This is a genomic window from Agrobacterium tumefaciens (assembly GCF_013318015.2).
In the GTDB taxonomy this organism is placed as follows: Bacteria; Pseudomonadota; Alphaproteobacteria; order Rhizobiales; family Rhizobiaceae; genus Agrobacterium; species Agrobacterium tumefaciens.
On sequence record NZ_CP115843.1, the window covers coordinates 171,764 to 229,260 of the forward strand.

General features: G+C 57.5%; 53 protein-coding genes and 1 pseudogene (2 of these 54 running past the window's edge). 32 read left to right on the forward strand and 22 right to left on the reverse strand.

Features of this window, described 5'->3' with window-relative positions; genetic code table 11:
- Positions 1-34, forward strand: a pseudogene (locus G6L97_RS24045) (AraC family transcriptional regulator) (its annotated part extends 359 nt beyond the left edge of the window); the annotation flags it as partial.
- Between the two features lie 343 nt (positions 35-377).
- Here G6L97_RS24045 and G6L97_RS24050 read toward each other — a convergent pair.
- The 5 genes from G6L97_RS24050 to G6L97_RS24070 all read right to left on the reverse strand — a co-directional run bounded on the left by G6L97_RS24050 (position 378) and on the right by G6L97_RS24070 (position 5,060).
- The gene (locus G6L97_RS24050; protein WP_065706053.1) at positions 378-1,373 is read right to left on the reverse strand and encodes a branched-chain amino acid ABC transporter permease; all 996 of its coding nucleotides are present in this window, start codon (positions 1,371-1,373) and stop codon (positions 378-380) included.
- 21 nt (positions 1,374-1,394) lie between these two features.
- A complete protein-coding gene (locus tag G6L97_RS24055) occupies positions 1,395-2,282 on the reverse strand; it encodes a branched-chain amino acid ABC transporter permease (protein ID WP_065706054.1) in 888 nt (295 codons plus the stop codon).
- Position 2,283: 1 nt separating this feature from the next.
- Positions 2,284-3,030: an ABC transporter ATP-binding protein gene (locus G6L97_RS24060; protein WP_065706055.1), complete on the reverse strand. Its 747-nt coding sequence runs from the start codon at positions 3,028-3,030 to the stop codon at positions 2,284-2,286.
- Positions 3,023-3,790: an ABC transporter ATP-binding protein gene (locus tag G6L97_RS24065; protein WP_065706056.1), complete on the reverse strand. Its 768-nt coding sequence runs from the start codon at positions 3,788-3,790 to the stop codon at positions 3,023-3,025. Before G6L97_RS24065 ends, G6L97_RS24060 begins: the two co-directional genes overlap by 8 nt.
- Positions 3,791-3,863: 73 nt before the next feature.
- Positions 3,864-5,060 carry an ABC transporter substrate-binding protein gene (locus G6L97_RS24070; RefSeq protein ID WP_065706132.1) on the reverse strand — a complete coding sequence of 399 codons (1,197 nt, stop codon included), beginning with the start codon at positions 5,058-5,060 and terminating at the stop codon, positions 3,864-3,866.
- A gap of 320 nt (positions 5,061-5,380) precedes the next feature.
- On the opposite strand from G6L97_RS24070, the gene G6L97_RS24075 reads away from it, so the two are divergent.
- Positions 5,381-6,304 (forward strand): IclR family transcriptional regulator, encoded by a 924-nt coding sequence (locus tag G6L97_RS24075; RefSeq protein ID WP_141194050.1) that lies wholly within the window; start codon positions 5,381-5,383, stop codon positions 6,302-6,304.
- Positions 6,305-6,366: 62 nt separating this feature from the next.
- On the opposite strand, the gene G6L97_RS24080 is transcribed toward G6L97_RS24075, so the two are convergent.
- The 3 genes from G6L97_RS24080 to G6L97_RS24090 form a co-directional block, all read right to left on the reverse strand.
- Positions 6,367-6,759: a hypothetical protein gene (locus G6L97_RS24080; RefSeq protein WP_174003995.1), complete on the reverse strand. Its 393-nt coding sequence runs from the start codon at positions 6,757-6,759 to the stop codon at positions 6,367-6,369.
- A gap of 217 nt (positions 6,760-6,976) precedes the next feature.
- Positions 6,977-7,732, reverse strand: a complete 756-nt coding sequence (locus G6L97_RS24085; protein ID WP_065706059.1) for an SDR family NAD(P)-dependent oxidoreductase — start codon at positions 7,730-7,732, stop codon at positions 6,977-6,979.
- A gap of 79 nt (positions 7,733-7,811) precedes the next feature.
- Positions 7,812-9,014: a CaiB/BaiF CoA transferase family protein gene (locus G6L97_RS24090; protein ID WP_065706060.1), complete on the reverse strand. Its 1,203-nt coding sequence runs from the start codon at positions 9,012-9,014 to the stop codon at positions 7,812-7,814.
- A gap of 280 nt (positions 9,015-9,294) precedes the next feature.
- Here G6L97_RS24090 and G6L97_RS24095 point away from each other — a divergent pair, with 280 nt between their 5' ends.
- The 6 genes from G6L97_RS24095 (at position 9,295) to G6L97_RS24120 (ending at position 16,186) form a co-directional block, all read left to right on the forward strand.
- Positions 9,295-10,056, forward strand: coding sequence for an SDR family NAD(P)-dependent oxidoreductase (locus tag G6L97_RS24095; protein ID WP_065706133.1), 762 nt, complete (start codon positions 9,295-9,297; stop codon positions 10,054-10,056).
- 51 nt (positions 10,057-10,107) lie between these two features.
- A complete protein-coding gene (locus G6L97_RS24100; RefSeq protein WP_065706134.1) occupies positions 10,108-10,536 on the forward strand; it encodes a VOC family protein in 429 nt (142 codons plus the stop codon).
- 105 nt (positions 10,537-10,641) lie between these two features.
- Positions 10,642-11,847 carry a 3-oxoadipyl-CoA thiolase gene (gene pcaF, locus G6L97_RS24105; RefSeq protein ID WP_065706061.1) on the forward strand — a complete coding sequence of 402 codons (1,206 nt, stop codon included), beginning with the start codon at positions 10,642-10,644 and terminating at the stop codon, positions 11,845-11,847.
- A 9-nt stretch (positions 11,848-11,856) separates the two neighbouring features.
- The gene (locus tag G6L97_RS24110; protein ID WP_174003997.1) at positions 11,857-13,923 is read left to right on the forward strand and encodes a 3-hydroxyacyl-CoA dehydrogenase NAD-binding domain-containing protein; all 2,067 of its coding nucleotides are present in this window, start codon (positions 11,857-11,859) and stop codon (positions 13,921-13,923) included.
- 31 nt (positions 13,924-13,954) lie between these two features.
- Positions 13,955-15,304, forward strand: coding sequence for an MFS transporter (locus tag G6L97_RS24115; RefSeq protein WP_174003999.1), 1,350 nt, complete (start codon positions 13,955-13,957; stop codon positions 15,302-15,304).
- Between the two features lie 51 nt (positions 15,305-15,355).
- Positions 15,356-16,186, forward strand: a complete 831-nt coding sequence (locus G6L97_RS24120; RefSeq protein ID WP_065706135.1) for a hypothetical protein — start codon at positions 15,356-15,358, stop codon at positions 16,184-16,186.
- Between the two features lie 168 nt (positions 16,187-16,354).
- On the opposite strand, the gene G6L97_RS24125 is transcribed toward G6L97_RS24120, so the two are convergent.
- A complete protein-coding gene (locus G6L97_RS24125; RefSeq protein WP_269021724.1) occupies positions 16,355-16,486 on the reverse strand; it encodes a hypothetical protein in 132 nt (43 codons plus the stop codon).
- 31 nt (positions 16,487-16,517) lie between these two features.
- Entirely contained in the window at positions 16,518-17,213 is a 696-nt protein-coding gene (locus tag G6L97_RS24130; protein ID WP_174004001.1) for a GntR family transcriptional regulator, read from the reverse strand.
- A 113-nt stretch (positions 17,214-17,326) separates the two neighbouring features.
- Here G6L97_RS24130 and G6L97_RS24135 point away from each other — a divergent pair, with 113 nt between their 5' ends.
- The 9 genes from G6L97_RS24135 to G6L97_RS24175 all read left to right on the forward strand — a co-directional run bounded on the left by G6L97_RS24135 (position 17,327) and on the right by G6L97_RS24175 (position 28,603).
- Positions 17,327-18,298: an Ldh family oxidoreductase gene (locus G6L97_RS24135; protein ID WP_065706064.1), complete on the forward strand. Its 972-nt coding sequence runs from the start codon at positions 17,327-17,329 to the stop codon at positions 18,296-18,298.
- A 23-nt stretch (positions 18,299-18,321) separates the two neighbouring features.
- Positions 18,322-19,572, forward strand: a complete 1,251-nt coding sequence (locus tag G6L97_RS24140) for an iron-containing alcohol dehydrogenase (protein ID WP_065706137.1) — start codon at positions 18,322-18,324, stop codon at positions 19,570-19,572.
- A 1-nt stretch (position 19,573) separates the two neighbouring features.
- On the forward strand, positions 19,574-21,052 hold the full coding sequence (locus G6L97_RS24145) for an NAD-dependent succinate-semialdehyde dehydrogenase (protein WP_065706065.1): 1,479 nt from the start codon (positions 19,574-19,576) through the stop codon (positions 21,050-21,052).
- Positions 21,053-21,079: 27 nt separating this feature from the next.
- Positions 21,080-22,195, forward strand: a complete 1,116-nt coding sequence (locus G6L97_RS24150) for a mandelate racemase/muconate lactonizing enzyme family protein (RefSeq protein ID WP_174004003.1) — start codon at positions 21,080-21,082, stop codon at positions 22,193-22,195.
- A 194-nt stretch (positions 22,196-22,389) separates the two neighbouring features.
- On the forward strand, positions 22,390-24,006 hold the full coding sequence (locus G6L97_RS24155) for an ABC transporter substrate-binding protein (protein ID WP_065706067.1): 1,617 nt from the start codon (positions 22,390-22,392) through the stop codon (positions 24,004-24,006).
- A 15-nt stretch (positions 24,007-24,021) separates the two neighbouring features.
- On the forward strand, positions 24,022-24,954 hold the full coding sequence (locus G6L97_RS24160) for an ABC transporter permease (RefSeq protein WP_065706068.1): 933 nt from the start codon (positions 24,022-24,024) through the stop codon (positions 24,952-24,954).
- A gap of 2 nt (positions 24,955-24,956) precedes the next feature.
- Positions 24,957-25,835, forward strand: coding sequence for an ABC transporter permease (locus G6L97_RS24165; protein WP_065706069.1), 879 nt, complete (start codon positions 24,957-24,959; stop codon positions 25,833-25,835).
- 15 nt (positions 25,836-25,850) lie between these two features.
- Positions 25,851-26,708, forward strand: a complete 858-nt coding sequence (locus G6L97_RS24170) for a fumarylacetoacetate hydrolase family protein (RefSeq protein ID WP_065706070.1) — start codon at positions 25,851-25,853, stop codon at positions 26,706-26,708.
- Positions 26,709-26,743: 35 nt separating this feature from the next.
- On the forward strand, positions 26,744-28,603 hold the full coding sequence (locus G6L97_RS24175; RefSeq protein WP_065706071.1) for an ABC transporter ATP-binding protein: 1,860 nt from the start codon (positions 26,744-26,746) through the stop codon (positions 28,601-28,603).
- A gap of 14 nt (positions 28,604-28,617) precedes the next feature.
- Here the strand turns inward: G6L97_RS24175 and G6L97_RS24180 are convergent, their stop codons facing one another.
- From G6L97_RS24180 to G6L97_RS24195, 4 genes are all read right to left on the reverse strand, one after another.
- Positions 28,618-29,046, reverse strand: coding sequence for an AI-2E family transporter (locus G6L97_RS24180; RefSeq protein WP_083211747.1), 429 nt, complete (start codon positions 29,044-29,046; stop codon positions 28,618-28,620).
- Between the two features lie 79 nt (positions 29,047-29,125).
- Positions 29,126-29,668, reverse strand: a complete 543-nt coding sequence (locus tag G6L97_RS24185) for an AI-2E family transporter (RefSeq protein ID WP_174004005.1) — start codon at positions 29,666-29,668, stop codon at positions 29,126-29,128.
- Positions 29,669-29,700: 32 nt separating this feature from the next.
- Positions 29,701-32,877, reverse strand: a complete 3,177-nt coding sequence (locus G6L97_RS24190; protein WP_174004007.1) for an efflux RND transporter permease subunit — start codon at positions 32,875-32,877, stop codon at positions 29,701-29,703.
- A 1-nt stretch (position 32,878) separates the two neighbouring features.
- Positions 32,879-34,030 (reverse strand): efflux RND transporter periplasmic adaptor subunit, encoded by a 1,152-nt coding sequence (locus tag G6L97_RS24195; RefSeq protein ID WP_065706075.1) that lies wholly within the window; start codon positions 34,028-34,030, stop codon positions 32,879-32,881.
- A 177-nt stretch (positions 34,031-34,207) separates the two neighbouring features.
- On the opposite strand from G6L97_RS24195, the gene G6L97_RS24200 reads away from it, so the two are divergent.
- The 7 genes from G6L97_RS24200 (at position 34,208) to G6L97_RS24230 (ending at position 40,896) form a co-directional block, all read left to right on the forward strand.
- Positions 34,208-34,882 carry a response regulator transcription factor gene (locus tag G6L97_RS24200; RefSeq protein ID WP_065706076.1) on the forward strand — a complete coding sequence of 225 codons (675 nt, stop codon included), beginning with the start codon at positions 34,208-34,210 and terminating at the stop codon, positions 34,880-34,882.
- Positions 34,879-36,216: a sensor histidine kinase gene (locus G6L97_RS24205; RefSeq protein ID WP_174004050.1), complete on the forward strand. Its 1,338-nt coding sequence runs from the start codon at positions 34,879-34,881 to the stop codon at positions 36,214-36,216. The genes G6L97_RS24200 and G6L97_RS24205 overlap by 4 nt, the downstream gene beginning before the upstream one ends.
- A 176-nt stretch (positions 36,217-36,392) precedes the next feature.
- Complete coding sequence (locus G6L97_RS24210) at positions 36,393-37,244, forward strand: DUF3313 domain-containing protein (RefSeq protein ID WP_065706078.1); 852 nt, start codon at positions 36,393-36,395, stop codon at positions 37,242-37,244.
- 175 nt (positions 37,245-37,419) lie between these two features.
- The gene (locus G6L97_RS24215; protein ID WP_065706079.1) at positions 37,420-37,752 is read left to right on the forward strand and encodes an ArsR/SmtB family transcription factor; all 333 of its coding nucleotides are present in this window, start codon (positions 37,420-37,422) and stop codon (positions 37,750-37,752) included.
- Positions 37,753-37,877: 125 nt separating this feature from the next.
- On the forward strand, positions 37,878-38,699 hold the full coding sequence (locus G6L97_RS24220) for a MipA/OmpV family protein (RefSeq protein ID WP_065706080.1): 822 nt from the start codon (positions 37,878-37,880) through the stop codon (positions 38,697-38,699).
- Positions 38,700-39,195: 496 nt separating this feature from the next.
- Positions 39,196-39,942 (forward strand): electron transfer flavoprotein subunit beta/FixA family protein, encoded by a 747-nt coding sequence (locus tag G6L97_RS24225; protein ID WP_065706081.1) that lies wholly within the window; start codon positions 39,196-39,198, stop codon positions 39,940-39,942.
- Positions 39,943-39,966: 24 nt separating this feature from the next.
- A complete protein-coding gene (locus G6L97_RS24230) occupies positions 39,967-40,896 on the forward strand; it encodes an electron transfer flavoprotein subunit alpha/FixB family protein (RefSeq protein WP_065706082.1) in 930 nt (309 codons plus the stop codon).
- Positions 40,897-41,250: 354 nt separating this feature from the next.
- Here G6L97_RS24230 and ribA read toward each other — a convergent pair whose 3' ends face one another.
- From ribA to G6L97_RS24250, 5 genes are all read right to left on the reverse strand, one after another.
- Positions 41,251-42,321, reverse strand: a complete 1,071-nt coding sequence (ribA, locus tag G6L97_RS24235; RefSeq protein WP_065706083.1) for a GTP cyclohydrolase II — start codon at positions 42,319-42,321, stop codon at positions 41,251-41,253.
- A gap of 124 nt (positions 42,322-42,445) precedes the next feature.
- A complete protein-coding gene (locus tag G6L97_RS24240; protein WP_065706084.1) occupies positions 42,446-42,883 on the reverse strand; it encodes a 6,7-dimethyl-8-ribityllumazine synthase in 438 nt (145 codons plus the stop codon).
- The gene (locus G6L97_RS28170; RefSeq protein WP_198927213.1) at positions 42,834-43,286 is read right to left on the reverse strand and encodes an SDR family oxidoreductase; all 453 of its coding nucleotides are present in this window, start codon (positions 43,284-43,286) and stop codon (positions 42,834-42,836) included. The genes G6L97_RS24240 and G6L97_RS28170 overlap by 50 nt, the downstream gene beginning before the upstream one ends.
- Positions 43,287-43,359: 73 nt before the next feature.
- Complete coding sequence (locus G6L97_RS28175) at positions 43,360-43,725, reverse strand: hypothetical protein (protein WP_198927208.1); 366 nt, start codon at positions 43,723-43,725, stop codon at positions 43,360-43,362.
- A 34-nt stretch (positions 43,726-43,759) separates the two neighbouring features.
- On the reverse strand, positions 43,760-44,920 hold the full coding sequence (locus G6L97_RS24250) for an acyl-CoA dehydrogenase family protein (RefSeq protein WP_065706138.1): 1,161 nt from the start codon (positions 44,918-44,920) through the stop codon (positions 43,760-43,762).
- Positions 44,921-45,117: 197 nt separating this feature from the next.
- Between G6L97_RS24250 and G6L97_RS24255 the strand changes: the two genes are divergently transcribed.
- Positions 45,118-46,185, forward strand: a complete 1,068-nt coding sequence (locus G6L97_RS24255) for a 2,3-butanediol dehydrogenase (RefSeq protein ID WP_065706086.1) — start codon at positions 45,118-45,120, stop codon at positions 46,183-46,185.
- A gap of 167 nt (positions 46,186-46,352) precedes the next feature.
- On the opposite strand, the gene pcaF (G6L97_RS24260) is transcribed toward G6L97_RS24255, so the two are convergent.
- Complete coding sequence (pcaF, locus tag G6L97_RS24260) at positions 46,353-47,558, reverse strand: 3-oxoadipyl-CoA thiolase (RefSeq protein ID WP_174004009.1); 1,206 nt, start codon at positions 47,556-47,558, stop codon at positions 46,353-46,355.
- Positions 47,555-49,630 (reverse strand): 3-hydroxyacyl-CoA dehydrogenase NAD-binding domain-containing protein, encoded by a 2,076-nt coding sequence (locus G6L97_RS24265; protein ID WP_174004011.1) that lies wholly within the window; start codon positions 49,628-49,630, stop codon positions 47,555-47,557. The genes pcaF (G6L97_RS24260) and G6L97_RS24265 overlap by 4 nt, the downstream gene beginning before the upstream one ends.
- 251 nt (positions 49,631-49,881) lie before the next feature.
- Here G6L97_RS24265 and G6L97_RS24270 point away from each other — a divergent pair, with 251 nt between their 5' ends.
- The 5 genes from G6L97_RS24270 (at position 49,882) to G6L97_RS24290 (ending at position 55,389) form a co-directional block, all read left to right on the forward strand.
- On the forward strand, positions 49,882-50,406 hold the full coding sequence (locus tag G6L97_RS24270; RefSeq protein WP_083211748.1) for a flavin reductase family protein: 525 nt from the start codon (positions 49,882-49,884) through the stop codon (positions 50,404-50,406).
- 63 nt (positions 50,407-50,469) lie between these two features.
- A complete protein-coding gene (locus G6L97_RS24275; RefSeq protein WP_065706089.1) occupies positions 50,470-51,558 on the forward strand; it encodes an LLM class flavin-dependent oxidoreductase in 1,089 nt (362 codons plus the stop codon).
- A 59-nt stretch (positions 51,559-51,617) separates the two neighbouring features.
- A complete protein-coding gene (locus G6L97_RS24280; protein ID WP_065706090.1) occupies positions 51,618-52,802 on the forward strand; it encodes a CaiB/BaiF CoA transferase family protein in 1,185 nt (394 codons plus the stop codon).
- 217 nt (positions 52,803-53,019) lie between these two features.
- Positions 53,020-53,481, forward strand: coding sequence for a flavin reductase family protein (locus G6L97_RS24285; protein ID WP_158006620.1), 462 nt, complete (start codon positions 53,020-53,022; stop codon positions 53,479-53,481).
- A gap of 48 nt (positions 53,482-53,529) precedes the next feature.
- Entirely contained in the window at positions 53,530-55,389 is a 1,860-nt protein-coding gene (locus tag G6L97_RS24290) for a sigma-54-dependent Fis family transcriptional regulator (RefSeq protein WP_065706092.1), read from the forward strand.
- A 200-nt stretch (positions 55,390-55,589) separates the two neighbouring features.
- Here G6L97_RS24290 and G6L97_RS24295 read toward each other — a convergent pair whose 3' ends face one another.
- Positions 55,590-56,378: an SDR family NAD(P)-dependent oxidoreductase gene (locus G6L97_RS24295; RefSeq protein ID WP_065706093.1), complete on the reverse strand. Its 789-nt coding sequence runs from the start codon at positions 56,376-56,378 to the stop codon at positions 55,590-55,592.
- Between the two features lie 258 nt (positions 56,379-56,636).
- Here G6L97_RS24295 and G6L97_RS24300 point away from each other — a divergent pair, with 258 nt between their 5' ends.
- Together G6L97_RS24300 and G6L97_RS24305 are read left to right on the forward strand one after the other, a co-directional pair.
- Positions 56,637-57,413 carry an SDR family oxidoreductase gene (locus G6L97_RS24300; protein WP_065706094.1) on the forward strand — a complete coding sequence of 259 codons (777 nt, stop codon included), beginning with the start codon at positions 56,637-56,639 and terminating at the stop codon, positions 57,411-57,413.
- Positions 57,413-57,497: the 5' end (the start) of a riboflavin kinase gene (locus G6L97_RS24305; protein WP_158006621.1), read on the forward strand. 302 nt of this gene lie beyond the right edge of the window; 85 of the gene's 387 nt are visible here — the first part of the coding sequence; its start codon is at positions 57,413-57,415; its stop codon lies off the right edge, out of view. The genes G6L97_RS24300 and G6L97_RS24305 overlap by 1 nt, the downstream gene beginning before the upstream one ends.

Sequence of the window (57,497 nt, forward strand, 5' to 3'; positions counted from 1 at the left end):
GGCAGTGGCAGAGCTCTTCCTGCACCAGAAATAGCGAACCTCTGTGGCGGCTTGTCCGTTTCCGTCCACGGCGGCGGACAAGCAGCTTTCAACCCAAATCTCCCGATCCGGCTCAACAGCGCGTTCGCTGAGCGTGGGCATTCCATCAGGCGATATTATAGCGGCCTTCACCGGATGGCTACTCCGCAACAACAGAAAATGATGGTGTGGAACGGCCCTTCGCACCGCATCGAGGATGGCCGCGTAAATCAAACCAAACGGTCTCCGATAAACCCGGGGCGGTTCAGTTCAATTGAAATGATTTTATTCGAATTGATGCAGCAGAAAAGGCCGGACAATGTCCGACCTTACGCGGTTTTAGATTCTGCCGGAAGTTCCTAGAGGGTTTTCCCGGTCTTACGTCCGATCAAGCCAATGATGCCATCTCTGAACATCAACACACATACGACAAATACGACACCCTGAATTACGGTCACCCAAGCGCCGAATGGGGCGAGGTAGTTTGCCATTGCGGTGATTATAAATGATCCAACAATTGGCCCAAAGATCGTCCCCATGCCACCAACCAGTGTCATCAGTACGACTTCACCTGACATGGACCAGTGTACGTCTGTTAGGGACGCCAGTTGGAACACGATGGCTTTGGTAGCGCCTGCAACACCAGTTAACGTTGCCGAGAGCACAAACACCGCGAGTTTGTACCTGTTGATGTCATAACCCAGCGAGGTAGCGCGCACCTCGTTTTCCCGAATTGCCTTGAGAGCTTGTCCGAAAGGCGAGTGGATAATTCTGTAGATCAGTGCGAGCGTCGACAAAAAGATCAGCGCTACGACAACGTAGAGCGTGCTGTCACTCGCGAGATCGATAAAGCCGAACATCTTGCCTCGTGGTACAGCTTGGATTCCGTCTTCGCCGCCAGTGAAGGGGGCCTGTACACACACAAAATACACAAGTTGCGCCAATGCGAGGGTGATCATGGCGAAGTAGATACCTTGCCGTCTGATCGCCAGGGATCCTGCTACGAAGCCTAATATCGCTGAAACAATAGCACCGAAGAGAATAGCGAGCTCCGGCGGGAAGCCCCATATCTTGGCAGCATGCGCGCAAGCGTAGCTGGCCATGCCGAAATAAGCAGCGTGACCGAAAGAGAGTAGGCCTCCGTACCCAAGGAGGAGATTGAAAGCCAACGCATAGATGGAGAAACACAGCACCTTCATGACGAAGACCGGGTACAAAAACATCGGCATGACTATCAACGCTAACGTGATGAGCCCGAAGACGATCAGGTGATCTTTGGCGCTACGATCATGTTCCGCGGGCAGGAGAGCACTTACGGTATTTTGCTCGAATTCAGTTTGAACAGTTTGTTTCATTGGAACACCTATCAATCCATATCAGACCGCGCGACCGAAGAGGCCCGCTGGCTTAATGAGCAAGACAATCATCATCACGACGAAAATGACCGTAGAGGATGCCTCGGGGTAGAAAACCTTCGTTAGTCCCTCAAGGAGCCCAAGTGAAAAGCCTGTAATGACCGAACCTAGGATTGATCCCATTCCCCCAATTACCACCACGGCAAACACGACGATGATAAGATCAGCGCCCATATTTGGATTGACGGAGTAGAGCGGGGCTGCAAGCACGCCCGCAAATGCTGCAAGCGCTACACCAAACCCATATGTTATTGTCAGGAGAAGCGGGACATTCACTCCGAAGGCTTGGACAAGCGATGGGTTCTCTGTTGCTGCTCTCAGATAGGATCCGAGCTTCGTTTTCTCGATCACGAGCCAGGTTGCGATACATACCACCAGTGATACGACGATGACCCAACCTCTATAGATTGGAAGGTACATGAACGGCAGGCGGTATCCGCCAGCAAGTTCAGGTGGAACCGCGTAAGGTATACCCGATACGCCATACTCGTTGCGAAACAGTCCCTGAATTATGAGAGAGATCCCAAACGTCAAAAGCAGACCGTACAAGTGATCGAGGTGATACAATCTGGAAATGAACAGCCGTTCGAACAGCACGCCGGTGGCACCAACAATGATCGGTGCCAGAAGGAGAGCCCACCAATATCCCAAGCCCAGGTAATTGAGCAGCATCCATGCGATGAAAGCGCCCATCATGTATTGGGCACCGTGGGTAAAATTGATGATGTTCAGCAATCCAAAAATAATCGCCAAGCCAAGTGAGAGAAGCGCGTAAAATGATCCGTTGATCAACCCTATCAAGAGCTGCCCGAACAACGCGTTCGCAGATATGTCGAAAAATGCGGTCATGTCAGACACCTAGATACGAGTGCAGTTTCTGGATGTTGTTATCCAGTTCAACGTTGAGGATCATGTCGATGACTTTGCCGTGGTCGACGATGAAGTGCCGATCAGCAACAGATTGTGCAAACCGGAAATTCTGCTCCACGAGTATTATCGTGTAACCTTCGAGCTTTAGCTTTTGTAGCATCGCGCCGATCTGTTGAACGATAACGGGAGCCAGCCCCTCGGTTGGCTCATCGAGCACGATCACTTTTGCGCCGGTTCGAAGTACACGTGCGATGGCAAGCATCTGTTGCTCGCCGCCCGACAACTTCGTGCCCTGGCTTTTTGATCTCTCTTTGAGGTTGGGAAACAACTCGTAGATTTGCTCAATCGACATCCCGCCAGCATTGATGCGCGGCGGAAGCATCAAGTTCTCCAGCACCGATAAGCTAGCGAAAATACCGCGCTCCTCGGGGACATATGCCAAACCCATCCTGGCTATATGCCGAGAAGGCGCTTGGACAATCTGCTTGCCGTGAAACTCAATTGAGCCGCGACGCTTGGAGAGAATGCCCATGATCGCTCGGAGCGTGGTTGTTTTTCCTGCTCCGTTTCGTCCCAGCAGTGTGACGACTTCTCCGCGTTTGACGTCAAAGGAAATACCATGCAAAACATGGCTCTCTCCATACCACGCTTCCAGCGCATCGACTTTCAAGCACACTTCGTCAGACTGCGCTTTAGCATTTCTGGAATGCTGCAATAACTCAGACATGACCGGCTCCAATGTAAGCTTCAATCACCTGCGGATCCTGGGAAACGCTTTTGTAGTCGCCTTCGGCCAAGACCTGACCACGTGCCAGCACGGTTATGCGATCTGACAGGTTCGCCACTACAGACAGATTGTGTTCGACCATAAGGATGGTTCGGTTCTTCGAGACTTGTTTGATGAGCGCAGCTGTGCGGTCAACGTCCTCGTGGCTCATTCCAGCCATAGGTTCATCAAGCAGCATCATTTCGGGATCCAGAGCGAGCGTTGTTGCGATCTCAAGCGCTCTCTTGCGGCCGTAGGAAAGCTCTTTTGCTTCTTTGTGAGCGAAGGCGGACAAACCAACGGATGCGACCAATTGATCTGCCTCATCGTTGAGGACGGCAAGAGTTTTATCCGACCGCCAAAAGTCAAAGGAGTCACCGCGTACGCGTCGCTGGAGGGCTACTCTGACATTCTCCCTCGCGGTCAAATTAGGGAATACTGCCGATATTTGGAACGACCTTACTAGGCCGAGCCGCGCGACACGCGAGGGATTGAGCTTCGTAATGTCGTGACCGTTGTATGAAATCCTGCCACTGGTCGGCGTCAGGAATTTTGTAAGCATGTTAAAACAGGTTGTCTTTCCCGCTCCGTTGGGACCGATGAGTGCGTGTATGGTCCCGCGGCGGATGCTGAGATTTACGCCGTTCACGGCGTGAAACCCGCGAAATTGCATGCCAAGGTTCTCAGCGACCAGGATATGATCCGTGCCAGATGTCGTCATGATTGATGCTCGCAAAAAAGAAAGAGCTCAAGCGCCGCCAACTGATCGCTGGCGGGGCTAATGAGGAGATCAATTACCCGTTGATCTTGCAGCTTTCCAACCGTGGGGGCGCTGCGTCTTCGGCATTCACCTTCGCGATGAAGGAGTAGTAGTCCCAAGGTGCTTTCGACTCGTCAGGAGTTTTCACGCGGAAGAGATACAGATCGCGCATTACCCAACCGTCATCTCGAATTTTGGCGTCGTGAGTCATCATGTCGTTGACAGGCAACTCACGCATCGCCTTGGCGACTGCGCTGGACTCTGTCGTGCCCGCCTTCTCAACGCCCTTGATGTAATGACGCACGGCACTATAGACGCCCGCCTGAGCCATCGTTGGCATACGGCCATTCATTTTCTCGCCAAATCGCTTGGACCAAGCTTTGGTCTCGTCGTCGAGGTCGTGGTAGAATGCAGAGGTCAATGTGAGGTTCTGCGCGATTGGCAGACCAATGCTGTGTACGTCCGAGAGGAACGTCTGCATTGAGACAATCTTCTGTCCACCGTCTGCAATGCCGAACTCGGTGGATTGTTTGACGACGTTGATGAAGTCGGAACCGCCACTTACAAAGGCGACTACCTTCGCGCCAGAGCTTTGTGCCTGGAGCAAGTATGACGCAAAGTCGGTCGTACCGAGCGGATGCCAGACCGTCCCGACTACTTTTCCGCCACCTTTGGTGATAACGTCAGTAGCGTCTCGTACCATGGCATGGCCGAAGGCGTAGTCCGCAGCTACGAAATACCAGGAATCGCCACCGTCTTTAAGAACAGCCGTCGCGGTGCTTCGAGCGGAAGATGCCGTATTGAAGGTGAACTGGAAGCTGGTCGGGGAGCACGATTTTCCGAGCAAATCCGAGCTGCTCGCACTAGAAAAAGCAACGATCTTATTCTTCTCGTTCGCGACCTGCTGTACCGCCAAGGCGATGGAAGACACTGGGAGGTCGAAAATCGCAGTTACACCGTCGGCATCGTACCATTTCCGAGCGATGTTCGCCCCAATATCTGGTTTGCCCTGATGGTCGGCGACAAGAACTTCAATAGGCTGTCCCAGTACTTTACCGCCCGCGTCTTCTACAGCAAGCTCTGCGGCTACTACGGATCCAGGTCCAGCCAAATCGGCGTAAATGCCGCTTTGGTCATTCAGAATGCCGATTTTTACGGGGGTATCACTCTGTGCGAAAGCACAAGCAGCTGTCCCCAACAACGTCAAAATAGTCAAAGCCGATTTAATCACAGGTTTCTCCTCCAGTACCTGATGACACGCCCCTACGGGCGCACTCCCCCCACTGTCGAACGCATTGGCGACCGACATTGGCGATTTCTCTGAACTGTAATTTTCGCTCCAGCATCATCGGCCTCCCAGCCGTAAAACGATGCGGTTATGCGCAAAATACTCCCAAGATCGAAAGAACAAGATTTTAAGTATCAAGTCAAGATATTATATATGAAACCTTATGGCTGTTTGCGATTATTCCAACTTTGGTGGCGGTGCAAATTTGTTTGGAAAGAGTTATAGGTCAACTCAGACTCGTCGGGGGGAAAACGGACTAGGCCATGGCAAGAGTAAAAATCGAGAAGGAAGTGGAAGATGAGCTTGAGGGAGGAAGTGCAGCGCCTGCTTATGCTGCACCTGCCTTGGAGAAGGGGCTCGATATCCTTGAGACTTTGTCGGCAAGCAACGTAGCATTATCTCAAATTGAGATTGCTGAGCGGATTGGCCGTAGTGTTAGCCAAATGTACCGTATGCTGACATGCCTAGTCTCGCGTAACTATGTTGCGAACGTCGGAGAATCATACTCAATAACGACGAAGTTGTTCGAGCTGGCTCACAACAATCCACCTACGAACCATCTCCTGTCAGAAGCCACACCAATCATGCAGGAATTGGCATCTGAGATCGAACAAGCCTGCCACCTAACGGTGTTCAGTGCAGGACGTCAGGTCGTCATCGCAAAGGTCGACAGCCCGAGCTGGGTTGGATTCAGTATTCGTGTAGGGGCACTCCTGGACTTACTCGTATCCGCATCAGGACGGGTGTTGCTGGCCTTTCAAGATCCAACCACACGAGATTTGCGGATTAAGGAAGCGCTGAGACACAGACCGCAGGACGCAGAGATCGAGATCGGTAAAATACTGGAAAGTATCCAGGATCGCGGGTTCGAGTCGATGGTAAGCATGCAAGTGAAAGGCCTTCACGCGATCAGTTTCCCAATTCTGGATACTCGCAACCGAGCCATGGCTGCCCTGACCGTTCCTTATGCTGACCGCCTTGAGCAATCAGGAAGCAAATCCATCGCAGACGCAGAGGTAGCTTTAGGGCGTGCGGCCAAGACGTTGTCTGAACGAATGGGTTGGCGCGAAGGTGTTAGTAACGTTGAGATATTAGGGCTGGGCGAGGCGGGGGCTGATGATACACCGCGCCGTCGGCGACGTGCAAAGTTGGGTAACGTCTCCGATACCGTTAGACAGCGGTCATAACGGCGTGCGGTGGATGAAAAGCTATGGAGAGAGTATTTGCCCAGAGCGGTAAGCAACGTACGTCAAGGTGAGCCTCCGGCAAACCCGGCGCGGTTCATATTAAAGGTCGATGGTTGAACAGAAAACAAAACCTGATCGCCAGTGTATGGAATTTCCAGTGTAACCTTCATACCAGGTACGGACTGGCTTCGACCACGTTCAAGGCCGTACATAAAGCCCGATACCTTCACCTGAGCCTCCGACTGGTCTACAGCCGCATTGTGAACGTCCAACTCGGGTACGCTTATGACGAACTTATCAAAGATGTAGTTCACCAAATCTTCTATGGAGGCATTCAATATGCGCCCCTCAGGAATCGTAGCGATTTCCGTGGTGACCAACTTACTTTGGGCTTCTCGAACCTGATATGAACTAACTTTGCAAAATAGGGGTTCTGGTTCGGTGTAACGCGCCATGCCTGCCATTCCTCATCGAGATTTACGATTCAGTCACAGGGCCACCTCACTCGATTTGCAACAAGCTTGCAAGTTTAGGGCGAGTATATTGGAATGGAGTTTTGAAAAAAGGCTTTGCGAAGCGCACGACTGTAGGGTTTCGCTCGACCTGACAGATAGAAGGAGAATTCATAGATTTGTGTAGCGAAACTAGGATGCCCCGCTACACGAGATCTCGTTAGGCTGGCAAACCGCCGTCGATCATGAACGTTGCCGAAGTGACATATGAGGCCTCCTCAGAAGCCAGCCACAGCATCGGATTTGCAAGCTCTGCCGGTTCCGCCCATCTCTTGAGTGCGCAAGGTGGCACGAGATCATCAACTGCTTTCTCTCCCATCCTTTTGAGATGGAAAATGGTCCGAGTAAATCCGGGGCAAATTGAGTTCACGCGGATGTTGTGTTCGGCTTCTTCGAACGCGAGTGTTCGCGTCAAAGCAAGGACACCAGCCTTTGTGGCATCATACGCCCCCATACCTTTGCGGCCGTACATGGCATAAGTAGACGATACGTTGACAATGCTGCCGTTTTTGGCTTCGCGCATATGTGGAATGACTGCACGGGACATCGACACAAAGCTGAGAAGATTGACGCGAACGATCTCGTCCCAAAGCTCCCAGGGTGCGTCCGCTACGGCTTCGTAGCGTCTGATTCCAACATTGTTCACGAGCACGGTTGTGGGCCCGAGTTTTTCCGTGACCAGCGCGACGGATCTTTCGGCCTCTGTCTCGACGCCGAGGTCTGCCCCAATTCCGATAATCTCTGCGCCGGGAACTTGAGTGCGAATATCTTCAGCTGCCTTCTCGGCTGCTTCAGCACTGATATCGACGAGCGCTACTTTTGCGCCTTCCGCACAAAAAATCTTTCCAGCAGCAGAGCCTATGCCGCCGCCACCGCCGGTGATGACAGCTACCTTGTTCTCTAATCGATTGCCCATTGTGTTCCTCCATGATTGAGCTGATGTTGAGAGCACCGCCAGGACTTTCCGCCTCCTGCGAGAAAGCCGACGTTGTCGGTTATGAAGCGCTAACAGCGGCTCCTGTTTCCTCGAAATCCCTTGCCTCAGCGATGCTGAAGCCAAGTTCTCCGAGAATGTCCTGAGTGTTCCACCCAAGAGGTTGGGCGAAGATCCCAGTCGACGGATATTCGTCGTCGCAACGAATTGTCGAACGAATCACTGTGGTACTGCCTTCCTTGGGGTGAACCTCTTGCGAGAGAAGTCCGACTGCCTGGATGTGTGGATCAGCCACGAGTGTCTCTGTCGTGTGGCAAGGCATGGCCGCAATGTCGGCATCCTGGAAGATCTGTAGCCATTGAGCTGTCGTTTTATCGGAGAGTGCAGCTCCGCGGACTTCAAACCACGCATCGACGTTCAACGCGCGAGCTGAGACGGTTGCGAATCTTTCATCATCAAGAAGCTGATCGCGGCCTACAGCTTTCAGGAAAGCCTTGACCTGCGGGTCGGTATTGATGGTCACCGATATCCATCCGTCTGCAGTTTTAAGCGGATGGTTGTTCGGGTTCAGAAGGCGACGATCTCCAACTGGTCCCACTGGAGGATCAAACGTCGCCTGAGCCAAGTGCTCCTGGAGAACAAATGCCGCCATTGTTTCGAACATAGGTATCTCAATGGAAGATCCACCGTTTCCAGCGTTTCGCTTGAGGACCGCAGCGAGAATTGCACCGGCAGCGATCTCGCCAACAATATGGTCGCAAACAACCAATGGCACATAGGATGGACTACCGTCGCGTGCCTGGAAAAGTCCAGCAATCCCGGATGCGCCTTGGATAACGCTGTCGTATGTTGGCCTGCCAGAGTAGGGGCCATCCGTTCCATAGCCTGTGATGAGGCAATGTATCTTATTTGGATAGGTATCTCTTATTGAAGCCGCGTCTAGGCCCAGCCGTTGAAGCGCCTGTGGGCGCATGTTGGCAACGACCACGTCGGACCACTCAATGAGCTTCTTTATAATCTTATCTGCGCCTGGCTTTTTAAGATTAAGGCCGATGTTACGCTTACCTCGGTTGAGATGAAGGTAAGTTCCCGAATGCTTCCCGGTGGGCGACATGCCTCCCAACCCGCGCATTAGATCGCCTTCGGGCGACTCGACCTTGATAACCTCGGCTCCATACTGCGCAAGACGCCAGGTGCATGTTGGACCAACAACAACGCTCGTGAAATCGAGTATGCGCAGACCGTTCAAAAGGGAATTATTCACTTGTAACCTCCGCCCGGGCGATGTCGGGCAACGCGCTCCAATCGCCACCTGAAGTACAGGCGTCGATGTCACCGCTTAATTTGTGATCCTCCGGAGCCGCTCTTTGACCGCTCCCACGTTGATGTTCTCCTCGTCAACGTCCTCGGATACTGTTTAATATCATATTTGATGTCAAGCAATCAGATGTGAAATTTAATTTGCATCTAGATTCCGTAGGTGAACTATTGACATCATATGTGAAATGATAATGATCGCTGCGAGGCGAGGAATGGAGGACTACATGTTGATGAGAGACAAGGTTTGCGCGATCACAGGCGCAGCATCTCCTCATGGAATTGGGCGCGCGACTGCTCAACTGGTTGCACAAAATGGAGGAAAGCTGGTCATCCTAGATGTCAGCGACAGCATTCATAAAGCTTGTGCTGATCTCCAGAAGGAATTCCCGAATTCCGAAATCGTTGCTGTACAGACGGACATCTCGTCCCGAAGCGACTGTAAGCTTGCAATTGAAGTTGTTCTTGAGAGATTTGGGCGAGTCGACGCACTCATTCACTGTGCTGGCGTCATGCGCGCCGCAAAATTCGAAGAGATATCCGAACAGGATTTGACAGATGTGCTGTCGGTGAACTTGGCAGGGACATTTAATATCGTCGGTGCGTTTTCACCGTCGATGATCGCTCAGGGTAGCGGTTCTATTGTCAATGTATCATCGGTCGCGGCACAGCGGGGAGGCGGGCTTTTCGGGGGATCACATTACGCGGCCTCTAAAGGCGGTGTCTTGAGCTTCACTCGGACGCTTGCAAGGGAGTTTGGTGCGTCTGGTGTACGCGTCAACGCAGTTTGCCCCTCCCTAATCGAGACTGACTTCGTCGCGTCAGCCATCACACCTGAACGACTTCGCGAGCTTTCAACGGCAATTCCATTGGGACGTCCTGGGCGTCCTTCCGAAGTGGCGGGAGCATGCATGTTCCTTGCCTCTGATTTGTCGACGTACATCACCGGGGCAACCATCGATGTGAACGGTGGCATTCACATCCACTGATTACCAAAGCCAAAGCACGAGAAGTGCGCAAGCCTATATATGGAGGAAACCATGGCAACTCATTTTCACCACGTAAACTTCACCGCGAAAGATGTTTCGGATCTCGAAAACTTCTACAAAGACGTTCTAGAGCTGCAGCAGACATATTACGGCGGTCACGACGCTGACGACCAGATTAAGGACCGCGGATATGGTGGTCACGTGACCTTCCTCACCGACGGTTCCACTGAAATGCACCTGGCCACGCGTGACCTCAACGTTGCTTTCAAGACCGGCAAGGGTGTGAACCCACTTGACCGTGGACATATTGCATTCCGTACAGACGACATTGAAGGCATTAAGGCGCGCTTGACCGAGCGCGGCATTCCTTATGCTGACTATGGCCAGTGGGCTATCAAGGGATGGCAGCAGATTTTTTTCCAGGATCCTGAAGGCAACATCGTGGAAGTCCACGAAGTTGAAGGCGGCGAGGCTGCCTAAGGCCGAACTTGAGGGGGTGGCGTAAAGGCACCCCCTCTCGACCCGAGAAACCAAATCTCGATGTGGTTCCGACCAATCTCAGGTCTTTCGGAGGAGAAAGCCCGCATGAACGACGCATATATTTGCGATTATGTTCGTACCCCCATTGGACGATACGCTGGAGGCCTTAAAGACGTCAGAGCTGACGACTTAGCCGCTCACGTCCTGCGAAACTTGGTAGAGCGAAATACAAGTGTCGACTGGGAAGCTGTAACTGATACCTATTTTGGCTGTGCCAATCAGGCTGGTGAAGACAACCGAAACGTTGCGCGAATGGCGCTTCTGTTGGCTGGACTTCCGGTCTCAATCCCGGGTTCAACGATAAATCGTCTTTGTGGATCCGGTCTCGACGCCGTGGGTACCGCAGCGCGAGCGATCCGTTCCGGCGATGCCTCCCTCATGATCGCCGGTGGCGTGGAAAGCATGACGCGCGCGCCATTTGTCGTGCCGAAGGCAACGGATGCTTTCTCACGGCAAGCGCAGATGGAAGACACCACAATTGGTTGGCGCTTTGTAAATCCGCAGATGAAAGCACTGCACGGCGTGGACTCGATGCCCGAGACTGCAGAAAATGTAGCGGAATCTTATTCTATCAGCCGAGAAGATCAGGATTCCTTCGCTCTACGGTCGCAGCAGAAAACCAAAGCCGCCCAGGACAGTGGATTCTTCTCCGGTGAGATTGCTCCTGTCACGGTGAGCACGAAACGTGGCCAAACGGTTGTTGCCCAGGACGAACACCCTCGGGCTGAAACAACTCTTGATGGCTTGAGCAAACTGAAAGCACCTTTTCGTGCCTCCGGTGGCACAGTTACGGCTGGCAATGCATCTGGCGTGAACGACGGTGCAGCAGCGCTCATTTTGGCGTCAGAGGCAGCGGTAAAGCGCTTCGGCCTTACTCCTCGTGCCAGAGTCGTAAGCGTAGCGACCGCCGGGGTTGAACCCCGTCTGATGGGTGTCGGTCCGTTACCCGCAACACAGAAATTGTTGGCGATGAATGGGCTGAAAACCTCTGACATAGACATTTTCGAGTTGAATGAAGCCTTTGCGTCTCAAAGTCTCGCTGTCCTTCGAGGGTTGGGTCTTCCAGATGACGCAGACCACGTCAACCCCCATGGCGGAGCGATAGCCCTTGGGCATCCATTGGGCATGTCGGGTGCAAGAATAGCTGGAACGGCTGTGAGAGCGCTGGAATTGACGAGTTCGAAGAGGGCCATCGCGACAATGTGCATTGGCGTTGGCCAAGGCATAGCAGCCCTGATTGAACGGGTTTGAGGAACCGAGATGAGTAAGCAGTTCGGCGTCGTTCAGACCAGAATTCAGGATAACATCGGTATAATCTCTGTAGAAGAAAGCGCTACAGGGCTTACTGAGGAACTGGCGACGAAGCTCGCTTGCGCACTTTTTGATGTCGACATCGAAGGTGTCGACGTAGTTTTGTTGTGTGGTGGCACCGCGTCCTTTTTGGTGAACCCAGATGATGCGCCAAGATGGCATGTTGTTGCAGGGCTCTGTACTCATATTGAACGCTCGTCGAGACCTGTGATTGCCTTCACAGAGGGCCGTGTAGAAGATGCGGGTTTGGCAATCGTTCTTGCCTGTGACCATCGAATTGCCACTGATAGTTCCTTCTTCGGTTTTCCTGCGTCGAAGTATGGTCTCTCCTTTGTTGGAGGAGCTGGCCGACGTTTGGTGCGAGCTGTGGGGAAGTCGGCCGCCATTGAATTACTTTGTACAGAAAACATCGATGCCAAATCTGCGAAAGATATTGGGCTTGTCGATGAGGTGCTGGCCGATGTTGATGTGGTTGCGCACGTAATTTCCAACGCAACGAACTATCGGAAGATGCCAGAGACGTCGGCTATTGTTGACGCGGATCCGGCCAAGGTAATTATCGCCTCAAAGGATGCTATCAAGCGGTCCAAGAAGCTTGGATCCGTGGCCTCGGCCATTGAGCTGATAGACAAGATCGGGGTGGTCTCAGATGCTGATGCGGACGATCTAGAGAGGTCAAACTACATTATCTCTGCGTCATCGGACGATTTTAGGGCGCTTCAGCATCTTCAGTGGGCTGAAAAGCAGGCGTCTGTTTCCGGCCATCCGTCGACTGCGCACCATCCGATCAAAACGGTTGCTGTTATTGGTGCCGGTACTATGGGATCGGCGATAGCCGTAGCCGTTTCAGCAGTTGGCCTTCCCGTCACGTTGATCGAACAGACAGAAGAAGCCGCTCGCGCTGGTATCGAGCGCGTCCGCGGCATCTACGGCAAACAGGTGGAGACCGGGCGATTATCGCAATCACAGTCCGAGACCGCTCTGATAGGTGTTTCTGCGACGCATGACTGGGAAGTTCTCAGCGATGTCGACTTGATAATCGAAGCGGCGTTCGAGGATATGGATGTGAAACGATCCATATTTGAGCGACTGGATTCCCTTGCAAAGAAAGACGCGGTACTGGCGACGAATACCTCCTATCTCGACATAAACGAGATAGGAAAATTCACGAAACGGCCCGAAAGCGTTCTTGGTCTCCATTTCTTTTCACCTGCGCACATTATGCGCCTGTTGGAGGTCGTCAAAACCGAGGCGACGAATGAAAGCACACTGGCCGTAGGTGTAGAATTCGGGCGACGGATTGGGAAACTTCCCATCGTCGCTGGTGTGTGTGACGGCTTTATAGGAAATCGGATCTTCTCGATTTATCGTAGGCACGCGGAGTACCTTCTTGAGGACGGTGCCAGTCCAAAACAGATTGATGACGCTGCCCAGGATTTCGGGTTTGCTATGGGACCATTCGCGGTCGCGGACATGTCTGGACTGGATATCGCTTGGGCAATGCGGAAACGACGGGCAAAGACGAGAAACCCTTTGGAACGTTATGTCTCAATTCCGGATCGCCTTTGTGAAGCAGGGCGCATTGGGCGGAAAGTTGGGAAGGGGTGGTACGACTACCAGGATGGGCGCGCCGCTCCATCTCCTGAAGTCCAGAACATGGTTGAGCTTGGACGATTGAGCCAGGGTGTCATGGAACGAGATTTCACTCCGTCAGATATCCAACGAAGGCTGCTGGCAGTGATGGCAAACGAAGGTGCGAAAGTGCTTGAAGAAGGGATCAGCTCGCGGCCGTCTGACATCGATCTCGTTTTTGTAAATGGTTATGGATTTCCACGTCTGAAGGGTGGGCCAATGTATGCGGCGGACCAGATAGGTCTGAGTGCCATTTTGAACGAAGTTCTTAGCGCGGCCCATATCGGTGGCGCAGGATCGGAACCATCACGCCTGCTCGTGGAACTAGTACGAACTAACCGTACGTTCGGCGAATGGCAGAAAGATAACACCACACAATTCTAGAAATTTATGCTGCTTTTCGAGGAGGACGCAAATGTCGGCTAATACCCAAAACGCGACGCTATCCCAAGTAGACGTCGAGAGTGAAACAGTGACGCCTATGGCGAAGAAAGCTGCATTTAGCAGCGCGGTTGGATCAGCACTGGAGTGGCTCGATTTTACCGCTTATGGCGCTATCTCCGCGACTGTACTTCCTGCGCTATTTTTCCCCACAATGGAGCCAAGTGCTGCATTGTTGGCATCATTTGCTACGTTTGGCGTCGGATTTTTCGCTCGCCCGGCGGGTGGTGTTATCATGGGCATTTTGGGTGACCGGATAGGACGCAAAAATATCCTGTTGTTCACATTCATTATCATGGGATTTGCTTCATTCTTGATCGGCTTGATGCCGACTTACGAGACAATTGGTATATGGGCACCAATACTGATCGTGATGCTGAGGTTTATCCAAGGTTTTGCGCTTGGTGGTGAATCAACGGGCGCGCAACTGTTCACAATGGAGCACGCACCACAAAGCAAGCGTGGATTGTTTGGTGCGTTCACAAACATGGCAGCTCCTATTAGCCAGGTCTTGGCGAACGGGCTTCTGTTTGTAATTGCGGCGCTGATGACCACTGAGCAATTCACGAGCTACGGATGGAGAATTCCATTCTTGATGAGTGTACTGTTGGTGCTTTTGGGCGTGTACATCCGCTTCCGCGTTGAAGAAACACCCGCATTCCAGCAACTCAAGCAACGTCAGGAGCTTGCTGAGGCTAAGGACATCGAGCTGGAGCCCAAACGCTCAGTGTTTAAAACGCACCCTAAAACGATTATCCGGCTGATCCTTTTTTGGGCAGCGCCAGCCAGCTGTTACTACGTGATTACGGTGTTCTCGATCAACTACCTCACCAAATCTGTTGGGGTCGCCAACCAGACCGCTTTTGCATGCCTGATGGCAGCAAATGTGGTCGCAATTTTCACGACATGCATTGGTGGTGCCTTGAGCGACAAGTACGGCCGTAAGCCACCTCTGATCGTCACAACTTTGTTGATGTTCGTAATTGCGTTCTTCTACTTCCCCATGATGAACACAGGCAGCACGGTTTTGATTTTCCTTGCCATGGGCGCTTTCGCTGGCTGCATCCAGGCGCAGAGCGGTATTTTGCCATCCTTCTTTGCTGAGCATTTTCCAACGTCGCAGCGGTATGCGGGATCCGCAATCGCGTATACCGGTGCAAACCTGCTCTTCGCTGGCCCGACGCCGTTTGTCGCTGCTTGGTTGATGCAATCGTTCGGTGGTCAAGTCTGGATCATTACAGCTATGAGCCTGATCTTGCTGTCCGTCTCATTCGTGGCGCTTCTGATAAGCCCAGAGACGAGAAACGTCGATATCACGAAGTAGTCGAAGCATGGTGAATCCAAATCTGCGATAATGACGTACAGGACTAACACAATGACAAACGACCCTTCCGCTCCCGATGTAAATGAGATTGTTCGTAAGGAGACTTGCTCTGTTTCGGCGGTGCGTCGTATCGCTGCAATGTTGGACGTTGACCCCGACGAGTACAAAGAAGGGGGCGTGCTTCCCTTAGGATGGCATTTTATCTTGCTGGCGGGAGATACTCGGCGCTCCGAGGTCAGAGGCGATGGATTTCCGGGTCTGGGTGTTCCGATCCCAGACTTGGGCTTACCTCGTCTTTTGCTCGGCAGCAGGACTGTCGATGCACGTGAAGATCTGATTATCGGAAGCAATTATGATCGCCACAGCTGGGTTGATAGCATTGTCCAGAAGGAGGGAAAAGCTGGCCCAATGGCAATTGTATCCATCGCCCACGACTTGGTAGATCCTCTATCAGCTCGGGTCGTGTTGCACGAGGTTCAGACCTACATTTTGCTTGGGGCGGCACCTTACACGTCTCGTGAAACAGCTCAGTTAGAGTTGCCTGAAAATGTCACGACAATCGTTCCCGATGACATCCTTCTCTTTCAGTATTCTGCTTTAGGATTCAACTCTCATAAGATCCATATCGACCGCGCCTATGCGAGGGATGTTGAGGGTTATCCAGACATAGTGGTGAACGGGGGCTTATCTAGCCTATTGCTATTGGAGCATCTCCGAAACCGTGATGCGAGACAAGCGGTCAAGATTGTAGCGAAGCATCACCTTCCGCTTTTCAGCGGAAAGCCGATCCACATTCACACTGAAGATGTCGAAGGTGGTTTGAAACTGAAAGCACTTGACCATTCTGGAGCACTTTCTGTCGAAATCCACGTTGAGTTTTAGGTCGGCGGCTGAGCACTATGTTTATCCCCACGCCGTGGAGACATATCGGAAGCGGATGTCCGAGAAGATGAATGTTCCGCTTCACGACGGCGTCGCGTCGTAGAATTCCTGAATAGATGAGGTGATCGTTGCCGCGCTTCACTGATGAGGATCAAGTCGCCTTCGGCACTATGAGGCGGCGATGGGGAGTGGCGCTCTTTCCTTGGAGAGGAAATCGTTGAGCGCCTTGCCGATTGCTCCGCTGACGTCGGGATAGGCGGCATTGGTAAAGACTCCGAGGCCAAAGACTGCTGAGTTCAAACTAAAAAGCTCGCAGTACAAGCTGCAGTCATCATTGAGAAAATGCGCCAGCAAAACGCGCCTTCGAGTTTTCGATATGCCGTGCCATAGCCTGTTGGGCACCCTCGACATTTCCAGCCTCCATTTCCCCGATCAGTTCCTCATGCTCGCTATTGGCGTCGGTCGTCGCCCTTGCGTGGTAGAAAAGGCGAAACAGATGCACATGGGTATGCAGCCTAGTGAGGCTGTCATAGACGAGGGCATTGCCGCTGCATCTAGCGATGTAATTGTGGAATGCGGCATCGCGTTTGGCAAATTCACCGTAGGCAGCGCGAGATTCGGATCGTTCGACTTTCCGCATCTCGGCATCCAGGTTCTTTAAGTCTGCAATGATTTCGGGATCACGTTGCGCGGCAATGCGGCCTGCCGCAAACGGCTCCAGAAGCAGGCGCAGCTCGTAAAGCTGGTCAAGCTGAATGCGATCCATCTGGTCAGCAGCGCTGTAGCCGATCAGATGGGTCTTGATCACCAGCCCTTGCGCCTCCAGCCGTGAAAGCGCTTCGCGGATTGGGGTTTGTGACACGCCAAGGGTTCTAACCAGATTATCGACGGAGATCCGACCGCCGGGAGGGATCTTGAGCGACATCAACTGAGCGTAAAGCGCGTCGTAAACTTCGTCTCCCAGTCGCGCAGGCCTCCTCAGAAGGACCGTTTCAATAGCTTCGGAATGTTTCACCTTATCCCTCATCACAAAATTTCTCCTTGACGCGCTCAGTTTAGCAGACTAGCTTTTCTTTATCAATCATATATCCGATCGGATTTTATATCGTGACCATAGTGGTAGCCTCGCAACTGAGGGACATGGCCGAAATCGCATTGGCCAAGGCGGGTGTACCCGCCGGGCATAGATCACTTCAGGTCGATGTGTTGATGGAGGCCGAGCTGAGGGCGGTTCCGTCACACGGGCTTCTGCGGCTCGCCCGAATCGTCGCGCGGATCGCCAGTGGCGCCATCGACCCCAAGGCGACCGGTGCCCATGATTGGATTTCTGAGGCGTTTCTCAGTGTCGATGGTAAAACGGGGCTTGGTCCCGTGGTGGCTAACTGTGCGCTCGATGCACTTATGGAGCGTGCTCGCCGAACCGGAATTGCTGCCGCCGCGATCAGAAACTCCAATCATATCGGCATGCTGGCCTGGTATGCCGAACGGGTGGCCGAACATGGGTTTTCTGTCATCGCCTTGTCCACCAGCGAGGCGCTGGTACATCCATGGGGTGCGCGCAAGGCTATGATCGGCACAAATCCGATCGCCATCGGCGTGCCGACCGACGGGGCGCCTTTCGTCATGGATACGGCTACCAGCGTCGTTTCCATGGGGGAGATCTACGATCACGCCCATCGCAAGGCGAGCCTGCCTTCCCACTGGGCGCTCGATCAGGACGGAAATCCGACGACGGACGCCGAGGCTGCCAAGAAGGGTGCGATCGCGCCGTTCGGTCAGGCCAAAGGATATGCGCTCGGACTGGCCTTCGAGCTTCTGGTCAGCGGGCTTGCGGCTTCGGCCATCGGACGCGACGTGCACGGTACGCTCGACGACACCAGCATCTGCAACAAGGGTGACCTTTTCATTGTCATGCCCGGCCCGAGACGAGATCTGCAAGCCTATTTGCAGGCCATCCGGGACATGGAGCCGGCAAGCGGGTTCGACGCTGTATTTATTCCCGGAGAGCGGGGCAGGGCTTGCCGTGCCGTCCTGCTGCGCGACGGCGTGCCCGTTGCCGATGAAGTTTACGAAACGCTGTCTCGCCTCGCAGGCGTGTCGGCAGTTGCCTGAATCGGATCAATGGAGGATTGACCGTGACACTATTCGGTACTTTACGTTCACCCAGAAATATCGTCTTTGGTGCCGGCCAGAGGAAAGCGCTGCCGCAATTCGCGGCCAAGGCCGGGCGGCGTGCATTGGTGATCACGGACGAACGGCTGGCTGCCGACCCCGTATTCGCGGAGTTGATGGCTGCTGTTTCGGCCGTTGGAGTTGAGACCAGGATCTTCGCCGGCGTGACCGCCGAACTGCCGGTCGAATGCATCGCAGCGGGAGTCGAGGTCGGCAAAGCGTTCGAAGCCGATTTCGTCATCGGCATCGGTGGTGGGAGCTGCCTTGATGCGGCCAAGGTAATTGCCCTGCTTCTCACCCATGGCGGCAAGGCGTCCGACTATTACGGAGAATTCAAGATCCCGGGACCGATCCTGCCATTGATCTCGCTTCCGACCACCTCCGGAACGGGTTCGGAAGTGACGCCCGTCGCGGTCCTGACCGATCCTGACCGTGCGGTGAAAATCGGTATTGCCAGTCCTTATCTGATTTCCGAGACTGCGATCTGCGACCCGGAGCTAACCTATAGCTGCCCGCCGTCGCTGACGGCAATCTCCGGCGCCGATGCCCTCACCCATGCGATCGAAGCATTCACGACGGCGCGGCGCGAACCCTACGATTCCCTCGTCCATGACCACGTTTTCCTCGGCAAGAACGCTTTCAGCGACAATTATGCGTTGATGGCTATCGGACATATCGGCGCAAGCCTCGAGGCGGCAGTCGATAATGGCAACGATCATGTGGCCCGGGAACGCCTGATGCTGGGCGCGATGACGGCAGGCCTCGCCTTCGGTACGGCAGGTACGGCTGCGGCTCATGCGGTGCAATATCCGGTCGGTGCAATGACCCATACGGCGCATGGCACGGGCGTCGCCCTGATGATGCCCTATGTCATGCAGTTGAACCGTGACTGGTGCGTCGAAGAACTGATCGAGATCGGTACGGCACTTGGCGTGAATATGGTGGATGGACCGCGCGAGCGGATGGCCGACGCCACGATCGATAGGGTCGCTGATCTCTTCGCGTCAGTGGGTATCCCGAAGACGCTTGCAGATCTCGGCATCACCCGGGACCAGCTTCCGACGGTGGTCGAACAGGCGCTGGGCAGCGCCCGCCTGATCAAGAACAATCCCCGGCCCCTGGATGTCTCTTCCATGACACTGCTGGTGGAGGCCGCCTTTACGGGTGACCGTGCCGCCCTGCGAAGCCAGCCAGAACAAAGAAAGGCAAGCTGAGATGAACGTGATTGCAAAACCTTCGGCGATGTTGAGTTTCGATGTCGCTTCGATCCCGACGGACCTGTTTATCGGCGGCCAGTGGCGTGCCGGACGCGGCGGGGACAAGCTGGATGTGTTCGATCCTTCCACCGGCCAGGTGATCGCGCAGATCGCCAATGCCAGTCTCGATGACGCCATGGATGCGGTCGCCGCCGCCCATGCAGCCGGCAAGGGATGGGCTACCACCGCCCCGCGTAAACGCTCGGAAATCCTGCGCCGCTGCTTCGACCTGATGATCGAGCGCAGGGACATGCTGGCGGAACTGATCAGCCTCGAGAATGGCAAATCGCTGGTCGACGCCCAGGGTGAAGTAGGTTACGCGGCCGAATTCTTCCGCTGGTTTTCGGAAGAGGCCGTGCGCCTGAATGGCGAGATTTCCACCGCACCGGGCGGTGCCAACAAGATTCTGGTCGAACATCAGCCGATCGGCGTCGCCGTGCTCGTCACGCCGTGGAATTTCCCGGCCGCGATGGCGACACGCAAGATCGCTCCGGCGCTTGCCGCCGGCTGCACCTGCGTTCTCAAGCCCGCGACGGAAACGCCTCTCACCGCGTTTGCTCTGGCCGAAATCTACAGGGAAGCCGGTGTTCCGGATGGTGTCGTCAATGTCATCACCACCTCGCGCTCCGGGCCGACCGTCAGCGCCATGCTGAATGATCCGCGGGTTCGCAAGCTGTCCTTCACCGGTTCGACCGAAGTCGGTCGTGTACTGTTGCGCGAAGCTGCCAACACCGTCGTCTCCTGCTCAATGGAACTTGGCGGCAATGCCCCATTCATCGTGTTCGACGATGCCGATCTCGATGCGGCGATCGAAGGCGCGATGGTGGCCAAGATGCGCAATGGCGGAGAGGCATGCACGGCCGCTAACCGCTTTTACGTGCAGCGCGGTATCGCCAAGGCGTTTTCCGACAAGCTCGCCGAGCGCATGGGTTCGATGACCGTCGGCATCGCCTACGACAAGAGTGTCCAGTGCGGTCCGTTGATTAATGTCAAGGCAGTTAACCGCATCAGTGGTCTGGTCGAAGACGCCAAGGCGCGTGGTGCGACCGTGCTTGCCGGTGGCAAATCGCTGGATCGCAGCGGCTACTTCTACGCGCCGACGGTTCTGGCAGATGTTTCCCCGGATTCGGAAATCGCTGCCGAAGAGATTTTCGGGCCGATCGCCGCGATTACCACGTTCGATGACGAGGAAGCGGTGATCGACCTGGCGAACGGCACGGAATACGGCTTGATCTCCTATGTCTACACACGCGATTTGGCACGCGGACTGCGTGTGTCCGAGCGGATGGACAGCGGCATGGTCGGCCTCAATCGCGGCCTCGTCTCCGACCCCGCGGCGCCGTTCGGTGGCACCAAGCAGAGCGGCCTTGGTCGCGAAGGCGCCCATCACGGCATCCTCGAATTTTGCGAAACAAAATACATCGCTGTCAGCTGGTAAGCTGAAGCGGGCCAGGGAGGGCTCGTTTTGAATATCAAGTCTATCGACGCTTTTCAGCTTTCCATGGGAGACGGAAAGAGCTGGATGCCCAAAAGTGCTTTCGTCCGGATTGAAACGGAGAATGGCACATTCGGGCTTGGTGAAGCCTCGCCGATGCAAGGTGGTTATTCCTCGCTTGTGGTGATCGCCCGTGATATGGCGCCGTTCCTGATCGGAAAGGACGTGTTCGATCATGCGATCCTGCTCGACACGCTTTTGCACAAATGCATCAAGCTCGGCCCTGACGGTATCGTCACCGGTGCCTTGGCGGCGCTTGACATCGCCATGTGGGATCTGAGAGGAAAGCTGCTCGGCCAGCCGGTCTACAAGCTTCTCGGCGGCGCCTGGACGAAGCGCCTGGCGTGCTACAGCTCGGTTGGTGGGAATGCCGCGCGCTCGGTCGATGACGTGGTGCGCGCCGTTGCCGCCCGTGTCGAGAATGAAAACCCGGCTGCGGTCAAAATCCGCTGGGATGGTGATCGCACCCGCCAGGACGTCGATATCGCCGGTGACATCGCCAAGGCAAAGGCTGTTCGCAAACTGCTTGGCGACGGTTTCTCGATCGGCTTCGATGCCAATAATGGTTATTCGATCGGTGGCGCCATGCGGGTTGGCCGGGCGCTGGAAGACCTCGGTTATGATTGGTTCGAGGAGCCGGTCCAGCACTACAATGTTAATGCTATGGGTGAAGTGGCACAACGTCTTGATATCACCGTTTCGGCCGGGGAGCAGACCTATACGCTTCAAGGCCTGAAGGATCTGATCGAGGCAGGCGTTCGGATGGTCCAGCCCGACATCGTCAAGATGGGCGGTATCACCGGCATGATGCAATGCGCGGCACTTGCGCGGGCGCACGGTGTCGAACTCGTGCCGCATCAGACCCAGCCGACCGTCGGGCATCTCGCCAATATTCATGTGATGAGCACGATCATGCACAATGCCAAGCCAGTGGAACTGGCTGATCAGTGGGAGCGTGGCTCGCCCGTATTCGTCAATCCATCGGAGACGAGTGATGGTTATTTCACGTTGCCGGACGCGCCGGGCCTCGGGATCGAATTCGACCGGAAAGAAATGGATGCTCGGCGCATCGATATTTCGGCTTGACCCCATGGCTTTACGGCCACTTTTGACCCGCCTACTGGCCGCTCCGCGTAGCTACGGTCAGGCAGCCGTAGACCATGTTCTGATGACTGGAGCTTCGCAAAAACCACAGTAACCCGCAATGTTAGGGGAATCCCCGAAAAAGCTCTTGGAGGAGTGGCGGCATTGCATCTCGGAAACACAAAGGGAGGAACCTCATGACCATTACACGTAGACAGATGATGCTTTCGGGTGCCGCCGGGACAATGCTTGCCGCAGGCCTTGGCGGGCTACCATCGCCCGCCGGCGCCCAGGCAAAACGGGACACGATCCGGGCAGCGTTCGCCGCCCGCTCGTCGACCGGCATGAACCCGCAGCTGATTTCCACGACCGGTGCCGATAACTGGGTGATGGCCCAGATTTTCCACGCCTTGGTCAAGCGCCCGGATGGTGCCTGGGCGGTCAAGCCGGAAGAGTTCCAGCCCGCTTTGGCCGAAAGCTGGGCGATGTCGCCGGATGGCAAGACCTGGACCTACAAACTCCGCAGCGGCGTCAAATTCCATAAGAACTACGGCGAGGTGACCGCCGACGACGTGGTCTTCACCTACGGCCGTCATCTGGACCCCAAGATCAATACCAAATACAAATCCTATTACCGCAATATCGAGAGCGTGACCGCATCCGATCCGCTGACGGTGGTATTCAAGCTTAGCCAACCAGACCCGCTTCTGAATGCGACTTGCATTTCGGACATCAGCGCGGTGATTATATCGAAAAAAGCCTTTGAAGAAAAAGGCGCCGATGGCTTCAACACCGATCCGATCGGTACCGGCCCCTATCAGTTCACGAGCGCCGATACAGAAAAGGGCGTAACGCTGTCTGCGTTTCCCGAGTGCTTCGACGGACCGCCGGCGACGCCGAAACTTCAGATCCGCTTCATTGCCGATACGACGGCACGCACCCTGGCCTTCGCATCCGGCGATGTTGACATGATCGAGGGCGTGCGCGCACCCGGTTGGATCGAGACGATGCGGCAGCAGAACGCCAAAACGGTGTTCGACGCGACGGCGCCGGGCAGCTTCAACATCCTGAATATCAACCTGACCAGAGGACCGCTCGCGGAGATCAAGGTTCGACAGGCCATCCGTTATGCGATCGATTCCAGCGCGATTGCCGGCGCGTTTGGCGGTATTTCAACCCCGATGGTTGGCCTTGTTCCCTCGCAGTTTCCCGGTTCGGTGACACTAAACGAACTGCCGGGCGAACTGCAGTACAAATACGACCCTGAAAAAGCGAAAGCGCTTCTTGCCGAAGCCGGCCATGCCGGTGGGCTAACGATCCCCTGCTACATCAGCCAGCGCGAGGATTATGCTTCGATCATGCTGATGATTCAGGAACAGTTGCGCACGGTCGGCATCAATCTCGATCTCAAGATCATCGACCATGCCACCTACCATGCCGATAACCGCAAGGATAAGAACGCCTTGGTTCTCTATTCGGTCAGTTATCCGCCCGTACCCACGGCACCGATCGGCGACCTGTTGCTGAAGTCCGGTGACGTCAAAGCCGACAGCAGCGGTCTTGCCAACTACAGCCATTATGGCGTCGCCATGCCAGGCATCGACGACATGATGAGCAAGACTATAGCCGAGGCTGATTTCCAAAAGCGCGTGGCTTTGGTCAAGGACATGGAAAAGCAGGTCCTGAAAGACCTGCCGGCGCTCGGTATCGTGACTCTGTCCTATCTCGTGGCGCGCAATCCCCGCCTCGATCTCGGATTCAAAGTCACTTCCGGAACACCTCTTTGGCCGCTGAAGCACGCCAAACTGGTTTGAAGTGGAGCACTACTGATGTTGGGTATGATCGCCTACAAACTGCTCGATGCAATCCCGACTCTATGGTTGGTGTTGACACTCGTGTTCGTCGCATTGCGCATTCTGCCAGGCGATCCCGCTCTTGTGGCGCTCGGTGACTATGCGACCCCGGAGCAGCTTGCGTTGTTCCGGGCCCAGACCGGTCTCGATGCGCCGCTCTGGCAGCAATATTTCTCCTTCCTATGGGATGTGGTACGGTTGGATTTCGGCGCTTCGCTGATCTCCAAGGAAAGTGTTGTCGGGCTTATTTCCTATAACCTTCCTTACACGATTGCCTTGACGCTCGGTGCGACCGGCCTCGGCGTCATCCTCGGCGTGCCATTCGGCGTGCTGGCGGCGGTTCGCAAGAACAAGCTGCCGGATTCGGCGATGCGTGTGTTCTCGCTGGTCGGTTATGCAATCCCGGACTTCTATCTCGGCGCCATCCTGCTGATCACCTTTGCACTGCATCTGCAGTTCTTTCCGATCAACGGCGGCGGCGAGGGCTTTTTTGACCAGCTTCACCATCTGATTTTACCGGCCGTCACACTGGCAATCCTCAAGATCGCTTTTCTCGGCCGCCTGACGCGCACCTCGCTTCTTGAGGTGCTGTCCAAGGATTACATCCGCACGGCGCGGGCCAAGGGCGCGCCTGAAAAGCGGGTGATCTACAAACATGCCCTGCGCAACGCGCTTCTGCCTATCGTGACCGGCCTCGGCCTTAGCCTTCTGGCCACGCTTTCGGGGTCCGTCGCCGTTGAACTCGTCTTCAACCGTCCGGGTCTCGGATCGACGCTGATCAAGGCGATTGCCGAGCGTGACTATCCGCTAATCCAGGGGACGATCGTCGTTTTCGCGCTCATGGTGGTGGTCGTCAATCTTCTCGTAGACATGCTTTACAGCGTCATCGACCCGCGTATCAGGAGCTGAATATGGCCGCGATAGAATTCAACGAAACCGTTGCGCCGGAAGTTAAACCGAAGCTGCTCAAGCGGATACTTTTCCGCAAGGTCTCGACCACGATCGCCTTCGTGGTGATACTCGCCTTCGCGATGATCGCTGTCTTTGCGCCGTGGATCGCGCCTTACGATCCACTCAAACAGAGCTTCCTGTCGATCAACAAATATCCGTCCGCGGCCAACTGGCTCGGTACGGATCAGTTCGGCCGCGACGTGCTGTCCCGGCTCATCTACGGTTCGCGCACCTCGCTGACCTTCGGCCTGATCGCACCGGTCAGCGCCGCTGTCATCGGCACGACGCTCGGCGTGCTTGCCGGATATTTCGGCGGTGTCACGGACCGGATCATCTCCAAGCTCATCGACATCCTGATGGCATTTCCGGAACTGCTTCTCGCCATCATTGTTTCGGCGGCGCTTGGCGGTGGTTTCTGGAACGTCGTCATCGTTCTGACGATCGCCTTTGTGCCGGGTTTTGCCCGTGTGGCTCGCGCTGCGACACTTTCGGTGCGCCAGGAGCCCTATATCGAGGCATCGATGGCGATTGGGGTGAAAACGCCGATCATCATTTTCCGGCACGTCATTCCAAACATGTCCGCATCGATCGTGCTGCTCGGAACGCTGTGGATCGCATCGGCCATCAGACTGGAAGCTGCGCTGAGCTTTCTCGGTATCGGCACACCACCGCCAAACCCGAGCTGGGGCAATATCATCCGGGAAGGTCTCGGCAATGTTTTCGGTTCGCCATGGCCAATCATCGGCGCAGGTTTTGCCATCACCATCATCGTGCTGTGCATCAATCTGATCGGGGATTCCGCCCGCGACGTGCTTGATCCCAATTCATCTGAATGCTGAAACAGGCTGCGAGATATGAAACTGCTTCGATACGGTCCGCCGGGCGCCGAAAGGCCGGCTATGCTGGATGATGACGGCACGATCCGCGATCTCTCCGCGCATGTGGCAGATTTGGGTGGCGATGTTCTCTCGCCGGCTTGGCTTGCCGCGATAGCAATGATTGATCCGCGCAGCCTGCCGGCGGTTGCTTCCGATGTCAGGATCGGCGCCTGCATTGCACGGCCGGGCAAGTTCATCTGCCTGGGGCTGAACTACCATTGCAATGCGGCCGCCCTGAAACAGGACCTGCCGCCCGAGCCGGTGATTGCGATGAAACCGCTTTCTGCCATTTGCGGCGCCCATGATGGCATTGAACTACCTCGCGGTTCCGAAAGCACGGACTGGGAAGTCGAGTTAGGCGTCGTGATCGGCACAAGGGCGAAATATATCGATCAGGCCAAGGCCATGGACCATGTTGCCGGATATTGCCTGATCAACGATCTGGCTGACCGCGAACTGCAGTCGAAACGCGGCGGCGATACGAGCAAGGGCAGGGGGCATGACAGTTTCGGCCCGATAGGCCCCTATTTCGTGCCTGCCGCATCGATCCCGGATCCGCATAACCTTCGCCTCTGGCTCGATGTCGATGGCGAGCGGCTTCAGGATGGGACGACGGCGGACATGGCTTATGGGGTCGCATTTCTGGTCGCGTACCTTTCGCAATTCATGACGCTTTTGCCGGGCGATATCATTTCGACCGGCACACCCGCCGGCATCGGGGTCGGGATGAACCCGCCGCGCTTCCTGAAAGCGGGGCAGACAGTCAGGCTTGGGGCCGAAGGGCTCGGCGAACAATATCACAGGGTCAGGACTTCGCTCGACGCTGCGGCGTGAACGAGTGCTTGCGCCAGCCCAAGGAGGAGAACAACATGCAGACGGCGATCGCCAAGGCACCGGATCTCTCGAAGGTCAGTGAACTCCAGCAAAACCGCATTCTGTCGGTGCGTGATCTTCGCACGGCTTTCCGCGAGAACGGCCGCTGGAAAGAAGTCGTCAAAGGCATTTCCTTCGACGTGAAGGCGGGGGAGACGCTTGCCATCGTCGGCGAATCCGGCTCCGGCAAAAGCGTGACCGGGTATTCGATCATGCGGCTGCTATCGCCGGACACGGCACGCATCAATGGCGAGGTTTTCCTTGGGTCCCGCAATCTCCTGTCGCTGAGCGAAGACGAGATGCGCGCCGTACGCGGCAACCATGTCTCGATGATTTTCCAGGAGGCGATGACAAGCCTCAATCCGGTATTTCCGATCGGCCAGCAGATCTCCGAAAGCCTGATGCTGCACAATCCGATGACCGCAGCGGCAGCCAAGGCAGAAGCGCTTCGGCTGATGGACCGAGTGAGGATACCCGCGGCCAAGACCCGTTATGACGAATATCCGCACAATTTTTCCGGCGGCATGCGTCAGCGCTCGATGATCGCCATGGCGCTGGCCTGCCGGCCGCAATTGCTGATCGCGGATGAACCGACGACTGCGCTCGATGTGACGATCCAGGCGCAGATCCTTAACCTGATCAAGGAGATCCAGGAGGAGGAGAAAATGTCGGTGATCTTCATCACTCACGACATGGGCGTGGTGGCGGAGGTGGCCGAGCGGATGGTGGTGATGTTGAAAGGTGACGTCGTCGAGACGGGAACCACGGAAGCGATATTCGATCGGGCGGAACATCCCTATACGCGGGCGCTGCTCAGTGCGGTGCCGCAGCTTGGTTCGATGCAGGGCATTCCCTATCCTCTCAAGTTTCCGATCGTCAATCCTAAGACTGGAGAGACCAGTCCCGCCGACGAACCGGTCGCAACCGTAAAGACATCGGACGCCCCGGTGTTAGAGGTCAAGAACCTTTCCGTCCGTTTCGATATCAGGGGCGGCTGGTTCCGCCGCGTCATCAGCCGTATCCACGCGGCCGAGGATGTCTCGTTCGACCTACGCCCCGGCGAGACCCTGTCGATCGTCGGTGAATCCGGCTGCGGCAAGTCGACGACGGGCAGGGGCCTGATGCGGCTGGTCGAACCTGCGGGCGGGAGTGTCCGGCTGGCAGGCCGTGAGATCATGTCTCTGGCGCATGACGACCTGCGCGATGCCCGGCGGGACATCCAGATGGTCTTCCAGGATCCGTATGCAAGCCTGAGTCCGCGCCGCACGGTTGGTCAGGCAATCGCAGAACCGTATCTTACCCATAAGCTTGGAACGGCGGCTCAGGCCCGCAAACTGGTCGGCCAGATCCTGGAGCGCGTCGGACTTAGCCCGGATATGGCTGAACGTCTGCCGCATCAGTTTTCCGGTGGCCAGAGGCAACGCATCTGTATCGCACGGGCGCTCGTGCTGTCACCGAAGGTCATCGTGGCCGACGAGTCGGTTTCCGCACTGGATGTCTCGGTCAAGGCGCAGGTGATCAATCTGCTTCTCGATCTGCAACGCGAACTGCGACTGGCCTTCGTGTTCATCTCCCACGACATGGCGGTGGTGGAGCGCATCAGCCACCGGGTTGCCGTCATGTATCTCGGGGAGATCGTGGAGATCGGGCCGCGCCAGAGCATTTTTGAAAATGCGCAGCATCCCTATACGAAGAAGTTGCTGTCGGCGGTTCCCTTGCCCGATCCGTCGCGCCGCCTGGCGAAGCGTGTCATCGATGTGGAAGAGTTGCCGAGTGCATTACGTGCGATCGGCTACGAGCGCAAAGGCAGGGTATTACGGGAAGTGTCGCCCGGTCACTTTGTTCAGGTGACCTAGGTCGCCGGCTGCGATCATAAAAGGAATCGTGCGGCTATCGGTACTATGATCGCCGTCGCCACCGCATTGAGCGCCATGGAAATCCCGGCAAAGACGCCGGCCGTCTGGTCGACATTGTAAGCTCTGGCGGTACCAATGCCGTGAGATGTCAAGCCGATGGCGAAACCGCGTGCTGCATAGTCCCGGATATTGTCGACCATGCTGATCACCAGAGCGCCGACGACCATGAGCGCGATTGCCTTCAGGTAGATTCCGGTTGCAAGAAGATAGACGGCCGCCGGAAACCAGACCAACGCAGCACCGATGGCTGGAAGAAGCGACAACAGCGCCATCAACGCGCCCCACAACAAAGCAGCCTCGATGCCGATCAGCCAGAAGGTCAATCCTCCGATGCTACCCTGTATCGACGCAATGATCAGGTTCCCCTTAACGGTCGCTTTCATGACGGATGCGAACTTCGGCAGGATCTGGTCCTTTTAGCGCCGACTAAGTGGGCTTGCCTCGCTGATGGTCGTGACAAGTCTAGGCCCATCCCGAAACAGGAAGAACAGCAGATAGAGCATGATCCCGAGGCTGATAGTCAACTCCATCGTGCCTTGTCCGATCGTTATCGCGCGCGATGCGATCGCCTGCACGGGCCTGTCCCAGCGATGTGGCAATGCGAGACTGGACCGGCTCCACGTCGCCGATTTGAAGAGCGCTCAGAGCATGGACGACGGGGGAGGGCAAGGCATCGCGGATGCGCTGCAGAATCTGGACGGCGTCAAACTCGCGCTCGCTGATGCGACCGTAGAGTCGCGTGGCTTCATCGGCCAGCGACCCGAGAACGATCGATCCGGGGATGAGCACGATGCAGACGAAGCAGATGACGCTGGCGGCCGCGGCTAGGTTGCGACGGCCGCCGAACCAGCGGCAGAGCCTTTCGTGCAGAGGGTAGAACAGGATTACAACGATCGTGACCCACAGCACGGTTCCGTAATAGGGCAGAAGCAAGAAGACGAAGGCCGTGGTCACCAGAACGACCACGGCCATGAAGGTTACACCCTCGATCGACGTTTGTCCCATACATTGCCGCCTTTATGTTGCTCCCGGCAGGGTCAGGATGATGCCGTTCCCGGCTGCTGTTCGGTATAACCGCCCAGGGTGCCGGCGTATATTGTTTGATCGTCATGATCGTCGGGCGCTTTCGGCATGAAGCGGGCCAGGCGCCGCGTGATGCTGTCGATATAGGAAAGGATCATCGGCACTACGATCAGGGTCAGGACGGTGGAACTGATCAGCCCACCGATCACGGCATGGGCCATGGGAGCGCGCTGCGCACCGCCGCCAGCCACCGCCATCCCGAGCGGGATCATGCCGAAGATCATAGCCAGCGTTGTCATGACGATCGGGCGGAAGCGGATGGCGCCAGCGCTGATCAGGGCGTCGTTGAGCGAAAGACCGCGTCGGCGCTCCTGATTGGCGAAGTCGACCAGCAGGATGCCGTTCTTGGTGACGAGGCCCATCAGCATGATGAAGCCGATCAGCGAGAACATGTTGATCGTGCTTCCGGCGATCAGGAGTCCGAGAAGCACGCCGACGAGCGAGAGGGGCAGGGCTGCCATGATGGCAAGCGGTTGCAGGAAACTACTGAACTGCGAGGCCAATACCAGATAGATGAAGATCACCGCCATCGCGAGTGCCGTCACCATATGCCCCATTGTTTCCTGCATGTTCTCCGATTCCCCGCCAAAGCGGATGAGGTAGCCATCGGGCAAATCTCGGTTGGCGATCAGCGTCTGCAATTCGCTGGTCACGTCGCCGAGCGTGCGGCCCGATACATCGGCGGACACCAGCACCTCCCGGCGATTGTCGAGGCGGCGGATTTCGGAAGCCGCCGGGACGGCCTTGATATCGGCAACCTGATCGACCTGGACCAGGATTGGCGCTCCATTTGCATCCAGTCGCCCGGTTGTTAGCATCAACTCGCCAATCATCGCACCGTCTGCGCGTTGCTCGCTCGGCAGGCGAACAACGATATCGTGGGTTTCGCCGGTGGCATCTGTCCAGTTCGAGACCTCCTCGCCGCCGACCAGCGGAGAGAGCGAGGCGGCAAGATCGGATCTCGTCATGCCGAGATCACTCGCCGCCTCGCGCTTCAGGCGCACCGAAAGGATGGAGGTCACTTCCCTGGCACTCGAATTCACATCGACCATACCTGATATCTTGCGCATGTCGTCGGCAAGATCCGAGGCGATTTTCTCAATGATCGCGCGGTCGTCTCCAAGCACGCTGAGCTGGATCGGGCTGTCGCCGCCGCCCAGCCCTTCCTGTACGATGGCGATCTCGATGCCCGGAATGACGGACAGTCGCTCGCGGATCGGGTTTGCCAGCATGAGCGGGGTCCGTTTCCGTTGTTCCAAAGGCACAAGGCGCACCAGCACTGCGGCGCGGTGCTTGCCGACGGTCCCCCCAGTGTTGATCGTCGAATAGATCGTCTCGATCTCGGGAAACTCCCTGAGCGCATTTTCGACCTGCCGCACTTTCGTTGCGGTGTAGTCAAGGGAGGAGCCAACCGGCGCTGTCACGTTGATCTGGAACCGGCCCTCGTCGGCGCCGGGCGCAAACTCCGCGCCGACCAGCGGCACCATGAACAGGCTGCCGATGAAGATGCCGACGGTTGCCAAGAGCGTCACGAAACGATGGCGCAACGTCCAGCCGATCACGTTCCGATACTTGCTGGCCAGCCATTCGAAGCCGTGATCGAAGCGCGCGATCAGCCGCCCGATAGGTCCGCGTTTTGCATCCGGCTGCGCATCGGGATCGTACCAGACGCTCGACAGCATCGGATCGAGCGTGAAGGCGACGAAGAGCGATATTAACACTGCGGCAGAAACCGTTACGCCGAATTCGTAGAAGAAGCGCCCGACGATCCCGTCCATAAAAGCGACCGGCAGGAAAACCGCGACGATGCTCAAGGTTGTGGCGATGACCGCAAGTCCGATTTCGTTGGTGCCGTCCAGTGCCGCGCGAAAGTGTGACTTGCCCATGTGAAGATGGCGCGTAATGTTCTCACGCACGACGATAGCATCGTCCACCAGAATGCCGATCGACAGCGTCAATGCCAGCAGGCTGAGCGTGTTGAGGGTGAACCCCAGAAAGCTGATGACCGCCAAGGTTCCAAGCATAGCGATGGGAAGCGTCAGGCCGGTAATGACGGTGCTGCGCCAAGAGTTAAGGAACAGGAAAACGATCGTAACGGCGAGTGCTGCGCCCTCGATTAGCGTCGCCTGTACCTGGGTCACCGATTCTTCGATCGCCGTCGAGGCATCCGTCACGACGCGGAGCTGGACGTTATGCGTGGCGAGTTCTGTGTTGAGTTGATCGAGACGCGCCCGGACATCATTGACAATCTGCACGGTGTTGGCGTCCTGCACCTTGATGATATCGATCGCGAGCGCCGTTTCGCCATTATAGAGCGCCCGGCTCTCGGCGTCGGCCGCACCATCCGAGATGGTCGCGACGTCACGCAGGTAGACCGGGCCCCCGCCGTGACGGGCGACGACCATGTCGAGCAGGTCTTGCGGCTGCTCGATCCGGCCCTGTACCTGCATCGTGCGCTCGGAGAAGGTGCTGATGACGCTCCCGGCCGGGCTGTTCTGGTTGCCCGATTTAAGAGTATTGATCACATCGTTGATGCCAACGCCCAGCGCCCGCATTCGGGTATCGTCGATGGAAACGTCGATCTGGCGCTTTTGTCCACCCACCAGCGTTGCCTGACCGACGCCTGAAATTGTCGTCAATTGGCGAACGACGCGCTGGTCGGCGATCATCGTCAGGGCCGGGACGTCCAGCGACGTCGAGCTGATGGCGATGGAGAGGATGGGCTGGTCGGACGGATTGAACCGAGAGACGATTGGCTTGTCGACGTCGTCGGGAAACTCCGCTTCGAGCGCTGCCACCTTGTCGCGCACATCCTGCGCGGCCGCCGCGCCCTGCACTTCAAGTTTGAACTTGGCCGTGACGACAGAGCGCCCCTCGTAGGACGTCGAGGTAATCTCATCGAGCCCGCCAATGGCGTTCAGCGCGTCCTCGACCGGGCGGGTGATCTCCGTCTCGACGGTTTCCGGTGTGGCGCCGGGATAGGTCGTCATCACGACGACTATCGGAACGTCGACATTGGGATACTGGTCGAGCCCCAGCCGCTGAAACGAGAAGACGCCCATCACCAGTAGGGCTACCATCATCATGGTGGTGAAGACGGGATGAGTGACGGAGATGCGGGTCAGGAACATGTCAGCCGGCCCTGTCGAGGGTCACGGCCACATCCGGTCGCAACTCGGGCAGAGGTACGGTCACGATCGTGTCTCCATCGACCAGGCCATCGGCGATCTCGATCAGGCTGCCGCCGTTCCAGGTCTGTCCAACTGTTACGGACTGGCGCTGAAGATGGCCGTTGTGCAGCTTGAGCAAGTAGTCACCGGTTTCGTCCTTGCGCAGGGATATCGCCGGGACAACGAGCGCATCTGTCTTTTCCCGAACGAGGATCGAACCGGTGGAGAACATTCCGCCCCAGAGCCGTCCGTCGTGATTGGAAAGTCGCAGATAGACAGGCACAAACCGCGTGCCGTTGTCCGCGACCGGATTGATCCGGGCGACCCTGCCTTCAAGCGTCTGGCCTTCCATGCCGTCGATTTGAAGTTGGACGGTCTGGCCTGCCGCCACGCGTACAATGTCACGGGTGGAAACCAGAACCTTCGCTTCCAGAATGCTGGTATCGACGATGGTCAGCAGTTCAGCGTCGGCGCTGACCCGCGAGCCCGCCTCGACAACACGGCTCGCAACAACGCCGTCGAAGGGGGCGGTGATGTCCGCATCGCGAAGAGCGACGCGGGCGATATCGACCTGTGCGGAAAGGCTCCGGACTTTAGAGGTATTGGACGAGACCTCACTCTTCGCCTTTTCGTGCTGCTCTTTCGAGACGACGTTTCCCGCCGCAAGTTGCTCCATCCTGTTCAGCGCCTGCATCGCCAGTGTCAATTCGGCCGCAGCCGCGTCGCGATCACTCTCACGTTGCAGCAGCGTCGATTGCAGATCGTCCGTCTCGAACTTGAGAATGATGTCACCAGCCCTGACGCGCTCACCTTCACGAACGGCGAGGTCGAGGATATTGCCTCCCGTCTTAGCCCGCATCACCACCCGGGTGACCGGCTGAAGCTCGCCGCTGACGCGTAGCCGCTCGACCATTGAGGCGCGTTCGATTTTCGCCACCTCGGTCTGTGTGAGTTCGAGAGGTTTGGCGACTTGGCTCACGGACGCTACGACATACTCCAGCCGCTCGTTCGCATCGACTGTTCCGCCTGCGGAAGCAAGATACATGACAGTGAGACTGCAGCCGACGAGTAGAAGGCTCGCCTTGACCATACGCGTTGTCCACCTGAATGCCATCGTTCATATCCTTTCGACCGGACGCGAAATGACCACTGAAAGATCCCCTCGCTTACTGTGAGTTCACGGTTTTAGGCTCCGACAATTGCAGCAGCATTACCGGTCGCGATCCGGGTTACGTAATCCTGCCGCAACATTCAGGGTAGAAAAGAGGACTTTGAAAGGGCGGTGAACAGAATGAGACTTCTATTGGTAGAGGATGAGAAGGATCTGGCGGATGCCTTGACGGCGGCGCTTGAGAAACAGGGTGTGGTCATCGACCATGCAATGTTGCTTGCGGATGCTCACGAGCTTGCGCGACAGAACACTTACGATGCAATCCTTCTGGACCGTCGTTTGCCCGATGGCGAGGGATTGACATTCATTCCCCAGCTCAGGCGGGAAGGGGTGGTCACACCGGTGATCGTCCTCACCGCCCGAAACGATCCCAAGGAGCGGATCGAAGGCCTTGACGGCGGAGCGGATGACTATCTCGGCAAGCCCTTTCTCGTCGACGAACTGATGGCACGTGTACGCGCCGTGCTTCGCCGTCCAGCTTCCGTGGTGGAACAGAAGATCGTCGTCGGGCGCATGACGATCGATCCGCTCAATCTCACGGTGACGATGGACAACAGTCCGTTTGATTTACCGCGCCGTGAACTTCTGGTGCTGATTGCGCTCGCCAAACGACAGGGCAAGACTGTGCTGCGATCCGTCCTTGAGGCGGCCGTCTACAATTACGAGGAAGAGATCCAGTCGAACGCACTCGATGCCCATATCTCGCGGCTGCGCAAGCGCCTGTCCGATTCTTCCGCCGGCGTATCCGTTCATAATATCCGGGGTGTCGGGTATCTGCTGAAGGATGAGGTCTGATGGAGATGACCCGACCAAACTCCTCGCTCTGGTGGAAGCTCAGCTGGCAACTCAGCCTCGTTTTTGTCGCTGTCGTGGCAGCCGTCATTGTGGGGCTATGCGTCTACGGCGCAATGATCCTCTCGCCCAACGTCGGACTGAAGGACAGGCTGACGCATGCGCTCGAAGACTCTCTCACGCGCGATCAACAAGGACGGCTCGTCATCGAGGAGAGCGCCCAACTTCGCTCGTTCAAGGCCGAGAACGACCGCCTATGGTTTGTAGCTGCCACTCAGGACGGGCAATTGGTGAGCTTCGGCACCACACCCGATTATTATCAGGGTCTCGCGCCCTATATTCGTTTGATAAGAGATGGCGACATTCGAGGAGCGAGCGGAACGCAGGAAAAAGCCTCGATCGACGCCATCGAAACCCCGCTCGGTGAAGTCCGCGTCATGTACGGCGGCAATACCAGCACGACCGACAATATCCTGACGATGCTGACCAGCTTGGCGCCGATCTATGTCCCACTGCTGGTAATCGCCCTGCCGGCATTGTTTTTGACGATCCCGCGCATCGTCGGTCGAGGGCTCGCAGGCTTGAAAGACGTCGCTAAAATGGCGCCGGAAATCGATCCCCGTCGCCCGGGGACGCGGCTTCCGGTCCGCAAGGTGCCCAAAGAGGTTGCGCCACTGATCGTTGCCTTCAACAGCATGCTGGAACGACTTGAAGAGCAGTTCCTGGCCAGGCAGCGATTCCTGATTGATGCCGCGCATGAGTTGAGGACACCGATCACCATCATGCAGACCCGCATAGAAGGGATGGATGGGGGTAAGGAGCGACAGCGCCTCCTCGACGATGTCGCCCGCCTTGCCGATACGGCCGAACAGCTTCTGGCCTTCGAGCGCAACGATCAGACCGATGACCTGCAGGAAACTATGGATCTCGTCGACATAGCGCGGACAGTGGTCGCAGATCTCGCCCCGGTCGCAATCGCGGCCGGCTATGACATCTCGTTCGAAGGTGACATCGAGACCCTAAAGCGGAAAGGCAGCCCATCAGCGCTCACGCGAGCGATCACCAACCTCGTTCGCAACGCGATCGATCACGGAGGTAATACCGGCGCTATCGTCGTCTCCGTCTCTCCTGACGCAGTGATTGCTGTCTCTGACGAGGGGGTGGGTATCCCGAAAGACCAGCAGGATCTGATATTCGAGCCCTTCTACCGGGTTACTCCCAGGAGCAAGGGAGCAGGCCTCGGTCTGGCGCTTGTCAGGCAGATCGTTTCACGCCATGGCGGAAAAGTGACGATCGACAGTTCTTCTGCTGGGACGACGTTTGCAATCTGCTTGTAGCACGTCAACGGACCGACCGCTGCAAACGATTGGCTAGTATGGAAGTGTTTCCGTTTCAGTTCCTGTAATGTTGCCGCAATTCTTGTCGCGCATCCTCCGCCCATTGCGATCAGCAAGGGGACAGTATTGTGAACAACAGACACGGTCCGGAAGCGACGGTTTCCGGAGCAGACAAAATGAGCAGGCATCGCTTGCGGTTGGCGTGGCTTGTCCTGCCAACGGCAGCTCTTCTCGCCGGCTGCACGTCCGTTCCTCTAAAGGAGGGCGGGACGTTGACGTCTTATAGCCAGCTCAGCCCGCCGAAGGGCAAGTTTACCAAATCGCGCACCTTTGTTGATGCACAGGGCCTATCTGGCGTGAGAACAGTCTCGATCGTACCGACGACTTTCTCCTTTGATGCCACCTCGCGAATTAAGTCACCGCAAGACAGGGCACTGGTCTCCAACGCCCTTGACCGTGCCGTTTGCGTTTCGCTCAGCGATAAGTACCAGATCGTGCCCACGGGTCAGCCTGCCGATCTGATTGTCCGAACTGTCGTTACCGACATTGTCGCGACCAACAAGACCATGGCCGGTGTTTCGACCGCGGTTTCGCTTGGCAGCAGCCTCGCCCTGCCGGTCGGGATTCCTCGACTGCCTGTCGGGCTCGGTGGGCTTGCGGTCGAAGCCGAGGCTATAGACATCAGCGGCACCCAACGGGCAGCTGTCGTCTGGTCGAAGGGCGCCAACTCGATCACCAACAATGCCCGTGTGTCAGAGGTCGGGGACGCCTACAGTCTCGCCGCAAATTTTGGAAAATACCTCTCGCGCATGCTCGTTAGCGGAAAAGAGCCGAATGGCCTCGACCTCTCGCTGCCCTCTGCGCAACGGATGAATTCCGCACTTGGCGGCAAGCCTAAATACGCAGCCTGTGATGCGTTCGGCCGGTCGCCGGGTCTCGCAGGTATCGTCGCCGACAAGGTCGGCGCACCGCCAGAGTGGACCGACAAGCAGCCGAAGACCCCCACTCAACAGACATCAACGTTCTAAAATCGGCAGGCTTTGCCGGTCGGTAGGACGGACGGAGCAAAGGCCAAACCCCAGACCTTCCGTCCGTCTTAAAATCTCGGCCACATTACCACCTTGTAATGTTGCCGCAATTCTTCCTCGCCAGAGTAGCAACAACTCGAAAGCAGGGTAGGGCTCTCTAAAAGGGGAAACAATAATGGAAACAGAGAGGCTACAGCGCCATTGCGTCGAGGCGGCGGCGTTCATGTCTGCCGCCGCAAACCCGAAACGTCTTTCGATCCTGCAATTGCTGACCAAGAGGGAGCATTCGGTTGGTGAGCTTTCGATCCTTGTGGGTCTCAGCCAGTCCGCTTTGTCACAGCATCTTTCGAAGCTTCGTCGCGGCAGGTGGGTTGAAACGCGGCGTGACGCACAAACCATCTATTATTCCAGCACATCGCCCGCTGTAGCGAAGCTTTTGTCAACACTTGAAGGAATTTTCCCCGCGATCGCCAGCGCTATGGCGCGACCCGACGTGGGGTGCACCTGATCAAATCTTCAACCCATGTTCCCGGCTTCTTTGGCGGGCCTCACAATATCCAATCCCAGGAGTTTTTCGTGACCAGACACACATCCCGCCCTTGGCGAGCAAACGCCACCCGTTTTCCCCGCGGCATGGCTCGTACCGTCCTGTTTGCAGGCACCTTGACTTCCCTGCCGATGGTCGTCCACGCGGCCGACTTAGATACGAGTGATGCTGTCGTGTCTCCGCCGCAGCAGTTCGACACAGCACGCTACGGGGACTTCCGTGACAGGCTGGCAGACTGGAAGGTCACGATCGGCGCAGGCGCAATCTACATGCCGGAATACGAAGGATCGGACAAGTTCGACGTCAATCCGTTCCCGATCTTCTCGGCGGAGTTCGGCGAGCGCATCAGCGTCGATATCACAGGTGTCACCGTCGATCTCTATGAGGCGAATGGCTTCAGGGTCGGCGTCAAGGGTGGCTATGAGATGGGACGCAAGGAAGACGATTCCGACTATCTGCGCGGCCTTGGCGATATCGATCCCGGTGGCGTTATCGGCGGCATCATCAGTTACGATGTCGGCCCGTTTCAGGCATATGCGAAGCTTGACAAGACGATCGGGGGCAGCGATGGGTTGACGGGCACCGTCGGTGCTAAGGCGTCGTATAAATACGAACGCTTTATCTTCTCCGCCGATGTTTCCGGCACCTGGGCGGACGACAAGCATATGGAGTCGTATTTCGGTGTCACGGGAGCTCAATCGGTAACTTCAGGCTTGGCACAATACGACGCCAAAGCGGGTGTAAAGCGCGTCGACGTCAAGGCTTCCGTCACCTACATGATGACTGAAAACTGGCTTGTGACTGGCGCAGCCGGTGCTGGTTTCCTGATGGGTGACGCCAAGGATAGTCCAATCGTCAAGGATGATGTGCAGCCATTCGCGATGCTGGGCGTCGCGTATCGCTTCTAATCACCGCGGCGCCATCTCCCCATTACGGAAATGCGCTTCAAACACTCACTGGCGTTTCGATACCAGTGGGTGTTGTCTTGATAACACATAGTGGAGGTATCGGATTACTTCGATTTGGATCGCTCGAGTCTCGTAGAAAGCGTTAAAACGCTTTACCGAACTTGAAGCGTATGAAGTCCCGCCCGTTCGATCTCGATCTCCACTTTGGATGAGAAAACTGGCTACAAGGGCATCCAAAAATCGCCGCATAACATCAGAGATTTTGCCACCGGCCGTCCGTCCCAGCAAGGCAAATTCTGGAAATCAAAGACCCGTTCAACCGCTTTGATTGAGTTTAAGTTGAGGCGAAATCGCTTTGCGGGACTTTGTGAATTCTTGTGTCGTCCTTCAAGAACCAATGCCGACACAAGACAATGTCGCAGACGGACAGTTGTGGACGTGGGTGCAATAGACGATCTGTGGGCGCGAGCTCGTCGAGCATCGGAGGATAATAGTCATGAAAATCTTGGTCACGGTCAAACGAGTTGTCGACTACAACGTGAAAATTCGCGTGAAATCCGATGGCACGGGCGTTGAACTTGCCAACGTTAAAATGTCGATGAACCCGTTCGACGAAATCTCTGTCGAAGAGGCTCTTCGTCTGAAGGAAGCTGGCAAGGCCGAAGAAGTGGTCGTTGTGTCGATCGGTCCGGCCAAGGCCGAGGAAACGGTGCGCACGGCGCTGGCCATGGGTGCCGACCGCGCCATCCTGATCGAAACAGATGAAACGGTTGAGCCGCTGGCAGTCGCCAAGCTTTTGAAAGGCGTGGTCGACGCGGAGACACCGGATCTGGTTATCCTCGGCAAGCAGGCAATCGATGACGACAGCAACCAGACCGGCCAGATGCTGGCAGCGCTTCTCGGCTGGGGTCAGGGCACCTTCGCATCGAAAGTCGAGATCGCTGATGGCTCCGTTGCCGTGACCCGCGAAGTCGATGGCGGCCTGCAGACCGTTTCGCTGAAATTGCCTGCTATCGTGACCACCGACCTTCGCCTCAATGAGCCACGTTATGCGTCGCTGCCAAACATCATGAAGGCCAAGAAGAAGCCGCTGGACAAGAAGACCCCGGCCGATCTGGGTGTTGATATTGCGCCGCGCCTCAAGGTTTTGAAGACCGAAGAACCGGCTGGCCGCAAGGCAGGCGTCAAGGTTGGCTCGGTTGCAGAGCTGGTATCGAAACTCAAGGCCGACGGCGTATTGTAAGAGACGGATAAGGGAGATTTTATTATGGCCATTCTTCTTCTGGCAGAACACGACAACGCAACCCTTTCCGACCAGACCGCCAAGACGCTGACGGCAGCCACCAAGATTGGTGGCGACGTGCATGTGTTGGTGGCTGGCTCCGGTGCAAAGGCTGCCGCCGATGAAGCAGCAAAGCTGTCCGGCGTTGCCAAGGTACTGCTTGCTGACGACGCGTCCTACGCAAACCAGCTGGCAGAACCGCTTGCTGCGCTGATCGTCTCGCTGAGCGGTTCCTACGACGTCATCATCGCACCTGCGACCGCATCGGCCAAAAACGTTGCGCCGCGCGTTGCAGCTCTGCTCGACGTCGCACAGGTTTCGGAAATCACTGAAGTGGTTTCCGCTGACACCTTCAAGCGCCCGATCTATGCCGGTAACGCCATCCAGACCGTACAGGCAACTGACGCCAAGAAGGTCATCACCGTGCGTACGGCATCTTTCGCTGCGGCGCCGGCCGGTGGTTCCGCTGCTGTTGAAGCGATCGCTGCTGCGGCAAACCCAGGCGTATCGTCCTTCGTGTCAGACGCGCTGGCATCGTCTGATCGTCCTGAACTGACATCTGCCAAGATCATCATCTCCGGTGGCCGCGCACTCGGCTCGTCGGAAAAGTTCAAGGAAGTCATTCTGCCGGTTGCTGACAAGCTGGGCGCGGCCGTTGGCGCATCGCGTGCGGCGGTTGACGCCGGTTATGCACCAAACGACTGGCAGGTTGGCCAGACCGGCAAGGTTGTTGCTCCCCAGCTTTACATTGCTGCTGGTATTTCCGGTGCTATCCAGCACCTGGCCGGTATGAAGGACTCGAAGGTCATCGTTGCCATCAACAAGGACGAAGAAGCACCGATTTTCCAGGTTGCCGATTACGGTTTCGTCGGGGATCTCTTCGAACTGCTCCCGGAGTTCGAGAAGGTGCTCTGAGAGTCTGACAGTTCGAAGGATGTTTGTTCGTGCGTATACGACGCGGACGCAGATCACTGTCCATGGCGAAGGTTCTGGATTTGCAGTTTACCGTCGCCCCGGTTGATGGAACTTTCGATTGACACTCGAGTGGGGAGAAAATGGGTTCGCCTCGAACCCATTGACAGCTAAATTTCAGTTTTCGGTCGCGCAGTTATGTACGGGAAAGCGCCGGACTTCCCGAGTTATTAATCCATCGTATTGGTTGCGATACGGGAGGCATTGAAACTTACCGGCCTTCCGATGAGTGAAAATTGTTCGCCGATCACCTATTCCTTTCGACATTCCCTGAGGATTGCCACCGTGTGTCGAATTTCATTGGTTGTTAGCTTGACCGACGCGGTCGGAGGTCCCCACCAGCAAGCTATGACCAAATTTTTTCATCTTCGTGTCCAGATAGCGGGCGTTGAACGGGTTCGGCGGGATGACCAATGGCTCCACCTTCAAGATCGAAATTCCATGACGTCTAAGGCCTCTAGCCTTTTCGGGGTTGTTGGTCAGCAACTGGATGCCATCATAACCCAAACGGCGCAGTATCTCGGCTGCATGAGAATAGTCACGCGCGTCGTCGGGTAGTCCCAGGGCGCGATTGGCTTCTACCGTGTCTAGCCCCTTATCCTGCAAAGCATATGCGCGCATCTTGTTGGCTAGACCAATGCCTCTGCCTTCGTGCCCACGAAGGTAGATCAGCAAGCCCCCAGGAGAGGCTGCTATCCGGCGCAAACTCTCATTCAGTTGTGGGCCACAGTCGCAGCGTAGCGAACCAAAAGCATCGCCGGTGAGACATTCGGAATGTAACCTCACCAGAGGCGGCTCGCGCGAGGTGCCCGGAGACATGAGTGCCAGATGTTCTATCCCGTCAAACTGAGTTGTAAAAGAATGCACGCGGAATGGGTGAGCGGAATGAGGAGTCGGCAAATCGGCCACTGCAACGTGATCGAGCGCTGATTCATGCCGACGGCGATGCAGTACCAGCGCCTCAATCGTCACAACAGGAACGCCCTTGGCCTGTGTTGTCTCAAGGTTGCCGCTATAGACCAGTTCGCAAACCAGAACCGAGAGAGAACGTCCAGCCAGCCGAGCAACATCAAGCATCGCTTCTGGCATATATTCGCGGAGCATCACACCGGCCGGATCAGCGAAAAGGGTTGGAAAGGGGTCCGTAGCCTCAGCCGCTTCGGTTTCTGCCACCCGAGTGACGACGCCTTTTGCAGTCGCACGCATCCGCGCGATGGAAGAAACGGTCGCCTGTTCTTCGGACAGCGCAAGATAGGCTTGGCCACGATGGTCCAGCAGGACTATGAAATCACCGCGTTGAAACGCTTCGAGCGCTAGAGGCACATCGTTTAGGGTCGCTACGCATCGGTTTGGAAGAACAGAGAGCATCGCAAGTCTCCTTTGTAGTCAGATCTGCCCGCTACGGTGCGGGAAACGATCTCATCGCTGTACCTTCAATCGTTGAGGCAAGGTGCCGATCACGCTCTTGCCGATCGATCGTCGTGGTGCCGCCCTAGATCGCGAGATCGGCCACCATCCGCACTGCGTTCGCGGCCTCGGCGCCTTTTTTCACGAAATGATCGGAGTAGAATTCATGATGGGTCTCGGAATCGTGGAAGTGATGCGGGGTTAGGCTGACGGAAAAGGTCGGGACGCCGGTTGCCATCTGGGCATCCATGAGGCCGGTGACGACAGCCTGCGCCACGAATTCATGCCGATAGATCCCGCCATTGACAACCAGAGCGGCCCCCACGATCGCGTCGAAGCGCTTGGTCTCGCCTAGTTTCTTCGCGAGCAGCGGCATCTCGAAGGCGCCGGGGACATCATAGGCAGAAATGGCGACCTTGCGACCGGCTGCTGCCATGTCTGCTTCGAAGCCTTTCAGTACCTGATCGACAATTTCAGAATGCCAACGGGCCTTGATGAAGGCAATTTTCAATGTCTCGGGCATAGCGACCTCTCCTCCCACGCTGTTTGATGGGCGGGACCACTCCCGGATCCCCGCTCGCGATCAAGCTAAAACAAGCGTGAAGCCGCGGTAAACTGTCTCTTATGCTACAGGCTGTTACCCGTTGTCCGATGCTCGTTTTCTCGCGCGAGACAGCGTCGGACACCCTGTCTGCGCTAAGTTCCTTACGCCCTATTCCTACGGTAACGCCACCGCAGATATAGAAGGCTTGGCCGGTGACAAAGCTTGCGCGGTCACCACAAAAGAAACTGACGGCATTGGCCGCATCGTCCGGAGTGCCCATCCGGCCTACCGCAATGGTGGAGGTGATCTTCTGCGTGCGTTTGGCGTCCGGCGGATTGTTCTGCCAGAATGCGCTGGTCGCAATCGGCCTGGCGCCACGCAGTTGACGGTAATCCCGTCGCGCCCAAGCTCAAGCGCCCATGTCCGCGCCAGCGATTGTAGAGGCTGGGCCCTTCCTAGCCGAGCGTGCACGACTGGTGTTCATGACGATCCGACCAGTGCCGCGCTGGCGCATGCAGGCCTGCGATTAGGCAGGTACGGGTCTTGAGATGGAGGATGCAGTCGAAATCACCAACCGCAACATCGTCAAACAGCGCAGGCTGGACGATTTCGACATTGTTGAGAAGGACGCTGACCGGATGGCGCTTGGCAATCTCGGCGAAGGCCGCTTCGGCAATGTCTCTGTTAAAGATCGGCAACGACGGTGTTGGTCTGAAGCGCCGGGTCATCGGGCGGTACAATATCAACGGTGATAACTCGGAATCCATCTTCCAGCAGGCGCTGGCTGATGGCAGCCCGATTTTGCGGGCATCGCCCGTCACCACCCCTGCGGCTTTGTCCTGCCTGTCCCTCAGGTCAGAGATCGGCTTCCTTGATCATCCCGCGCGCAATGACGATCTGCTGGATTTGCGTCGTGCCTTCATAGATGCGGAACAGGCGCACATCGCGGTAGAAGCGTTCTATCCCGTAATCCGCAATATAGCCGGCTCCACCGTGGATCTGAACGGCGCGGTCGGCGACCCGGCCGACCATCTCAGAGGCAAACATCTTGCAGCAGGCGGCATCCGTCGAGACGTTCTGACCGGCATCCTTGCGGCGGGCCGTTTCCTCGATCATGCATCGCGCAGCAAACGCCTCGGCTCTGCTATCGGCCAGCATTGCCTGAATCAGTTGTTTCTCGGCGATCGCCTCGCCAAACTGTTTGCGCTCCATGGCATAGCGCAGGCTGTCGCGGATGAGCCGCTCGGCAGCTCCGGTGCAAACGGCGGAGATGTGCAGCCTGCCACGGTCTAGAACCTTCATTGCTGTCTTGAAGCCAAGGCCTTCGCGCTCGGAGCCGCCTATGATGGCGCTCGCTGGAACACGGCAATCTTCAAGGATGACGTCGCAGGTATGCGATCCCTTCTGACCCATCTTCCTGTCGACCTGCCCAAGGCTTAGACCCGGCGTTCCCGCCTCGACTAGAAACGCCGTCACCCCGGCCGATGTCTTGGATTCGGGGTCTGTGCGGGCAAAGACGGTGAAGAGGCCGGCGCGGGGCGCATTGGTGATGTAGCGCTTGGTGCCGTTGAGAATGTAGTGATCGCCTTCGCGCCGTGCCGAGGTGCGCAGCGACCCTGCATCCGAACCTGCCTCCGGCTCTGTCAACGCGAAGGAGGCAATCAGGTCGCCGGTGGCGAGACGCGGCAGATAAGCCGCCTTCTGTTCGTCCGTGCCGTCAATGATGATGCCCTGCGATCCGATCCCGTTGTTGGTGCCCACCAGCGAGCGGAAGGCGGGCGAGGTTTGACCGAGCACGAAGGCGGCCTGAACCTCTTCGGCCATGGTCAGCCCAATACCACCATATTCTTCCGGGATAGACAGACCGAAGAGCCCCATGTCGCGAATCTCCTGAACGAGATCCGGCGGGATCAGATCGGTTTCGGCAACCTTGTCCTCGTTAGGGATTAGCCGCTCCCTGACGAAGCGGTCGAGTGTGTCGAGAAACTGCGCGAGCGTTTCGGCATCAAGGCTCATTTGTGCCATCCATGTCTGTGGTTTTGGCTTTGCATAACAGGCAGCTGCGACCTCGCCCATTGCCCGATTGCTCCATGCTCGCGATGCGGTCCCGTCGCAGAAGAGACAGTTGTCCAATCCAGCGGCTGTGCTTCTACTTTTCCAGCCGCAGCCTGTAATTGCTGCGTCATAGGACAACTTGGGAGGAGGTATCCGAAATGAAGGCTCTGCGCTTTCACGCTGCTAAGGACCTGCGGGTCGAAGACATCCCTTTGCCGACAGATCCTGCTGATGATGAGGTGGTGATCAAGAACCGCTTTGTCGGCATCTGCGGCACGGATCTGCACGAATATGCTTACGGCCCGATCTTTGTGCCGAAAGATGCTGAAGGAAAGACGGCCCAGCCGCAGGTTCTCGGCCACGAATATGGTGGTGTCGTCACCAAGGTCGGCAAGAATATCATGCATGTCAAGGTTGGCGATCGTGTCTCGGTCCAGCCGTTCATCACCCCGCGCGGCGGTGACTACTATTCTGATCTTGGCCATTTCAACCTGTCGGACCAACTGCAACTGGCGGGCCTCTCGTGGATCGGTGGCGGAATGGCGAGCGAAAGCCTGCTGAAGGGCTTTAACGTCTACAAGGTGCCCGACAACCTCTCCGACGAAGATGCCGCGCTTGTCGAGCCGACCGCGGTTGCGGTCTATGGCGTTGATCGTGGTGGTGTGAAAGCTGGTGATTCGGTGCTGGTCACCGGCGCAGGCCCGATCGGCCTCCTGACGCTTCTGGCCGCGCGCGCGGCAGGAGCGGTTCAGCTCTTCGTCTCGGATCCGAACGCAACCCGGCTTGCCATTGCAAAGAAGATTATCCCGGATGTCGTCACCATCAATCCGCGCGAACAGGGTGTAGGTGATGTGATCCGCGCTGCCACCGAAGGGAATGTCGGGTGTGACGTCGCGCTGGAATGCGTCGGCAATACGCTGGCCCTGCAGGCCTGCGTCGATGCTGTGCGCAAGCGCGGTACGGTGGTGCAGATCGGCCTGCATGCTGGCGAAGCTCCGGTAAACTGGTTCAACGTCACCTTCAAGGACATCGATATTCGCGGTTCCTGGGCATACACCGCCCAGATGTGGCCGCGTGTCATGCGCCTGATCGCCTCTGGCCAGATCCCGGCCCAGAAGGTGGTGACCAAGACGGTTCAACTGGACACCGCCACCAAGGAAGGCTTTGACGCGCTTCTCGATCCGGCGGGCACCCATCTGAAGATCCTAATTGACCTTGGGCGCTGACCGCACAACGTATCTCCCATCGGCTTTGCCCGGATTCTAGAAAGCCAAGGCAGTCTTTTTGGCTTGGCTTTTTCGCCGGGACCGACGTCTGGTGAAGGACCGGAATGCAAGAAGAAGGCCCGCAGCACTGCCAAGCTGCGGGCCTTTCGTGGTAGCTTTTGGTGCAGTCAGACCCGTTCGAGAAGCACGGCAACGCCCTGTCCGACGCCGACACACATCGACACGACGGCGCGCCGGACCGTTCCGAGCGACAGTTCGAGTGCCGCACTGCCGGTGATGCGCGCACCCGACATGCCGAGCGGGTGGCCGAACGCTATCGCGCCGCCATTAGGATTGACGCGCGAATCGTTTGCCGCAATGCCAAGCCCCTTCAGGCAGGCGAGAACCTGCGCGGCAAAGGCTTCATTCAGTTCGAAGAGATCGATCTCGGCAGTGGTGAGAGCGGCCTGCGACAGCAACTTTTGCACCGCCGGCACGGGGCCGTAACCCATAATGCGTGGCGTAACGCCGGAGGAGGCGCCAGCGGCGATCCGTGCGATTGGCTCCAGGCCATGGCGCTTGACGGCGGCTTCCGAGGCGAGGATCAGTCCAGCGGCACCATCATTGACGCCCGAGGCATTGCCCGCCGTCACCGAACCGTCGGTGCGGGTGATTGGCCGCAGCCGCGCCAGATCGGCAAGTGTCGTCTCGGGACGCGGGTGCTCGTCGCGGTCGAACAGCACTTCCTTGCCCTTTCCGACGGATATTGCGACCGGCATGATCTCTCTGGCCGTGCGGCCCGATGCCATCGCCGCCCCGGCCTTCTGCTGCGAGGCAAGCGCGAAGGCATCTTGCTCGTCGCGGTCGATCTGCATGTCGTCGGCCAGATTCTGCGCGGTTTCCGGCATGGAGTCGGTGCCGTAGCGGGTGCGCATACGCGGATTGATGAAGCGCCACCCGATCGTCGTATCTTCCATGGCGATGGAGCGCGAAAAGGCGCTCTCCGATTTGAGCAAGACAAAGGGGGCCCGGCTCATGCTTTCGACACCACCGGCGACGACCAGCTCCATTTCACCCGCCTTGATGGCGCGCACGCCGGAAATGATCGCTTCCATGCCCGAGCCGCACAGCCGGTTGACGGTGACGCCCGGAACGCTGTCCGGCAGGCCGGCCAGCAGCGACCCCATGCGAGCAACATTGCGGTTGTCTTCACCGGCCTGGTTGGCACAGCCCATCCACACTTCTTCGACGGCTGTGGGGTCCATGGCCGTGTTGCGCTTCATGAGCTCGGCCAGCGGTAGGGCGGCGAGATCGTCGGTGCGCAATTTCGCCAATGAGCCGCCGTGGCGGCCAATCGGCGTGCGGATATAGTCACAGATGAAGACGTCGGTCATGCAAAGGCTCCGTCACGGTTGATACTTTCAAAATTGTGGCCGTCGCTAACCAGCTGCCGCAGGAGACTGGGAATGTTCCAACTGCGCGGGTCGGCTGCGGCGAGCGCCTCGACCTTGGTGAGAATGACTGGAAGGCTCATCTGGTCGGCAAAATGCATCAGGCCACCCGCAAAGCGCGGGAAGCCGTAGCCGTGGATCAAAACCAGATCGATATCCTGCGGACGCTGAGCTATCCCTTCTTCGAGGATGGCCGTCGCTTCAAGGACCATGGCGAGAATGGCGCGCTCGGCGAGTCCGGCCTTGTCCATGGTCTCTCGCCGGATGCCGGCCTTTTTGCTCGCCTGCAAGATCGCCTCAGTGACGACCGGCGACTCCACCGGCTTGCCGGCAGTGTCATAATCATACCAGCCGGCCCCGGTCTTGCGGCCGAGCCGGCCGAGGACTTCGACCAGGTGGTCGGCAATCGGTACGTAGCGGATATCGGTGCGTTCGCGCGGGTTCTGCCGCTTGCGGTTGGCATGGGCGATATCGAGACCGGACATGTCCTGTGCCTCGTAGGGGCCCATCGCCATACCGAAATCGCGCATCGCCTCATCGACGGCCTTCGGGGTGGCTCCTTCGATCAGCATCACGTCGGCGGCATGCCGGTAGCGCGACAGAATTCGGTTGCCGATGAAGCCGTCGCAGACGCCCGCAAGGACCGGCATCTTGTTCAACTGCTTCGACAGGGCAAAGGCCTTGCCCAGCGTCGCCGCGTCCGTGGTCCTGCTGCGGACGATCTCCAGCAGCTTCATCACATGTGCCGGGGCAAAGAAATGCAGGCCGAGGAAGCGGCCCGGGTTGACGATTCCTTTGGCGATGATGTCGACATCGAGATAGGAAGTGTTTGTCGCCAGAACCGTATCGGCCGACAGACCCGTCTGAAGGTCGGCAAAGATCGATTTCTTGACGTCCATGTTCTCGAAAGCGGCTTCGATTGCCAGATCCACCGGCGGCAGATCGGCAAAGCCGGCACCGAAACTGAGCCGGCTGCGAAACTCCTCGGCATCACGGATGGCGCGTCGCTCGGTGCCCTGGGCAATCAACTTGTCGAGGTTGACCATGGCACGCGCCTGACCCGCGGCATCCGTCTCGACGACATGGACGCGCAGACCAGACAGTGTCAGGGCATAGGTGATGCCTGCGCCCATCAGGCCACCGCCAACGACGATGGCGCTTGACAGCGGTCGCTCCGGCGCGGGGAACGCCTTGCCCTGCGATTGGGCTGCCCGCTCGGCAAAGAAGACATGGCGTAAGGCCGCGGCCTGGGCGGAATGGCGCAACTGCAGGAAGGCCGCGCGTTCGCGCTCGAGCGTGGCGTCTAGCGGATCGGTGGCCGAGGCGGCAACAAGATCAATGGCGATATGCGGGGCGTTCTGCCCCGTGGCGCGGCGGTATGCCAGTGTATGGGCGGCCTCAATGGCCTCGGCATTAGAAGCCGGGGCAGGGCGATGATCGGCGACGTTCATATCCGCCAGCAGATCGGCCGGAAAGGCGAGCGCCGCCGCCATAGGATCGTCGTCGACGAGATCCACCAGACCGAGACGAAACGCTTCTGATGCCGCAATGGTGCGGCCCTGGCCTATGAGATCGGCAGCCTCCGCAACGCCGATCAGGCGCGACAGGCGCTGGGTGCCCCCGGCGCCCGGCACAATGCCGAGCGTCACTTCCGGCAGGCCGAAGCTTGCGCCGGGCGATGCCACGCGTGCGCGGCAGGCGAGCGCAATCTCAAGTCCGCCGCCGAGGGCCGGACCGGTGATCACGGCGATTGTCGGGAAGGGCAGTGCGATCAGCTCGAGCAGAATGTCGTTGAGATGCGGCGATAGCGCCGGCCCGTCAAATTCCCTGGCATCCGAGCCGGCCACGAAGGCGCGCCCGGCGCCCCGGAGGATCAGGCGCTCGGGACGATCGCCCCGCGCCCGTGCAATCGCGTCCTTCAGCCCGGCGCGCATCGCCTGTCCGAAAATGTTCAGTGGCGGGTTATCGAACGTAATGATCGCGCGCTTTTCGCGAAATTCATAAGTGACTGGCATGGCGTTTCCTCGACGGGATGATGTCGGACGACATTCGCGGTGCTGTCGGCCGGCCTTCAGGCGGTGCTGTGCGTCACTTCTCTCTGAGGCTGATGATACAGCGCGGCAACTGTCAATTCTGAGACACGCACTGGCACGGAGACCAACTCACCTTGGCCAGTATGAATCCGGTAAGTAATTGAAAATGATGGCATCGAAAGCAGGATATCAACGGTTTTAGATAGTAAGCACACAAAGGGAGGATCCACCAGATGACGGCAGAAAACCTGGGCAAAAACCCCCTGACGGGATTGTTTCGGGACAGCATGCGTCTCGTGGCGTCATCTGTGTCGCTGGTCACAGCGCGTGATGCTGGCGGCAACTGGCACGGAATGGCGGTGACCAGCGCTGGTTCACTTTCCATGGACCCGCCGTCGATGATGGTGGCCGTCAATCGGACGGCCTCAATCTATCCGGTGATCGTTGCATCCGGTTATTTCACGCTGAACCTCATAAACGAATCTCACGCGGCCCTCCTTGAGCCTTTCGCGCGAAGCGACATGCGTGATCGACGCTTCGTCGACGAGGCCTGGGTGCCGGCGGGCCCGAGCGGTCCCGTGCTGACGGGCGCCCTGTGCAGCCATGTCTGCAAGGTTGCTGAAACGCATGACTTCGGCACGCACACGGTTTTCTTCGGCACTGTTGATGACGTGATCCTGCACGACAGTACATCGCAGGGACCCATCCTCTGGCTGAACGGCAAGCGCGCATCCGTGGTCTCTGCGCACGCCATCTGACATCCGCATCAATCTTGCATCAATGATTTCCTCGCACCGAGGAGATCACAAAGGGAGGTAATCATGGATCTGGGACTTTTCCACATGCCACTGCATCCGGCTCACAGGGCGCTAGTCGACGTATTGGCTGAAAACACAGAAAAGATCATCTATGCTGATCAACTCGGCTTCTCAGAGGTCTGGATCGGCGAACATTATTCGGCCACCACCGAGCCGATTACGGCTCCCATGATGTTTATGGCCTCGCTCATTCCGCTGACCAAAAACATCCGCTTCGGTACCGGCGTCCTTTGCCTTCCGAACCATCATCCTGCGCAGATAGCCGGTCAGGCCGCGCTGTTTGACCACATGACGAAGGGCCGTTTTAACATGGGTATCGGCCCAGGCGGCCTTGCCTCCGACATGGAACTCTTCGACGTGCTCGACGGCACTGAACGCGCCGAGCGCTTCGCCGAATCGATCAGCATGATTAAGCAGATTTGGTCCCAGGAGCCACCGTATGACATCAAGGGCAAGCACTGGCACATCAAGCTGACCGACAACATCATTCCGGAACTCGGCGTAGGCTACATGCAGAAGCCCTACACCAAGCCGCATCCTCCGATTTCACTGTCGTCCATGTCGCCGGACGGAAATTCGGTCGCACATGCAGTCAAGATGGGGTGGAAGCCTATCACCGCGAATTTCGCGCCGGAGAGCACTGTCATCAACCACTGGAACAAGTATGTGGAAGGCTGCGAGGCAGTCGGCAAGAAGGCAACCGGCAAGGAATGGTCGGTCGCCCGCAACATCCTGATCGCCGAGACCGATGAGCAGGCCGAAGACTGGTTGCTGGATCCGGAAGGTTCCGACTTCTACTACTTCGATTATCTCTGGAAGGTCCTGAAAGTCGCGAACTACACCGCCGTCGCGAAGCCCGACATCACCATGGCCGATGAGGACGTGACCGTCGAGTCCATCGTCAAGGCCTCTGTCATCTACGGTTCACGCAAGACCGTGATCGACAAAATTATGTCGCTGCGCGAGCGTTCCGGCCCGTGGAATGTGCTCCTCAAGGCTGCGATGGACGGATCTGGCAAGAACCGCGAGCGCGAGCGGCTGACGATGCGTCGCCTGGCCGAAGACGTTCTCCCAGTCATCAACGCAGGTTGATGACCTCCGTGGGCGAGAGGTCAAGCTCTCGCCCACTTTATTCTCTTGAGGAACCACCAATGGCGCAATTTTTACCGGGCTGCCTTGCAGGTACCCTCGTCCTCGATGCGTCTCGCGTTCTGGCCGGTCCCTTCGCCGGACAGCTTCTGGGCGATCATGGTGCGGACGTCATCAAGGTTGAATCCTTCGACGGCGACGATACACGGGGCTACGGCCCGCCCTTCGTGGACGGAACGGCTCCCTATTTTCTCGGTCTCAACCGCAACAAACGCGATCTGGCGCTTGATCTGTCGGGCCCGGACGGGATCGGGCTGTTGTTCGAGATGCTCGAAACCGTCGATGTCTTTATCGAAAATTTCAAGCTCAGCACCTGGAAAAAATGGGGGGTCAACGACCTGAAGGAGCTAACCCACCGCTTCCCGAGGCTGGTGCATTGCAGGGTGTCCGGTTTCGGCGAGACGGGCCAGTATGGCGGGCTTCCGGGTTATGATGCGGCATTGCAGGCCATGTCGGGCCTGATGGCCGTCAACGGTCCGCCCGATATCGATGCCTGCCGAATTGGGATTCCGATCGTCGACACCTGTACGGGCATGTATGGCTGTATCGGAATCTTGCTCGCCCTCTTGGAGCGCAACCGCTCCGGACGCGGCCAGCAGGTTGAAGTCACGCTCTATGATACGGCGCTCGCAATGTTGCATCCGCATGCGTCCAATGTTCTCAATGGTGGCAAGGCGAGCCGCACCGGCAACGGCCATCCAAATATCGTGCCGTACGACCTCTTCCCGACGGCAAATGTTCCGCTGTTTCTCGCCGTCGGCAATGACCGGCAATTCCGCACGCTCTGCACCGAGCTTGGTATGGCGGCGCTCGGCACTGATCCTCTCTATAGGACCAATGGCGACCGGGTTGTGAACCGGGATACGCTGCGGGCTGCGCTTCTGCCGGCGCTGTCTGGTGAAGACGGCATGGCGCTGTTCAAGCGGCTGATGCAGCTCGGCGTGCCCTGCGCGCCGGTTCTGTCGGTCGATGAGGCACTGGCGCTCGATCACACCGCCACACGCGAGATGGTGGCCGAACTTGACGGTTACCGGGGGGCTGGCGTTTCCGTCAAACTCGACCGGACGCCGGGCTCAGTGCGGTTGCCACCACCGGCAATCGGTCAGCATAGCCGCGAGGTGCTGACACGCTTCGGTCTCGATGCTGCCCGGATCGACAGGCTGATCGAGGCGTCGGTCGTCAAATGAATGGCTGGAAACTGTTGCATGTGAGACTCAGTGAGACAGTTTCCGGTCCCAGAATAGACATTGCCCCGCAGGGCACTTGCCAGTAACTTCTGGACGTGCCCGAACGAAAACAACGGCCGTAGCTTGGAATGTGCTGATGTATGGACCATCCTTACCCTGCTGCGACGGGGACCCGGAATTCGCCGAGACTCTTCGAACGGCACTGCGCGGGACGGCGGTGAACGTTGCTATACTGACAACCTGCGATCGTGCTGGTATCAGTCACGGTATCGTGGTAACGACGGGCGTGCCGTTTTCGACCTACAGGCCGGCAATGATCGTTACCGTCAAGCATAGTGCATCCGCCTATCCAGCGATCTGTGACAGCAATTACTTCTGCCTGAACCAGATTGCCGCCGACGAGATGGATCTTCTCGATCGCTTCAGCCGGAGCGACCTGAGAGCCTCGCGGTTCACCACGGGCCGCTGGTCGGTAGGGCCATTTGGCTTGCCGTATCTTGACAGCGCGAGGGCTTGCTTCTTCTGTGATGTTCAGGGTGCGCATGCGCACGAAGACCAGACGGTTTTCATCGGCAGGATCGTCGGAACTAGGGTTGACGAGCGTGGCAGACACGCCAGCGAGCCGCTGATCTGGATTAATGGCGGGGCCGCAAGGCTTCAGACGAGAGAATATGCGTAGGCCTTGCATCCTGTAAGGTGACACATCAACTGTCTTGGGAGGGGCACGATGTGGGAGACGGACGTATTTGAGGCGCGCGGCTATGCCGACCCGCTTACCACTGAAATTTCCAACATTCTTCGGTCGCGCGGCGCCCGGGAGGAACGACTTCCCGATGTTGTGGAGCAGTCATGGAAGCGTTGCCTCGCGGATTACAACCTGCTTCCGGACGCGGTTCCGAGGGCATCTGTCCTCAGTCACTCTGAGATCCGGCTGCAACTCGAAGAGCGGCAGGAATTCATGCGGATCGCCGAACCCGAGGTCGAGCGCCTTTTCCGTCGGTTGGTGGACAGTGAATATCTGGTGTCATTGGCATCGTCCCAGGGCGCGATGGTTCTGTTCCGCTGCGATTATCAGTATCTCAGCGACCTGGCTGGCTCTGGCGTGATACCTGGTTCGATCTGGACCGAGGACCAGCAGGGCACCAATGGTGTCGGCACCTGCCTTCGGGTGGGTAAGCCCGTTACGATCGCCGGGTCGGAACATTACGGCTCGGTTATTCAGCGCCTCACCTGTCTCACGGCCCCTGTTCTCGGCCGCAATGGAGCGATCGAAAGTGTGATCAACGTGACGACGGCGCGCGATGGTGACGCCCGGACCAACCGGATCGTCCAGAGTATCGTCGAGCGGTCGGCACGGCGGATCGAGAACGGCTATTTCGGGCGCCTAAACCGCAAGAACCTGATGCTGCGTATTCTCGATAATGGCGATACCGCCGACATTGCCGACGAAGGCCGGATCGCACTCGACGACAATGGCCGGGTGCTCGACAGCTCTTCGTTCACCGCGCGCATCCTCGGCCAGGATCTTAGCAATCTGACAGGGCAATCTGCTGAAGACCTGTTCGAGATGAGCCATTCGCTGTCAGAGGTCCGTCCGAATGCGCCCATTACACTGAACTATCGGGGCCGGACCCTGCAGGCGGTTTTGACGATGCCGGAAACGCGGCAGCGTTCTCAATCTAGCCTGATCGTCTCGCGGCCCTTGACGCCGGCACTGCGGACCATCGATGCCCCCGAGGAACCGCTTCGCATCAACCCGGTTCTTTCGCAGGCGCTTGACCGCGCACGGCGTCTTCTGATGGTAGGCCTGCCGCTGGTGATCACGGGAGAAACGGGCACCGGTAAGACCGCCTTTGCCAAGGCTGTCGCTCGCTGCTACTTCGGCGAAGATAGCGACATTGTCTTCATCGATTGCGCCTCGCTCAAGAGACATGGGAATCTAGACGATCTCCTGCAAAGGCGGGTTTCGGGCGAGCGTTGCTGCCTGATCATCGACCGCATCGATGAACTGGATGAAGTCCGGCAGACAGCGCTGCTGGCCCTCCTGGAAAATGACCGACGGGCGAGTAACAATGGCGTCGGCGTGATCGTTATTTCCCCACATGACATGGATCATCTTGTGCGCGAGAACCGCATGCGTGTTGATCTCGCCCATCGGCTCAAGGGTGGACAGGTCGCACTTCCGCCGCTGCGGTGCGTGCCGGACCTAGAAGCGACGATTATCGACTTGTTCAAAATCGAACGCGAAGCGCTCGGCAAACCAACGTTGGAACTCGATGACGATTCCAGGCTGGTACTGATGCACTACTATTGGCCGGGCAATGTGCGCGAACTGCGCAACACGCTGCGCCATGCCGTCGCACTCGCCGATGGCAGGCAGATCGGGCTGGAGCATCTGCCAGACAATATTGTCGAGGAAATCGCCCGCAAGGATTTGACGGCGCGCTCGCAATCGGAAGCGTCGAAGATCGAAGCGGCGTTACGCTACAATGGCGGCAATGTCTCGCTGACAGCCCGCTATCTGGGCGTATCGCGCGCAACGCTCTACCGGAAGATCGAGATCGATAAGGTGCGTAGCGACGCCTGATAGGCGCAGGCTAATTGGCCTGCCATCCCCTGCTTTCCGCGATCCTGAGACCGTGATGGAGGCCTATTTGGCCTGTCCATCACCAGTCGCCTTCTGCTGATCAAAATCCCATGCTCCGGATACGGCCCTTGCTGAACGGAAAGGCCGGCAATCGCTTGCCGGCGTTTCCGTCTTGCGATCCTTTTGCCGCGTTCCACGTCTCAGCCCAGAGAGAAGCCACCGTCGACAGCCAGCGCTTGGCCAGTCACATGCGGTGCACAGGCGAGGTAGACGACCATCTGGCCCATGTCTTCCGGAGTCTGGGCCACACCCTGGGGCAGGAACACCTTCTGGTGGCGCTCCCACGAGGCTTCCTCGCTCTCGCCTGGCTGGGCCCACTTGCTGGAAAGTCCGGTTTCTCCGCGCCACATGCCGGTTCCGACGATGCCGGGGCACAGCGCGTTGACGGTGATGCCTTCTTGCGCAACTTCCTTGGCAACTGCATTGGTGAAGCCGATGACACCGAACTTCGTTGCCGAGTAGTGCGACAGTGCCGGGAAACCTACTTTGCCGGCGATCGAGGCGGTGTTGATGATGCGGCCATATTGCTGCTTGCGCATCACCGCCACTTCCGCCTGCGTGCACAGGAAGACGCCACGCAGATTGGTGTTGATACAATCATCCCACTGTTCGACAGTCAGTTCGCCGATCCCCCCGAGACTGACGACGCCGGCATTGTTCATGGCGATATCCAGCCGGCCGAACTGTTTGACGGTAGCATCCACCATCGCCGTCACGCTTTCCGGCTCTCGAACATCCACGAGGATGGCGGCGCTGCGCCGACCAATCTGGCTGACGGAATGCGCGCCGTCTTCTGCAAGCTCCTTGGTATAATCGGCGACGACCACGTCGGCACCCGCCTGCGCAAGGCTTGTCGCGATCGCAAGACCGATCCCCCGCCCGCCGCCAGTGACCAATGCAATCCTGCCTTCCAGTGAAAATTGCGACATGTTCTCCTCCACTCGTTGTTTGTCGCCACAATTAAACTTATCGGACCACGCGCCTACGCGACGTTCAATTGACTCAACCGCAGCACCGAGCAGGCCCCCGACTGTCACACAAAGTACAATTGCGAGGCGCGCCGGGGCTTTGCAGGATGGCGTAGGGAAGAGAACGAGCATGGAGGATTGCCGATGACTTCTGATCGCTGGACGTCGGTCCGGTCACAGAGCCGCGCGTGGGCGAATAGCCGACCGGTGGCGCCTTAGATGTCGCTGGGTGCATTTTCTCCGGATTGCTTGAAAGACCGCACTGCCATCATCACCGGCGGGGCTAGCGGCGTTGGTTTCACCATCGCGCAGACGCTGGCCCAAGCGGGCGCCAATGTCGTGTTGGCGAGCCGCAAGCTGGAGCGGCTGCAGGAGGCTGCCCGGCAGATTTCGGACAGTGGCGGGCGCGCCATCGCTGTGCAAGCCGATGTTCGCCAACCTGAAACCGTGCAGGCCGCAGTCGATGTCGCCGTCGAAACCTTTGGCGGCCTCGACATCGTGATTGCCAATGCGGCCGGCAATTTTGTTGTACCCTTTGCCGAGATGTCCTTCAATGCCTGGCGCACTGTGGTGGATATCGACCTGCACGGCACATTCCATTGCGCAAAGATTGGCTATCCCCATCTGAAGGCCTCGGTCTTTGGCGGACGCTTTATCGCGATCTCGACCATGCGGGCGCTCGAAGGCTGGGCCGGCTGCGCGCATGCCGCCGCCGCCAAAGCTGGCGTCATGTCGCTGATCCGCACACTGGCGGTGGAATGGGGGCCGGATGGCATCTTGTGCAACACCATTGCGCCAGGCCCGGTGGCGGGCACCGAAGGTGTTAAACGCCTGTATGAAGAGACCGGCCAAGCGACCGATCTCCCGCTTGGCCGCCTTGGGCAGAAAGAGGATGTTGCCCAGGCAATCCTCTATCTCTGCTCGGATGCGGCACGTTTCGTGACCGGCACTGATCTGGTTGTCGATGGGGGCCGCCAGCGCGGTCAGAGAGGATGATGACGCACTCGCTTCCAATGAAGCTGCGTGGCACGGTTGCCCATGGCGACAAGCGCGGCCGAGTACTGGGCTTCCCGACCGCGA

What these genes read in the sequence shown, in the direction of transcription:
- G6L97_RS24130 (WP_174004001.1), bottom strand. Translation starts at nt 17,213, where the DNA reads ATGAGGGATAAGGTGAAACATTCCGAAGCTATTGAAACGGTCCTTCTG.
- pcaF (WP_174004009.1), bottom strand. Translation starts at nt 47,558, where the DNA reads ATGACCGACGTCTTCATCTGTGACTATATCCGCACGCCGATTGGCCGC.
- G6L97_RS24240 (WP_065706084.1), bottom strand. Translation starts at nt 42,883, where the DNA reads ATGCCCGAGACATTGAAAATTGCCTTCATCAAGGCCCGTTGGCATTCT.
- G6L97_RS24275 (WP_065706089.1), top strand. Translation starts at nt 50,470, where the DNA reads ATGGATCTGGGACTTTTCCACATGCCACTGCATCCGGCTCACAGGGCG.
- ribA (WP_065706083.1), bottom strand. Translation starts at nt 42,321, where the DNA reads ATGCTCTCTGTTCTTCCAAACCGATGCGTAGCGACCCTAAACGATGTG.
- G6L97_RS24225 (WP_065706081.1), top strand. Translation starts at nt 39,196, where the DNA reads ATGAAAATCTTGGTCACGGTCAAACGAGTTGTCGACTACAACGTGAAA.
- G6L97_RS24180 (WP_083211747.1), bottom strand. Translation starts at nt 29,046, where the DNA reads ATGAAAGCGACCGTTAAGGGGAACCTGATCATTGCGTCGATACAGGGT.
- pcaF (WP_065706061.1), top strand. Translation starts at nt 10,642, where the DNA reads ATGAACGACGCATATATTTGCGATTATGTTCGTACCCCCATTGGACGA.
- G6L97_RS24085 (WP_065706059.1), bottom strand. Translation starts at nt 7,732, where the DNA reads ATGGGCAATCGATTAGAGAACAAGGTAGCTGTCATCACCGGCGGTGGC.
- G6L97_RS24255 (WP_065706086.1), top strand. Translation starts at nt 45,118, where the DNA reads ATGAAGGCTCTGCGCTTTCACGCTGCTAAGGACCTGCGGGTCGAAGAC.
- G6L97_RS24145 (WP_065706065.1), top strand. Translation starts at nt 19,574, where the DNA reads ATGAACGTGATTGCAAAACCTTCGGCGATGTTGAGTTTCGATGTCGCT.
- G6L97_RS24050 (WP_065706053.1), bottom strand. Translation starts at nt 1,373, where the DNA reads ATGAAACAAACTGTTCAAACTGAATTCGAGCAAAATACCGTAAGTGCT.
- G6L97_RS24230 (WP_065706082.1), top strand. Translation starts at nt 39,967, where the DNA reads ATGGCCATTCTTCTTCTGGCAGAACACGACAACGCAACCCTTTCCGAC.
- G6L97_RS24185 (WP_174004005.1), bottom strand. Translation starts at nt 29,668, where the DNA reads ATGGGACAAACGTCGATCGAGGGTGTAACCTTCATGGCCGTGGTCGTT.
- G6L97_RS24270 (WP_083211748.1), top strand. Translation starts at nt 49,882, where the DNA reads ATGACGGCAGAAAACCTGGGCAAAAACCCCCTGACGGGATTGTTTCGG.
- G6L97_RS24215 (WP_065706079.1), top strand. Translation starts at nt 37,420, where the DNA reads ATGGAAACAGAGAGGCTACAGCGCCATTGCGTCGAGGCGGCGGCGTTC.
- G6L97_RS24135 (WP_065706064.1), top strand. Translation starts at nt 17,327, where the DNA reads ATGGCCGAAATCGCATTGGCCAAGGCGGGTGTACCCGCCGGGCATAGA.
- G6L97_RS24300 (WP_065706094.1), top strand. Translation starts at nt 56,637, where the DNA reads ATGTCGCTGGGTGCATTTTCTCCGGATTGCTTGAAAGACCGCACTGCC.
- G6L97_RS24155 (WP_065706067.1), top strand. Translation starts at nt 22,390, where the DNA reads ATGACCATTACACGTAGACAGATGATGCTTTCGGGTGCCGCCGGGACA.
- G6L97_RS24200 (WP_065706076.1), top strand. Translation starts at nt 34,208, where the DNA reads ATGAGACTTCTATTGGTAGAGGATGAGAAGGATCTGGCGGATGCCTTG.
- G6L97_RS24100 (WP_065706134.1), top strand. Translation starts at nt 10,108, where the DNA reads ATGGCAACTCATTTTCACCACGTAAACTTCACCGCGAAAGATGTTTCG.
- G6L97_RS24075 (WP_141194050.1), top strand. Translation starts at nt 5,381, where the DNA reads ATGGCAAGAGTAAAAATCGAGAAGGAAGTGGAAGATGAGCTTGAGGGA.
- G6L97_RS24195 (WP_065706075.1), bottom strand. Translation starts at nt 34,030, where the DNA reads ATGGCATTCAGGTGGACAACGCGTATGGTCAAGGCGAGCCTTCTACTC.
- G6L97_RS24210 (WP_065706078.1), top strand. Translation starts at nt 36,393, where the DNA reads ATGAGCAGGCATCGCTTGCGGTTGGCGTGGCTTGTCCTGCCAACGGCA.
- G6L97_RS24175 (WP_065706071.1), top strand. Translation starts at nt 26,744, where the DNA reads ATGCAGACGGCGATCGCCAAGGCACCGGATCTCTCGAAGGTCAGTGAA.
- G6L97_RS24220 (WP_065706080.1), top strand. Translation starts at nt 37,878, where the DNA reads ATGGCTCGTACCGTCCTGTTTGCAGGCACCTTGACTTCCCTGCCGATG.
- G6L97_RS24170 (WP_065706070.1), top strand. Translation starts at nt 25,851, where the DNA reads ATGAAACTGCTTCGATACGGTCCGCCGGGCGCCGAAAGGCCGGCTATG.
- G6L97_RS24065 (WP_065706056.1), bottom strand. Translation starts at nt 3,790, where the DNA reads ATGACGACATCTGGCACGGATCATATCCTGGTCGCTGAGAACCTTGGC.
- G6L97_RS24290 (WP_065706092.1), top strand. Translation starts at nt 53,530, where the DNA reads ATGTGGGAGACGGACGTATTTGAGGCGCGCGGCTATGCCGACCCGCTT.
- G6L97_RS24080 (WP_174003995.1), bottom strand. Translation starts at nt 6,759, where the DNA reads ATGGCGCGTTACACCGAACCAGAACCCCTATTTTGCAAAGTTAGTTCA.
- G6L97_RS24250 (WP_065706138.1), bottom strand. Translation starts at nt 44,920, where the DNA reads ATGAGCCTTGATGCCGAAACGCTCGCGCAGTTTCTCGACACACTCGAC.
- G6L97_RS24120 (WP_065706135.1), top strand. Translation starts at nt 15,356, where the DNA reads ATGACAAACGACCCTTCCGCTCCCGATGTAAATGAGATTGTTCGTAAG.
- G6L97_RS24280 (WP_065706090.1), top strand. Translation starts at nt 51,618, where the DNA reads ATGGCGCAATTTTTACCGGGCTGCCTTGCAGGTACCCTCGTCCTCGAT.
- G6L97_RS24265 (WP_174004011.1), bottom strand. Translation starts at nt 49,630, where the DNA reads ATGCCAGTCACTTATGAATTTCGCGAAAAGCGCGCGATCATTACGTTC.
- G6L97_RS24160 (WP_065706068.1), top strand. Translation starts at nt 24,022, where the DNA reads ATGTTGGGTATGATCGCCTACAAACTGCTCGATGCAATCCCGACTCTA.
- G6L97_RS24190 (WP_174004007.1), bottom strand. Translation starts at nt 32,877, where the DNA reads ATGTTCCTGACCCGCATCTCCGTCACTCATCCCGTCTTCACCACCATG.
- G6L97_RS24115 (WP_174003999.1), top strand. Translation starts at nt 13,955, where the DNA reads ATGTCGGCTAATACCCAAAACGCGACGCTATCCCAAGTAGACGTCGAG.
- G6L97_RS24110 (WP_174003997.1), top strand. Translation starts at nt 11,857, where the DNA reads ATGAGTAAGCAGTTCGGCGTCGTTCAGACCAGAATTCAGGATAACATC.
- G6L97_RS24295 (WP_065706093.1), bottom strand. Translation starts at nt 56,378, where the DNA reads ATGTCGCAATTTTCACTGGAAGGCAGGATTGCATTGGTCACTGGCGGC.
- G6L97_RS24095 (WP_065706133.1), top strand. Translation starts at nt 9,295, where the DNA reads ATGTTGATGAGAGACAAGGTTTGCGCGATCACAGGCGCAGCATCTCCT.
- G6L97_RS24055 (WP_065706054.1), bottom strand. Translation starts at nt 2,282, where the DNA reads ATGACCGCATTTTTCGACATATCTGCGAACGCGTTGTTCGGGCAGCTC.
- G6L97_RS24060 (WP_065706055.1), bottom strand. Translation starts at nt 3,030, where the DNA reads ATGTCTGAGTTATTGCAGCATTCCAGAAATGCTAAAGCGCAGTCTGAC.
- G6L97_RS24165 (WP_065706069.1), top strand. Translation starts at nt 24,957, where the DNA reads ATGGCCGCGATAGAATTCAACGAAACCGTTGCGCCGGAAGTTAAACCG.